At 40.2% G+C, this 43,024-nt stretch carries 33 protein-coding genes and 1 pseudogene; 6 read left to right on the forward strand and 28 right to left on the reverse strand.

All coding sequences use genetic code 11. The annotated features are described in order from the left end of the window. Positions 1-209: 209 nt before the first annotated feature. On the reverse strand, positions 210-1,286 hold the full coding sequence (locus tag T429_RS0108610; protein WP_005774790.1) for a YrzE family protein: 1,077 nt from the start codon (positions 1,284-1,286) through the stop codon (positions 210-212). Positions 1,287-1,802: 516 nt separating this feature from the next. Between T429_RS0108610 and pyrF the strand changes: the two genes are divergently transcribed. The 3 genes from pyrF (at position 1,803) to hisS (ending at position 5,463) form a co-directional block, all read left to right on the forward strand. After that, the gene (pyrF, locus tag T429_RS0108615) at positions 1,803-2,648 is read left to right on the forward strand and encodes an orotidine-5'-phosphate decarboxylase (RefSeq protein ID WP_005774791.1); all 846 of its coding nucleotides are present in this window, start codon (positions 1,803-1,805) and stop codon (positions 2,646-2,648) included. A gap of 648 nt (positions 2,649-3,296) precedes the next feature. Continuing rightward, the gene (locus T429_RS09980) at positions 3,297-3,560 is read left to right on the forward strand and encodes a helix-turn-helix domain-containing protein (protein ID WP_244925512.1); all 264 of its coding nucleotides are present in this window, start codon (positions 3,297-3,299) and stop codon (positions 3,558-3,560) included. Positions 3,561-3,975: 415 nt separating this feature from the next. After that, entirely contained in the window at positions 3,976-5,463 is a 1,488-nt protein-coding gene (hisS, locus tag T429_RS0108625; protein ID WP_005775349.1) for a histidine--tRNA ligase, read from the forward strand. A 478-nt stretch (positions 5,464-5,941) separates the two neighbouring features. Here hisS and T429_RS0108630 read toward each other — a convergent pair whose 3' ends face one another. Further along, positions 5,942-6,466: a peroxiredoxin gene (locus T429_RS0108630; protein ID WP_005774794.1), complete on the reverse strand. Its 525-nt coding sequence runs from the start codon at positions 6,464-6,466 to the stop codon at positions 5,942-5,944. A 220-nt stretch (positions 6,467-6,686) separates the two neighbouring features. Here T429_RS0108630 and T429_RS0108635 point away from each other — a divergent pair, with 220 nt between their 5' ends. Then, positions 6,687-8,327, forward strand: coding sequence for an alpha-D-glucose phosphate-specific phosphoglucomutase (locus T429_RS0108635; RefSeq protein WP_005775348.1), 1,641 nt, complete (start codon positions 6,687-6,689; stop codon positions 8,325-8,327). 268 nt (positions 8,328-8,595) lie between these two features. Beyond that, positions 8,596-8,931, forward strand: a complete 336-nt coding sequence (locus tag T429_RS0108640) for a zinc ribbon domain-containing protein YjdM (RefSeq protein WP_005775347.1) — start codon at positions 8,596-8,598, stop codon at positions 8,929-8,931. 562 nt (positions 8,932-9,493) lie between these two features. On the opposite strand, the gene T429_RS11200 is transcribed toward T429_RS0108640, so the two are convergent. The 25 genes and pseudogenes from T429_RS11200 to T429_RS0108775 all read right to left on the reverse strand — a co-directional run bounded on the left by T429_RS11200 (position 9,494) and on the right by T429_RS0108775 (position 40,910). Beyond that, the gene (locus T429_RS11200; protein ID WP_280173543.1) at positions 9,494-9,616 is read right to left on the reverse strand and encodes a hypothetical protein; all 123 of its coding nucleotides are present in this window, start codon (positions 9,614-9,616) and stop codon (positions 9,494-9,496) included. A gap of 594 nt (positions 9,617-10,210) precedes the next feature. Then, a complete protein-coding gene (locus T429_RS0108650; protein ID WP_005774797.1) occupies positions 10,211-10,789 on the reverse strand; it encodes a NifU family protein in 579 nt (192 codons plus the stop codon). 62 nt (positions 10,790-10,851) lie between these two features. Next, entirely contained in the window at positions 10,852-11,343 is a 492-nt protein-coding gene (locus T429_RS0108655; protein WP_005774799.1) for a universal stress protein, read from the reverse strand. A 62-nt stretch (positions 11,344-11,405) separates the two neighbouring features. Further along, the gene (gene trpS / locus T429_RS0108660) at positions 11,406-12,476 is read right to left on the reverse strand and encodes a tryptophan--tRNA ligase (protein WP_005774800.1); all 1,071 of its coding nucleotides are present in this window, start codon (positions 12,474-12,476) and stop codon (positions 11,406-11,408) included. 59 nt (positions 12,477-12,535) lie between these two features. After that, the gene (gene murJ / locus T429_RS0108665; RefSeq protein ID WP_005774801.1) at positions 12,536-14,107 is read right to left on the reverse strand and encodes a murein biosynthesis integral membrane protein MurJ; all 1,572 of its coding nucleotides are present in this window, start codon (positions 14,105-14,107) and stop codon (positions 12,536-12,538) included. 823 nt (positions 14,108-14,930) lie between these two features. Continuing rightward, the gene (locus T429_RS10675; RefSeq protein WP_154645795.1) at positions 14,931-15,086 is read right to left on the reverse strand and encodes a hypothetical protein; all 156 of its coding nucleotides are present in this window, start codon (positions 15,084-15,086) and stop codon (positions 14,931-14,933) included. A gap of 147 nt (positions 15,087-15,233) precedes the next feature. After that, the gene (locus T429_RS0108675; RefSeq protein WP_005774802.1) at positions 15,234-18,452 is read right to left on the reverse strand and encodes a BID domain-containing T4SS effector; all 3,219 of its coding nucleotides are present in this window, start codon (positions 18,450-18,452) and stop codon (positions 15,234-15,236) included. A gap of 365 nt (positions 18,453-18,817) precedes the next feature. Continuing rightward, the gene (locus T429_RS0108680; RefSeq protein WP_005774803.1) at positions 18,818-20,764 is read right to left on the reverse strand and encodes a BID domain-containing T4SS effector; all 1,947 of its coding nucleotides are present in this window, start codon (positions 20,762-20,764) and stop codon (positions 18,818-18,820) included. A gap of 306 nt (positions 20,765-21,070) precedes the next feature. Continuing rightward, positions 21,071-22,384: a BID domain-containing T4SS effector gene (locus T429_RS0108685; protein ID WP_005774804.1), complete on the reverse strand. Its 1,314-nt coding sequence runs from the start codon at positions 22,382-22,384 to the stop codon at positions 21,071-21,073. A 346-nt stretch (positions 22,385-22,730) separates the two neighbouring features. After that, positions 22,731-23,561, reverse strand: coding sequence for a BID domain-containing T4SS effector (locus tag T429_RS0108690; RefSeq protein ID WP_005775344.1), 831 nt, complete (start codon positions 23,559-23,561; stop codon positions 22,731-22,733). 342 nt (positions 23,562-23,903) lie between these two features. Next, complete coding sequence (locus T429_RS0108695; protein WP_026500986.1) at positions 23,904-25,055, reverse strand: BID domain-containing T4SS effector; 1,152 nt, start codon at positions 25,053-25,055, stop codon at positions 23,904-23,906. A gap of 303 nt (positions 25,056-25,358) precedes the next feature. After that, the gene (locus T429_RS0108700; RefSeq protein WP_005775341.1) at positions 25,359-26,957 is read right to left on the reverse strand and encodes a BID domain-containing T4SS effector; all 1,599 of its coding nucleotides are present in this window, start codon (positions 26,955-26,957) and stop codon (positions 25,359-25,361) included. 1,160 nt (positions 26,958-28,117) lie between these two features. Then, complete coding sequence (gene traG, locus T429_RS0108710; protein WP_005774809.1) at positions 28,118-30,034, reverse strand: Ti-type conjugative transfer system protein TraG; 1,917 nt, start codon at positions 30,032-30,034, stop codon at positions 28,118-28,120. A 124-nt stretch (positions 30,035-30,158) separates the two neighbouring features. Then, positions 30,159-31,793: a BID domain-containing T4SS effector gene (locus tag T429_RS0108715; RefSeq protein ID WP_005774810.1), complete on the reverse strand. Its 1,635-nt coding sequence runs from the start codon at positions 31,791-31,793 to the stop codon at positions 30,159-30,161. Between the two features lie 11 nt (positions 31,794-31,804). Beyond that, complete coding sequence (locus tag T429_RS0108720; protein ID WP_005774811.1) at positions 31,805-32,020, reverse strand: antitoxin VbhA family protein; 216 nt, start codon at positions 32,018-32,020, stop codon at positions 31,805-31,807. Positions 32,021-32,093: 73 nt separating this feature from the next. Continuing rightward, the gene (gene virB11, locus T429_RS0108725) at positions 32,094-33,164 is read right to left on the reverse strand and encodes a P-type DNA transfer ATPase VirB11 (RefSeq protein WP_005774812.1); all 1,071 of its coding nucleotides are present in this window, start codon (positions 33,162-33,164) and stop codon (positions 32,094-32,096) included. After that, complete coding sequence (gene virB10 / locus T429_RS0108730; RefSeq protein ID WP_005774813.1) at positions 33,161-34,339, reverse strand: type IV secretion system protein VirB10; 1,179 nt, start codon at positions 34,337-34,339, stop codon at positions 33,161-33,163. Before virB10 ends, virB11 begins: the two co-directional genes overlap by 4 nt. Next, the gene (gene virB9 / locus T429_RS0108735; protein WP_005774814.1) at positions 34,332-35,198 is read right to left on the reverse strand and encodes a P-type conjugative transfer protein VirB9; all 867 of its coding nucleotides are present in this window, start codon (positions 35,196-35,198) and stop codon (positions 34,332-34,334) included. Before virB9 ends, virB10 begins: the two co-directional genes overlap by 8 nt. Beyond that, positions 35,195-35,899 (reverse strand): VirB8 family type IV secretion system protein, encoded by a 705-nt coding sequence (locus tag T429_RS0108740; RefSeq protein WP_409359710.1) that lies wholly within the window; start codon positions 35,897-35,899, stop codon positions 35,195-35,197. Before T429_RS0108740 ends, virB9 begins: the two co-directional genes overlap by 4 nt. Continuing rightward, positions 35,853-36,167, reverse strand: coding sequence for a hypothetical protein (locus T429_RS0108745; protein WP_005775340.1), 315 nt, complete (start codon positions 36,165-36,167; stop codon positions 35,853-35,855). The genes T429_RS0108740 and T429_RS0108745 overlap by 47 nt, the downstream gene beginning before the upstream one ends. Positions 36,168-36,381: 214 nt before the next feature. Next, positions 36,382-37,387, reverse strand: a pseudogene (locus T429_RS09985) (type IV secretion system protein). Further along, positions 37,374-37,907, reverse strand: a complete 534-nt coding sequence (locus T429_RS0108760) for a hypothetical protein (protein ID WP_005774819.1) — start codon at positions 37,905-37,907, stop codon at positions 37,374-37,376. The pseudogene T429_RS09985 and the gene T429_RS0108760 overlap by 14 nt, the downstream one beginning before the upstream one ends. Beyond that, positions 37,904-40,258, reverse strand: coding sequence for a VirB4 family type IV secretion/conjugal transfer ATPase (locus T429_RS0108765; RefSeq protein ID WP_034456199.1), 2,355 nt, complete (start codon positions 40,256-40,258; stop codon positions 37,904-37,906). The genes T429_RS0108760 and T429_RS0108765 overlap by 4 nt, the downstream gene beginning before the upstream one ends. A gap of 22 nt (positions 40,259-40,280) precedes the next feature. Continuing rightward, positions 40,281-40,589 (reverse strand): VirB3 family type IV secretion system protein, encoded by a 309-nt coding sequence (locus T429_RS0108770; protein ID WP_005774821.1) that lies wholly within the window; start codon positions 40,587-40,589, stop codon positions 40,281-40,283. Then, entirely contained in the window at positions 40,590-40,910 is a 321-nt protein-coding gene (locus T429_RS0108775) for a TrbC/VirB2 family protein (protein WP_026500988.1), read from the reverse strand. 396 nt (positions 40,911-41,306) lie between these two features. Here T429_RS0108775 and T429_RS0108780 point away from each other — a divergent pair, with 396 nt between their 5' ends. Continuing rightward, complete coding sequence (locus tag T429_RS0108780; protein WP_005774823.1) at positions 41,307-42,053, forward strand: hypothetical protein; 747 nt, start codon at positions 41,307-41,309, stop codon at positions 42,051-42,053. 638 nt (positions 42,054-42,691) lie between these two features. Here T429_RS0108780 and T429_RS0108785 read toward each other — a convergent pair. After that, positions 42,692-43,024 (reverse strand): helix-turn-helix domain-containing protein (locus T429_RS0108785; protein WP_005775334.1); only part of this gene is annotated, 333 nt, incomplete at its 5' end.

Raw genomic sequence — 43,024 nt, forward strand, 5'->3', positions numbered from 1 at the left:
AGACTGTTAATCCTTAAAAGACCATGGAGGGTATATTTGCTCATTGATTGAGAATAGATATCTCTTTAACAGTCTTTTTAATGTTTGCAGGTCTTTTGTTTAAGGAGTATGGGAGCAATGAAACATAAAGAACGCTGAAATATTTAAAAAGATAAAAAGCTGTACATTTTTGTACAGCTTTTTTTACGCTTGCTTGAAAGCTAAAAATTTTAAAGTTTGAAAATATCCTTACGGCTTCTGTAACCATAATAGCCACAAATACTGGAAATGATAGCGCCTATCAAACTCCCTAAAAAGCCCCACCATCCCATGTGTGATGCTTTTGTCGTAACTTTATCAGCTATGTGAAGAGCATTTTTTGTTTGTGTTTCAAGCTTTTGAGACAAGGTATCGGTTTGTTTTTCTAGTGCTTTGAGGGTTTGTTCTGTTTTTTCCTCTGCACTTTCATAGAGTTGAACGGCGTGGGTGGCTGCCGTTTGTGCATCTGTACGCGACATGCCATTGTTCATCAAGGCTTTGATGATATCACTTTGATTAAATTTTGTCGTCAGCGTTTCTAGGCGATTAGAAAGGCTATTCCCTAGATTTTTCAGAGTGGTGCGATAATGCGAAGGATCATTTTTGAAAGCGGTGATGGCAGAACCAATATCGCTGAGCGCAGCCTGATAGGTTTGTTTCAAGCGTTCAGGATTGAGAGCTGGAATATCGCTTTTTTTGAGTAGCGTGTGCAACTCATTGCCCAGTTTATCAAAATTAATCCCATTGTCACGGGTTTCTGCAAAAAACTTTTCAAAATTTTCGCTGTTTAATTTTGCAAGTAGAGAGGGAAGATTGTCGACGGTTTGTTCTATCATAGACGTGCTTTTCCCAACAGCTTTAGCGCTTAAGTTTGCTGTATGTGAAACCACGTGGATGGCTTGGAATGTCATCAGCAGTGTGATGAGAGCCCAGGTTAAGAAACCGTGAAGAGCGCCAGAGATTTCAGCAAAACGCCCAGCAACAAAGCCTCCACTTGCAAGACTGATCACCATAACGATGAGCGAGCCAATACCCATCGAGAGGAAAGAACCTCTAAAAGGGGAGGACGAGGTAAAGTCCATTTGGCTTAAGCCTAAAGCGGCTATGAGGAAAGACAGGCAGATTGAAACAGCAAGAGCTGTAACCAGTCCAGCAAAAATGGCGGACCATGAAATAGGTGTATGAAAAAATGAATATTTTGTCTCTAGAGATGTTTCTTCTAGAAAATTCGTATCGAAAGGTGTTTTTTCAGGAATGCGGGTTTCCATGTTTTATCTCCTTGAATATGCTGGAGATACAATGTCTTTTTGCCAATTATGTTCCAAAGTTTATAGCCCATTATGGATAATTAGGCTGCTAAAGGCGAATAAGAAAGATCGAAAGTTAAGATTGAAAACATCAGGGTGAAGCATTTTTTAATTTTTGTTTAAAGCACATGATCGAGAATTTTGGTTGAGTGTAAAAAAGAAGCGTGAAAAAGATAAAATAGGGGGCTTTACGAGGGCATTGAACGAAATAATATGAATGTTTTTTTGTTCCTATTCTGTCATCAAGTTTGAATTTTTCATCTCATGACAACGTCTTGATTGATACAAGTATTTTGATCGATCAACATGTGATAAGCTTTGTAAATGGGAATATCTTTCATAAACAAACGCAGATTTTGTCTATAAGAGCAATATGAGAGCGCTTTCTTAAGGGTGTCAGGCGCGTATTCTTTTGACAAATGCTTTTCTTTTTGATTGTATCAAAAAGTTTAAAGAGAGACCGTGTTAGGATATCAAATGTTTTGTTCAACTTTTTTTAAAAACAGTGAAAAATATGGACCCCTTTGTGTTGGGTTTGATCCGAGTCATAAAGTTTTGCAAGCATGGAATTTGAGCCCAGATGATAAAGGTCTAAAAGATTTTTGCGATATCCTCTTAACAGCAGTTGTGGGGAAGGTGGGGATCATAAAGCCGCAAGCGGCATTTTTTGAGTTATATGGGGTGGAAGGGCTTCAAGTTTTGAAAGAACTCATTGAAAATGCACAAAAACAAGGTTTGTTGGTTCTCGTTGATACAAAAAGAGGGGATATTGGCTCTACGGCTGAAGCTTATGGACAAGCTTGGCTTGGTTCCAATAGTCCCTTCAAAGCCGATGCGATAACAGTCAATCCTTTTTTAGGGTTTGATGCTCTTATTCCTTTGATAAAGATTGCAGAAGAAACAAAAACAGCGGTTTTTATGGTTGTTCAATCGTCTAATCCAGAGGGAAAACAAATTCGGAATGCTCGCATTGGGGATCAAACGGTTTCGGTCCATTTAGCGCAGCGGATTTATGACTATAATAGCCAATCTTCAAGTCAATATCGCCATATTGGACCTATCGGAGCCGTGATTGGTGCAACATTAGGCTGTGAAGCAAAAGAGACAATTGAACAGCTAAAAAATAGCTTATTTCTTGTTCCAGGCATTGGGGCTCAAGGGGGAACTATAACACAATTAACTCAGCAGTTTCCTCAAAGGCTATGGCAGAATATTATTCCTTCAATTTCAAGGTCGATTACAGAGGTTGGTCGAAATCCTGTTGATTTAAAAAATGCCATTCATAACTTTGCTGAACAATCTAAAAACACACTTCTCTCTTAAATTTGGGGCTCTTACTGGGGGAGGGCTCTTCCTGATCAAAAAGTTCTACTTTTTGATTGCGTATGGGGCTCTCTTCTCTCAATGACGATGTTTTTATGGGATAGCAGAATAATCATCCGTCTTGAGACCGCGTGAAGGATAAAATAAAAGCTGTTGTATTGGTTAAGGCCCCTCTCTAGAGGGGGCATTTAAGAAACAAGGGTGAGATCCTTTCGTGAAATGGGAGGCTTGGGGATATGATTTTGATGCGTGTGTGTTCAAGAATTTGAGAAGCCGATAACTTCTCATGAAAAAGAAATTCTGCGACCTCCTGAAAAACTATTTTTATTGCAAAAATCTTGAAATTATTTTACACATTGAAAAATGTTTTTGGTTGTATACGCGGCGACCAAGTGGGCCTTGAAAACCCTAAACCTTAGCGTGAAAATAACCCCACTTTGTGGGTGTCCCGGAATTCCGGGAGATTTTGCACTGTCCAGGTGTGTCTTACGCACTAAAAGCAAAATGCTGACTCGGATTCAGTTTTTTCAAGCTCCCGGAATACTCATGCGAGGCGCTCGCACTCGGTGGGGGGCAAATGCAAGCTCAGAACCTTAAACTTGATCTTTTTGTTGGCAAAAAATTCGCTTTAGGCGAAAAATGTTGAGAATGACTCAAAAAACATTAGGAGATGCTTTAGGGGTAAGTTTCCAACAAATTCAAAAGTATGAAAAAAGCTTAAACCGTGTAAGTGCAGGACGTTTAAAGGAAATTTCCGATATCCTAAAAGTTCCAGTTTCCTTTTTTTACACGGATATCATCACAAATGAAAATGCTTCATACCATCATGATGAGATTGCCTCAAATAGAGAAGAATATTTGCTTTTAAAAAGTTTTAGAGTCCTGACCTCTGCAAACAAAAAGCCATTTTAAAATTAATTTCTGATCAGAAGATATGATGTATGGCGCTCCCTTCTCTCTATTTCCTTCTGATCTTAAAAGATGCGGATTTTTCACGCACACTGATTTTTAAAAAAAGTCATTTGTAAACAATCCGCTGTCCTCGTCTTACTTATGCCCTGCTGCCTTTATATGAATAGATGAGCGACGTCTCTTCATAAAGACTCATGAAAGTATCTAGAAACATCTTATGGCAATAATGCGCTTGTTTCGCTTTGATCTTTTAACGGTTTTCAAGGATAAAGTTTTTTAAAGTTCTACTGAACCGTAGACAATAGAAAGCCTCTAACATGTTGTTAAAAGCTTTACGGGCGATAAAGTCATTGCAGCGTTTGTTGCTATGGGATAATGGTTATCCGTAAACACCATATTGTTGCTAGAGAATAACATGTCATTGAAACAAGAAAAAACCAAAGCCCGTTTACCTCGTGGTTTTGTGGATCGTACAAGTGCACAATTGTATGCAACCGAAACCATGATTGCGCAAATTCGTGAAGTTTATGAACTTTACGGTTTTGAAGCGCTTGAAACCCCCATTTTTGAATATACGGATGTGTTGGGGAAATTCTTACCAGATTCCGATCGTCCCAATGCAGGGGTTTTTTCGCTTCAAGATGATGATGAACAATGGATGTCTTTACGCTATGATTTAACGGCTCCTCTTGCTCGTCATTTTGCGGAAAATTTTGAAACGTTAGCAAAACCCTATCGCAGTTATCGGTTGGGCTTTGTTTTTCGCAATGAAAAGCCTGGTCCAGGGCGGTTTCGACAATTTATGCAATTTGATGCAGATATCGTTGGAACACCAACCGTTGCAGCAGATGCGGAAATTTGCATGATGGCAGCTGATAGTCTGGAAAAAGTAGGCATTGCACGCCATGAATATGCTATTCGTTTGAATAATCGAAAAATTCTCGAAAGTGTTTTGCAGATGATTGGTTTAGGAGAAAAGGAGCAGCTTGATCGCCGCTTAACTGTTCTTCGAGCCATGGATAAACTGGATAAATTTGGTCCTGAAGGCGTGCGTTTGCTTTTAGGCAAGGGACGTTTGGATGAAAGTGGTGATTTTACAAAAGGGGCTGAGCTTCAAGATAAAGAGATTGAATGTATTCTTTCCTTACTCACGATAGAAGCAAAAACGGCAGAAGAAACCCTTGATGCTCTCAGAAAAATCGTTGGTCAGAGTGCGCAAGGTCTTGAAGGGGTTGGCGAACTTGAGGAAATGCAAACAATCTTTGCCGCCAATGGGTATCACAATCGTATTAAAATTGATCCTTCAGTGGTGCGTGGATTGGAATATTATACGGGACCTGTTTTTGAGGCAGCATTGCTTTTTGATGTTCTCAATGATGATGGGCAAAAAGTTGTCTTTGGCTCTGTTGGAGGAGGGGGGCGTTATGATGGGCTGGTTGCGCGTTTTCGTGGGGAAAATATTCCGGCAACAGGCTTTTCAATAGGGGTTTCACGTTTGATTGCTGCTTTGCAAAATCTGGGAAAATTACCAGAAAAAAATACTTTTGGACCCGTTGTGGTGTTAATGATGGATAAAGAGCCAGAAGCTGTTGCACGCTATCAAAAAATGGTCATGAAATTGCGAAATGCAGGAATTTGTGCAGAACTCTATTTGGGGGCATCGGGAATTAAAGCGCAGATGAAATATGCGGATCGGCGAAAAGCGCCTTGTGTGGTGATCCAAGGGGCACAAGAACGTGAGAGTGGAAAAATACAGATCAAAGATTTGATTGAAGGAGCGCGTTTGTCTCATGAAATTAAGGATAATCAAACATGGCGTGAAAGCCGTCCTGCACAAGTGATGGTGGATGAAGAGCAATTGGTGCAAACCGTACAAGATATTTTGGAAGCCCAAAAACGCTAATGGTTTTTTTTTTAAAGAAATGACAGGAAAGAGCTTGAATATTTCTCCTTTAATTTCACGGTATTTGCCCATGAATGCGATAAGGATAAAGCCACAATCATATAAAATCTATTGAGCTTCCCATCTTTATGCTTGTGAAGGAGTAAACCGGCACCATCTCACACTTTTCCAGCTCTGGAATGTTGCGGACTATTCCTTGGTATTTCTCGATGATTCATGAAAAGGCATTTTTATTGTACAATTTTTACTCACACGCCAACTCCGCTTGTGACGTGCAAGCCAAGTGATCTTAATGGTTTCAACAGAAAACAGATTTGAAATAAAAAAATATGACGATATTTCAGGCTCGAACTCAAGTTGGATAACGCTTAAATAATTATGATCAATTAAAAGGTTTTTAAAAAATACAAACGACACAAATTTCCTTTTCTAGAGAAATTTGTGCCGTAAAATTTAAATAGAGGATTTTGGATTTGGATTAGCTTTTTAAAGCTTTTAAAACATTTTGTGGTGAAGAAACTTCATAAGGATCGGTTGCGCAATTGTCTGAAAAACCTGCTTCTTCAAACCATTGTTCAATCACACCATCATTAATCACAGCAGCATAGCGCCATGACCGCATGCCAAAACCGACATTGTCTTTTGCAACCAGCATACCCATTTTGCGTGTGAATTCACCAGAACCATCAGGAATTAATTTCACATTTTTGATATTTTGTGCTTTTCCCCAAGCATTCATGACAAAAGCATCATTGACGGAAAGGCAATAGATTTCATCAATACCCGCTTGTTTAAATTCATCATAGAGTTTTTCAAAATCAGGCAGTTGAAAGGTTGAGCACGTGGGGGTAAAAGCGCCTGGAAGAGAAAAAAGAATAACGCGCTTTCCTTTAAAGTAAGCATCGCTCTTAACTTCTTGCCACCGATAAGGATTATCTCCACTTACTGATTCATCGCGGACACGTGTATGAAATGTAACATTGGGAACTGTTTTTTTCATCATATGGATGCTCCTGTATTTTTTTTACGAAAATTGTGTTTTAAAATAGTCTTCATCTTTAAAAGCATATGGGGAAAGAGCGTTTTAAATAAAAGGGCTTCTTAAAAAATTCTGACTCCTCACAAGTGTGCAAATATTTCATTGTTCCGTCAAGTGGAATTAATGATCGACTTTGAATACTCTTCATCTTAAAATTAAAGGAAAGAATATGAAGGTATGACCAATGACCATAAAGACAGTTTTGACCACGGCTTTTGAGGGGCAAAAACCGGGAACATCTGGTTTGCGCAAAAAAGTCTCTGTTTTTCAACAACCCCATTATGTGGAAAATTTTATACAGTCTCTTTTTGATAACATTGGGCCTCTTGAAGGAAAGCTGTTGATTCTTGGGGGCGATGGACGCACCTTTAACCGGACACTCCTTCAGATTGTCTTGAAGATGGCAGCAGCGCATGGTGTTTCTCGTGTAAAAATCGGACAAGGGGGGCTTCTTTCCACACCGGCTGTTTCGCATCTTATTCGTAAATATCATGCGCATGGTGGACTTATTCTTTCTGCAAGCCATAATCCTGGGGGGCTAGACGGAGATTGTGGAATAAAATACAATATTGCCAATGGGGGACCTGCACCTAATTCTTTATGTGAGGCTATTTTTGCAACATCGAAACAGCTTTCCTTTTATAAAATTCTTGAAGCGCCAGATGTTGAGTTAGATCACCAAGGGATGACCTTTATGGGAGAGATGCAGATCGAGATTATTGATCCTGTTGCCGATTATGTTGCTTTGATGCAGGAAATTTTTGATTTTGATTGTATTGCTAAGGCTGTGGCTAAAGGACTGACTTTTCGCTTTGATGCCATGCATGCGGTAACTGGACCTTATGCCCATGAAATTTTTGAAAAATGCTTAGGATTTTCTAAAGGGACGGTGGTCAATGGTCTTCCTTTACCAGATTTTGGAGGCGGTCATCCTGATCCCAATTTGGTTTATGCCAAGGCTCTTTATGATTTATTGATGTCAGAGCAAGGACCAGATCTTGGTGCCGCATCTGATGGTGATGGTGATCGTAACCTCATTATTGGACGTCAGCAATATGTTTCACCTTCTGATTCCTTGGCAATTATGGTAGAATATGCCCATCTTATTAAAGGGTATCGTCAAGATATTATGGGGGGCATTGTGGGGGTGGCTCGCTCTATGCCAACAACACCTGCTGCAGATTTAGTTGCTGAAAAATGCGGATTAAACTTTTTTGAAACGCCAACAGGGTGGAAATTTTTTGGAACGCTTTTGGATGCTGGGAAAGTAACCTTTTGTGGTGAAGAAAGCTTTGGAACCGGCTCTCATCATATCCGCGAAAAAGATGGTTTATGGGCTGTCTTATTTTGGTTAAATCTTTTAGCAGTAACAGGAAAAACAGTTGCACAAATTGTGCAACAGCTTTGGCGCACTTATGGGCGCTTTTACGCACTGCGTCATGATTATGAAGAAGTTGAAGAAGACAAGGCTTTGGCTTTACTCGAACACTTGCGAGCGCACTTACCACAAGCTGGAACCGAAATTGCTGGATTTCTGGTCAAAAAAGCAGATGATTTTACTTATCATGATCCTGTTGATCAGAGCGTGAGTACGCGCCAAGGGATCCGTATTTTTTTCGAGAATGGCGCACGATTGGTGGTTCGTTTATCGGGAACAGGGACGTGTGGTGCGACCTTACGGCTTTATTTTGAACAATATGAAGGGGATCCGCGCAGACACAATTTAAATCCCCAAGACGTTCTTCAACCTTTGCAACAGGTGGCTCTAAAACTGTTAAACATACAACAAGAATTGGGACGAGATCACCCTGATATTATCACATGAGATCATGGGAATGTTTTTTGCAAAGATATGATGATTGATCACATTCAAAAGGTTTTGATTGATTCAATATAAGAGGATTTTATGGTCTATGAGGGGTATTGTATAATGTTATAAACGCAGCGATTGTAGGGGATGATCGCATTTATGAACATAGGTGGCAGATCAAGAGGAAATAAAAGAACATGTTTTTCTAAAATAATGGACAATAAGCTCTTCTTGCTTTATGACCCATCATCATGAATGGTTTTTCTTAAATAAAGGGGAATTTATGACCCAATATCCCAAGTGTCCTCGTTGTGATGGTCTTTATACTTATGAAGAGGGTGAAAATTTTGTCTGTCCTGAATGCGCACATGAATGGCCCCAAAAGGATAATGATACTGTTCTTTCCGAGATTGTTTATGATGCCAATGGTCAAATCTTGACCAACGGAGATACCGTTATGGTGATAAAAGATCTGAAAGTAAAAGGCGCTTCCTCTGTTTTAAAAAGTGGGACGAAGGTTAAGAATATTCGCTTGGTGGAGGGGGATCATAATATTGATTGCAAAATTCCTGGGATTGGACAGATGGGGTTAAAGTCGGAATTTGTTAAAAAAGTTTAGGTGTTTACTCTCTTGGCATTGTTTTTGACTTTCGTTGGGTTTCTGTTTTCATATTCTGCTTCAATAGGGTTCTTTTCCAATCGTTCTGTTCTTATTTCATAGATTATGCTCATCCGATAGATACAATATCTTTGCACTTATGGGGATACAAAACTATGTCTTGCGAGAATAGCTGTCTTTTATTTCAGATATGTTGGTCGGTGCTTTAAGGATTGGCTGTTAATTGATCAGAAAAGAGTAAAAGAACGCGCTTTATGAGAGGAATAATGCCGTAAAGTAAGAAATTGATGATGGCTTAATTGAAGGAATTTTTCCCTCTTTTATCAGATTATTTCCAAAATAACCCTCAACGATTTGGCTTTGATTGATTTTTTTTAAAGGTTTTGATCTCTTTTGCATCTTCATTTGTGAAGATAAGAGTAAAGGGCGTAGAGGTGGAATTCTTGATTTCAAGAAGAGGAAAAGTCGGTATGTTCTTTAAAAAATATCTTTCTTTAAGATGTTTTTAACCTCTTTCACAATGAGACTTATGAAAATGGTATAGGGCAAGCACCGTTGAGCGTTATCGTTTTTGTGTTTCATAAAAGGATAAGCCAATACCATCACATACTTTGCCGATCTTCAATGTTGCAACAGCTTTTATATTTGTCCCGATGGTTGCATTCTTATCGTTGAAAATGTTCATAAGAGGTATCGTTTTTGTTATCTTCCAATTTGTAATGTGTTCGTGAATGATTTTGGTTGATGCCATAAAGACAATTGAAATGAGAAGACTGTTAGGATTCCCACGAAAGGTATAAAAGCGTGCCCCTTATTAATTGGTTGTTATAAGAAGAAATCTACGAAATTTTATCGTCGGAAATACTCAAAATGATGGGACGCAAGGGGACAAGTCTGTGCTCTGTCTTATATTCTTTTCTTTTTGAATGGCTCCCTTGTTTTTGGGGATAAAATGGCATGACAAGGTTATGAGGCAAAATAAATTTAAAGTGTGTCTCTGCCTACGCGTTATCCTTGCATGTATGTAATAGTTTCGTTGAAACGATGCCTCTAAAATATGTCTCTAAAGGGGGAAAATATTTTGAGGCATGAGAGGAAGTGAAAGGAAAAATTCTCATTTTCTAGGATTTTTTGAAGTCGTATTGTCTTTTTATGACAGCATGGTTTGCATCTCAAATGATGAGAGATAAAATGGTGTAAGATTTTTGCACCCCATGTTTAGAGCGTTGGTGAAAAGAAATAATCCATGGGATTGTTTTATCTATTGAGGTGTCAATACTTATTGTGGCATGGCTTCAACGCCTAAAACTTCAGGGATAAAATGGCGTAAAAGATTTTCAATCCCATGTTTGAGCGTTGCCGTTGAAGAGGGACATCCAGAGCAGGCGCCCCGCATATTGAGATAAACAATCCCATTTTCAAACCCGCGAAAAGTAATATCACCCCCATCATTGGCAACGGCTGGGCGTATACGTGTTTCAAGCAGCTCTTTAATGGTTAAAACAATATCAGCGTCTTTTTCGTCATAAAATTCTTCATTAAGGGCATGGGCTTTTGCTTGTGTTGTAGCGTTGGTGGTAATGACAGGCTCATTGGAGAGAAAATGCTCCATAATTGTGCCTAAAATGACAGGTTTGAGATGTTGCCATTCCCCTTCTTTTTTGCTTACAGTGATGAAATCATAGCCTAAAAAGACACCATTGACATTGGGAATATTAAACAGTTTAGCTGCCAAAGGTGAACTTTTAGCCGCTTCTTCACGGTCGCGAAACTCTAAGACGCCTTCAGAAAGGACCACCCGCCCTGGGAGAAATTTAAGTGTTGCAGGGTTTGGGGTGGTTTCAGTTTGAATAAACATAGACTCTCCTTTTATCATGAAGAATTAGATAAGATCATTCCATTTTTAAAATATTATATTTTTTAGGCAATAGACTTAATATCTTCATCAGCAAGATTGCTAGGAATGACAATGACAGGGATTGAAAAAGCTGTCCCTTTATTCCCGATTAATTGGATAAGCGGGCCTGGTCCTTCTGCATGTCCGCTAGCGGCTAAAACAATCAGTGCAATTCTTTTATCTTCGTCAATCAGTTTAGAAATTTCATCAATTTTTTTTCCTTCACGCACCACTATTTCTGTTTCAAGCGCATGGGAAGTGCGGACATCACTGGCAATATCTCCTAATATTTTATGAGCACTTTGCGTTGATTCTGTGCGCATAACATTGTTTACACCCAGAAAATGTTGAAATTCTATACTATCAACAACACAAAGCAAAACCAACGTTCTATTGGTGTTTTGAGCATGTTGTGCAGCAAACGCCACGGCACGCCGACACTCTGGTGTCTCATCGATGATGACAAGGTTTTTTTTCTTGGGCTCTTTTTTCGGATTTTTGGGTTTAGAAATCATGCACTTTCTCTATTTTGTACAAACGATTTTTTTGCTTTCTACAGTTTTTTAGGGTATTGTTTTTATGTATTGTGCAAAAATCCAACAATTTCACGAATTTTTTTCATATTTTCTTCTGCGAGCATACTAGCACGTTCTGCGCCATCATGCAAAACAGAGTCAATATAACCGCTTTCTTGATGAAGACGACGTAATTCTTCTGTTATAGGGGCAAGCTTATGGACGGCAAGGTCGGCTAGAGCTGTTTTAAAATGTGAAAATTGTTGACCAGAAAACTCTAAAAGAACCTTTTCTTTACTCACTTTGGCAAAGGCGGCATAAATACCAAGCAGGTTATCCACTTCTGGTCGTTCTTTTAAAGCGTCAAGAGAATCTGGAAGAGGCGCAGAATCCGTTTTGGCTTTGCGTATTTTTTGGGCGATAAGATCTGCATCGTCGGTCAAATTAATGCGTGAGAAATCTGAAGGATCTGATTTTGACATTTTTTTTGTCCCATCACGCAGGGACATAACGCGTGGGGCGGTTGTTCCAATCAGTGCTTCTGGGAGGGGAAAAAAGCTTGGTCTTTTTTCTTCATTCGTTGGCATAGAAATGCCAAAATTTAAGTCAGCAATACGGTGGGCATAATCATTGTTAAACTTTTGTGCAATATCGCGTGTGAGTTCAACATGCTGTTTTTGATCTTCCCCTACCGGAACATGCGTTGCACGATAGACTAAAATATCAGCCGCCATCAACGTGGGATAGGCAAAAAGCCCAAGGGATGCTTTTTCGCGATCTTTTCCTGCTTTATCTTTAAATTGTGTCATACGTTGAAGCCAACCGATACGCGCAACACAATTTAAAATCCAAGCGAGTTCAGCATGTTGAAAAACACGGGATTGATTGAAAATAATGTGTTTTTGGGGATCAATACCGGCGGCTAGAAAGGCGGCTGTCACTGTTCTGGTGGATTCCTGTAAAATAAGGGGGGCTGGGTTGACGGTGAGCGCATGCATATCCACAACACAATAGAGGCAGTGATAAGCGTTTTGTAGTTCAACCCAATTTTGAAGGGCTCCAAGATAATTGCCAAGATGTAAGTGACCACTCGGTTGTACGCCGGAAAAAACAAGGGGAGTGAAGGTATCCATAGGAGTGTGCTTTCTAATTCAAGGTTATTCGTTTTATTATTTTTGACAAAGTATAGAGATTATGGACGTTTTTTCAAATTTTTAAGCGTGTGAAAAAAGGAAAGGGGGTTGGATAAAAAATAGGCAATAAAATAGAGGGAGAATATGCCAAGCATGATCCCTGCTAAGGTACTGAAACGCAAGAAAAAGGAGGCTTTTGAAGATAAAGGAAAAGATAAAAATCCGTACACATGTAGTCCGTAATAGAGAACGAGTGCACTCAAAAGGGAAGCGATTATGAGGCATAATATTCGCTTGATCAGTTGGGTGTCATATTTCCAATACCCTCGTTTGATGAGAACACCCCAAAGCAATAGGGTATTGACCCATCCAGAAGTAATTTCCGCAATAACAATGCCGCGTGCGGAAAAGGAAGGAAATAATGTTAAAGCGAGGCTGATATTGATGAAAACACAAATGCCCGTAAAAATCATCGGTGTTTTGGTATCTTCATGGGCAAAAAAATTAGGAATAAAGACCTTGATGAGTACAAAAGCTGGAAGTCCTAGTCCATAAAGTTCCAATAACTGTGCAACATGCTGTGTTGATTGATCGGTAAATTGTCCACGTTCAAAGAGTAAACTAACAATGGGGTGGGAGAGCAGCAAAAAAGCGATGGATGCTGGAAGCGTTAACAGGAGTGTAAATTCAATAGAGCGGTTTTGCAAATGGTGGGTTTCTTCCTGATTTTTGCTCCGCAACGCGCGGGTTAATTCTGGTAAAAGAACGGTTGCAACGGCAATGGCAATCACGCCTAGAGGCAATTGATAAAGACGATCAGCATACATCAAAGAAGAGACAGCCCCTGATTGACTAGAAGCAATGTTGGTATTGATGAGCAAATTAATTTGTGTGATCCCACCCGTGATGGCTGCAGGGAACGCTAAGGTTAAGAGCTTGCGTACATTAGGGGTTAAATGGGGACGACGGAAGAAAATTTTCATGCCACTTTGACGTAGCGCAACCGCAATTAGGAAAAGTTGAAGAAGGCCTGCCGCCAACACACCCCAAGAGAGATTTAAGCCGATGTGCCAAGCGTCAAGTTGATAGATCCAAGCATAGGCGAGCACACCAATCAGAATAATATTTAAAAAGAGTGGCGCAACGGCGGCAATAAAATAGCGGCGCAAAGCATTGAGCATGCCCCCCATCATCGCAGCGAGCGACATGCAGGTTAAGTAAGGAAACATGATCGCAGTAAAATGAATGGTGGCATTAAATTTTGTGGCGTCTTCGCTAAAGCCTGGCGCAATAACGGTTCGCACCAAAAAAGGCATACTCAGTTCCATCGCAATGGTTAACAGTAAAAGCAGCGAAAAGAGAACACCAAAGACTTCTTCTGCAAATTTGCAGGCAGATTCTTGACCATCTTCAGTGATTTTTTTAGCAAAAAGAGGAATGAAAGCAGCATTAAAGGCACCTTCAGCAAAAAAACGGCGGAATGTATTGGGAAAACGAAAAGCAGCATTAAAAGCATCAGAAACAGGACCCGTCCCTAGCGCTGCTGCCATAAGCATTTCACGGATGAAGCCAAAAATACGGCTCATAAGGGTTCCGGAAGCAACTGTTGCAATTTTTTTAATCAATGTCATAAAAAATATATCAGGTTTGTGGTAAAAGAAAAGCGGTGAGTAGAGAAATAAGCCGTTTTAAATCATAAAAATCTGATCTGTATTCCCATACAAGAATATATTTGTGCAGCGTTTTACGACGGTGTTTATCTTTCTGTCAACAATGGTTGCGTGAAGACTTTTAACATGCTCCTTGTTTTAGTTGCCTTACAATTTTTATTGTTGCCATAAAATCATTAAAATTTCTTTTTCAAAATGAAATATGGAAGCGATATCATAACAGTTTAGGGATATAGAATGCCCCTTTCTCTCTAGGGGGGTGATGTTCGTGGAGCGTGTATTTAAATGCGCCGTGTTTTACATGAGAGACGTGACCCATTTGTGCGCTTATGAAGTAACAAACTGGCTCACCATTACACACCTTTCCAGCTCTAGAATGTTGCGACAGACTTTGCATTTAGACGATTCATGAAAAGGCATTTTACTCTTTTCTTGAATCATTGTGATCCATACGTTAATCCCATCTGTAACGTGTAAACGAATGGTTTTGATTGATGCAACATAAAGAGATTTGAAATGAGAGAATCTTACGATTTTTGGAGCTCTCATTCAACATGCAAAGTAGTGAATACTCATCATAAATCAATTTATGATACCCTATTTAAAGATATGCAAATAAAATAAAAACGTGAAGCAATGCGCTATTTGCATTTTTGAAAAAGATAGAGGCTTTTAAAAGTTTGTCAGGCTGAGCTCAACGGTGATGGCAACGCTCATGTGAGGGGGGATACTTTTACAGCTTTATGTTCTCTCCAAATGAGGCAGCCTTCTTGTTTCAGAGATTCTATAAATAGAGGATGGCAAAACGTAATTTTTCAACAATATCTTGCCTGTTTTTAGCATCACTGGCAAGGGCATTATAGGGAATGAAAGGGATGAATGATCTTTTCAAAAATGACCAATCCTTATCAATTGTTCTGCTGAGATTCCTGTTCATCATTGATGGGGCTTTTTCTTCGTTTATTGAAAGTTTCTCTCTTATGGTTTTCGCATTTCGTTGACGCACGATTGATTTGCCGATGAAGGTAGGGGATAAAGCTTATCTTTTTTACCCTCTCTGGTAAAAAAGATAAGCTTATATGAATTTTTAGAGAGTCATGGCCTTTGCGTGCTCTGTTTTGTGAGAGGGCATATTTTTTTGTCTCTTGATGTTTTGATAGATGTTTTCTGGCATTTTTTGTGCTTTACTTGCTTCTTTATCAAGGGTGTTTGACCATGTTTTTTCAGTTTTTTTCTTGGATAATTGCTGTGGGAGAGATTGATGCTGCTTTGGTGCTAAGCGGTTACTCAATTGGTGGTCATAAAAAGCCAAGGGGTGTATATTTTGTTCTATCTCTTTTGTCTGCTTGACGATTTCCAGAATCTCTTTTGCTTTGACAGCTGATGTGCCAAGACTCTTAGCCAGTTTTTCGGGATTATTTTCTTTTATTGCTTCATGCTCGCTTGAGGATAAGCGTTCATTGATTTTTTTGATATAAACTCTCATTTCACCTCTTAATTCAGGAGAGTTTGATAAGGTTTCTTGCTGCTGTTCTTTTGGCAAGGAGAGGAGATTTTGCATCCAAACCTTAGGCATTGCGACCGACTGTTCACAGCGCCTTTGTTTGGCGTGATGGTCATGGAGAATGTCTCTTTCTGTTTGTTTAAAAATATTGATATAACAATCAATGGCTTTACAGAGGGGCAAAATATTGGCTTCAGCATTGGCACGCGCGTTATTTTTTATGCCCAATATATTGCTCCCAGACAACTGAGCAATCGATTGAGGAGATGTGGCAATTTGATAGGTAAGCTGTTCTCCTTCCCTGTGATTTTCATGGATTCTCTCAATTTTTTCCTGCAAAATATGTCGATTGCCATAAATGATGTGGCACAAAGTTTCGATTTCTGTTCTTCTTGCTTGAAGTAATACGTTGTTTTTTATCCTCGTGGCAATTTCGCTGCTTGTAAGAGGCGCTATTTTTTCTGCGGGGATCAGCACCTCTTGTGGGTGTTGAGTGCTTGGTGCTGTAAAGGAGAGGGCATCACCCATTCTTAATGTTTGTATTTGCTCTGGTGTAAGATCTTTTTTATTTCCTATGATGAAAGTCCCGTTGGCATCAAGCATGAATCCGTTGGGGCCACTGCCTCTATAGAAGCCTGTATAGGTATGACCTTCTTTTGCTGTCATAATCAGATGATGATGAATATTCTTAAGCCCAATATGTTTCATATTGTCTACGAATTCTTTTAGAATAAGTATTTTTTCTGGATTGGAGATATCTTCAAGCAGATGTTTCATCATGTCCTTATCGTTATGTGTTAGCGATGCAGTGCTGGCAAGGTTCATGCGTTTTTCTGTTACAAGAGAAAAGTCGAGTGTGTGTCCTGCTGCTTGAGCGAGTTTTTCAAAAAACATTCGTTGTGTGCGTCCATTACCTTCTCTGAAAGGGTGCGTATAGTTGAGCTGTATCAACATTTCAGCGGCATGTTCAACAAACGTTTCGCGGGTTAAGCCTTTTAAGCTATTTGTTTCAGCAAGTGTTTTATCTAAATTTTTTAGTCCTTCTTGTATTTGTTTTTTGGATGCAAAATGAACGCCGGCTTTTTTCATCTCTAGCATATAAGCAACGCTGCCATCTTCAAATGTAAATGGTTTATCGCGTGTTTGACCTGCCCATTCAAAAGTTTTTTTAAACAGGGTATGATGAATATATTGGAGATATGTGGAGCTTAGCCTTTGTGGTGGCTCTTCTTGGCGCAGATGAATGATTGCTTTTGCTGTATCATGGGCACATTGTTCTTTTAATTGTTCAGAGTCTTTTATTGCGTATTTATTTTTTAAAGTGATACTGTTTGGGTAAAAGAAATTATGGGACGCTGTATGATCTTTTTCGATGTTGGGCGATGAGGAGAATTTCTTCTGTGAGGTGAGAGGGGTGGTGTCCGTTTTCTCCCAGTATGCCATTGCTTTTGGGAGGGGCTGTTTTGCTCTTTTTTGATGGTCAGAGCTTGTTTCCTTGGTCATTTGGACAGATATTTGATCCGTTGTCGCTGTATGGCTCATCTCTAAAATGGTTTCTTGGAAATCTTTTTGCGTTTGCTTCATAGAGGAAGCAGAGTGAACCATGGGTTGAGCCCTTTGTTCTTTTTCTTGCAGGCTTTGGGGCATACTTTTAACGCTGTCATTTAAAGCATGAGAGGCAATCCATGATGCAAAATGGGCTTTTTCTTTTCCCTTTGTTGGAATGGAGGCGCTGTCTTTGCTCTTTTCAGTTATTTCATCGTTTTTCAGAGCCTCTCTTTTTTCTTCTGGCAGCAATGTTTTTTGCTGGGTTTGTTGCTGTTTTTTGTCTGGGCTTTGAGCCTTTGGGGCTGTAAAGGAGAAGGTTTCACCACTTGTTAATGTTTGTATTTGTTCTGGTGTGAGATCTTTTTTATTTCCCAAGATGAGTATTCCTTGAGCATCCATCATGAAGCCCTTGGCTCCACAGCCTCTATAGGTCCCATGATAGGTTTCGCCTTCTTTTGCAACGACAGTGAGATAATAATTTTTTTCACCCATTCCAAGCTTTTGCATAGAGTTGGTGAATTCTTGTAAAATGAGCAATTTTTCTGGATGGGAAATATCCTCAAGCAGATGCCTCATAGGTTCTGGATCACCCCGTTCCATGGCGGCCATGCGGACAAAGTCTTTGCGCTTTTTGCTCACAACAGAAAAATCAAGCGTATGGCCTGCTGCTTGAGCGAGTTTTTCAATAAACAGTCTCTTTGTACGCCTATTACCCTCTCTGAAAGGATGCACGTGATGTAAATCGATCATTATTCCAGCAGCATGTTCAACAAATTCTTCGCGCATTAAGCCTTGTAAATTCTTTTTTTCAGCAAGAGTCTTATCTAATTTTTCTAGTCCCTCTTGTATTTTTCTGCCTATCGCAAAAGGCTTTGTAAATTCGGCTCTTTTCATAATGGGCATAGAAGCAACAGTGTTATCTTCAAAGGTAAATGGTTTTTCGCGGGTATGGCCTGCCCATTCAAATGCATGAGAAAAAAGGCGATGATGAAGATATTTGAGATAAGCAGCATCAAACTGTTCTGGTGGGGGCTCTTGGAGAAGTTTGATCATTTCTTTTTTGACATCATCAGAACAGCGTTCTTTTAAGATCTCTTTATCTTTAATACGGTATTTATTTTTAAGAACTTTGCTATTGGGATAGAAAAAATTTTGCGCGGCTTCATTGATTTGCTTTAAAACGGCTGCATCTATTTGTTGTTCTTGTAACTCTTCCTGTGTGGAGGAAGCACCCTGTTCTGTGTTTTCTTTCATGCATATTTCCTTTCAAATTTTTTAATATTTGTTTTTTAAAAAGCTTCTTTTTTGCACTTTTTGCCTTATGTTATTTTTGTTAAGTATTTTCTTCTTCAAAGAAGAATGCCGATTTGAGTGATGGGAAAAGTTTGATCCTCTTCGCATGAAACAAAGTTCATGATGGCGCAACGTCAATGTTGGCCATTTTTATGAAATGTTATCGTGCAATTTTATTAATGCGCTTTGGCAGAGGAGAGTTTATTCAAATTTTTCTGTAGGTTATACGCTATCCTTTGTGCAATTTTGACCTTGGTGCAATCTTGGCAATATAATTACATAATTGCACCAAAGTTTTCTATGACAAGCCAAAGGTGATGAGACTATCACGACAGAGCCATGGCTTTTGATGCTTCACTTCTGCGCGGGCGAATAGGGGAGTGCTCTTCTTTTCTTGATGTTTCAGAAAGCTCTTGACGTCGCTTTGTTGTTGAGCGCTCAGGCAGCTGCGGGGTCTCTGATAGGCTTTGCTGCTTTTGCAATTTTTTATCGAGATCGCTAAGCGGTTGATGGCGTTGTTGTTGTTCTATCTGATGGTTTTGCACAATGGTTTCTCTTAATTGCTTTATCGTCTCACCATAATCTTTAATGGCGGTACAAAGGGTAGGAAGATTTTCTTCAGCGGCTTTGCGTGCACCATTTTTTATGCCAAGGGCTTTTCTACCCGCAAGGGGAGCAAAAGAGGTCGGATCTTTTTCAATTTGAAAAACAAGTTCTTCTCCCATTTCTGGAATTTTGTGCATATCTTCCATTCTATATTGCAAAACAAATGGATCTTTATAGACAATTTGGCACCAATATTGGACTTCTCTTTGACCATATTGAACCGATGGATCTTGTTGAACTCTGCGGGCAATTTCCTGATTGGAGAGAGGCTGGATTTTCCTTTCTGAATTAAGCCGGCTTTGTGTGTGTTGAGTGATTGTTTCTTCCTGTTGGGTGTGTTGATGCTGTCGTTGCTCCCCGTGAGCACTCTGTAAAATATTCTCTTTTGCATATTTTGAGGTATATAAAAAACCTTCTATGGCGTCTTGTAGAGCAGGAAGCGTTTCTTCAGCTTGTTTACGTGCATCACTTTTTATGCCAAGAACTTTTCGACCCGCAAGCTTCGAAATAGATAGAGGGTTTTCTTTCATATCCCATAAGAGTTGTTCTCCCATAGTCGGGTTTTCTTTGATCTCTGCTATTTTTTGTTCTAAAATAAGCCGGTCACCATAAACCTTTCCGCATAAAAATCGTATTTCTTCTTGATATGCTCCAAGCAAGAGCTCTCTTTCCATTGTATTAATAGAGGCTTTTTGTTCCTGAGACGGTTTTGGCTGTCTCATGGCTGTTTGTGGGGAGGCTGTTTTTTGCACAACAGCATCGCTTTGTTTTCTGCTTCCCTTACGAAGCGGTTTGTTTGAACGAGGGACTGCATATATTTCACTATCTTGTGATGATGAACTGCTTTGCTGCCGGACTGTTCTATGCTGGGGTGTTTTGGGTCTAACACTCGGGGCGAGGGGTTCAGGATTTTTGGTTTTGACGTCGGTTGGTGTTTTTTCTCTTACGCGTGGGGGAGGGGGTGGTGCCATTCTTTTTGTGGCGGAGGGGGAGGCTTGAACGTGTGGGCTGTGTTGTTCTCTATCTTTTGCACGCGGTGGTCTTTGTGGTGCTGCTTTTATAGGCGTGGGAGAGCTCTCTTGGGTCTCAGGCTTTTGGATTTTTGCACCGGTTGGTGTTTTTTCTCTTACGCGTGGGGGAGGGGGTGGTGCCATTCTTTTTGTGGCGGAGGGGGAGGCTTGAACGTGTGGGCTGTGTTGTTCTCTATCTTTTGCACGCGGTGGTCTTTGTGGTGCTGCTTTTATAGGCGCGGAGGGGCGTTCAAAGGTTTCAGGCTTTTGGATTTTTACGTCGGTTGGCGTTTTCTCTCTTCCGCGTAGAGGAGGGGGTGGGGCCATTCTTTTTTGGGTGGTGGGCGAGGATTCAACTTGTAGGCTGTGTTGTTGTCTGTCTTTTGCACGTGGGGGTTTTGGCGGTGCTACTTTTGTTTGTAGAGGAGGCGTCTCTTGGTTGTTGACGCTGGTTTGCATTGAGGCTCTCACGCGTGGGGGCGGCGGGGGCGCAACCTTTGGAGAGGGAGGTAAGTTCTCTGGGCGTTTTTGTATAGATGGTTTTTGCGGTTTTGGAGAAATTGGGGGAGGAGGGGTTCTGGTGGGGGATTGTTCAACCTTTTGTTGAAGTTTTTCCATCATTTCGGCGATAAAAGGGGAGGGGTGTTTTTTTTTCATGCATGTTCCTTTCAAGCTCTTCCAATATTGTTTTTAAGGACTATTTTAAAAAGTGCGTTGCTGTTTATTCTGTTTTATGCCTTTTCACTGTGACTTTATGAGAGAGGATATAAAACTGAGCAGTTTCATACGATTTCACTCTTTTGATGCCGTTTATGATCACTCTTTAAAGACTGTTTTATCAATAGCTTAGATTAAGTGGTGGGAAAATGAACTTGGTTCCAACGTTCTCTCTTTCTTGGCGCAAATCACCTTTCTCTTGTGTTGCGCCAAGATGTTCGATTCAACGTGGAAACTTATGTCTGTTTAGCTGGCAAAAGCCATCGCTTTTGGGGCGGCAGTTTTGCGAGGACGCAAATCCGTTTCTCTTTCCCTTTGCTGGGGAGAGGGCGTTGTTCCTTCATGTGCGGCTGTTGAAAGTTCAGGGCGTTGAGCAGACTGTGAAACGTTTTGTTGCTGCTGCAAGTTTTGTGTTTGCTCGGATGCTTCACGATGTTCTTGTTGTCTCTGCTGAGTTTGTAAAAGACTTTCTCTGACCTGTGCGACAGCTGTCGCATAATTGTCAAGGGCATCAATGAGGTGAGAAAGACCCGCTTCAGCATGAACGCGCGCTTTATTTTTTAAGCCCCCAAAATTGCGACCAGCGTATTTGTGAATAGACTTGGGGTCTCCGGCAAGTTGCTGTGCCAGCGGTTCTATTGTTTCAGGGTTTTGGAAAAGCTCTTTGACTTGTGCTTGCAAAATATTTTCATTACCAAAAACAACTTTGCTCCAATATTTGATTTGCGCATGATGTCTATTGACCCTTGAATGTTGGTGAATTTGGGTGGACATGTCTGCTTCTGAAAGACTTTCTTTTTCCCTTTCAGAATGACCCGGTTTTTTCAGCAGTTCAGCAACAGCAGCCTTTCCCATGAGACGTTCATAGTTTTTGAGTTCTTGCTCTGGAGATTGCAAGAGGCTCTCTCTTGCTTGTCTTACGGCTTCTGTATAACACTCAACGGTGAGACTGAGGGCGGAAAAACTCTCTTCCGCGTCTCTGCGTGTCTGATTTTTGAAGCCCAACATGCTTCTGCCGGAAAGTTTAGCAATACTTTTAGGATGGGCAGCCATGTGCCATGAGAGCTCTTCTCCGGCTTGAGGATTTCTTTGAATTTCCTGCATTTTTTCTTGTAAAATATGGGGATCGCCATAAGCACTTGCGGATAACCGCTCGATTTCTTCTTGATAGGTTCGAACCAATGAATGGTGGGGAAGTAATCGAGAGATTTCTTCTTCTGAGAGTCGTGTTGTTGCTCTTTGGGCGGCTTGTGGAGCAGCTGTTGCACGTGTCATTTCAGCTTCTTGCAGTCTTTGGGTCGCGCGCGTGCTTGAAAGAGGCGTTGTTGGATTCGTTATCCTAACAGATGCCTGTGCACTTGTCTGCATAATCGTTTCTTCTGCTAAAAGAGAGAGACTTCCCTCATCTTGTTCCGGTATCGTTGATAGTCTTTTGCTTGTTAAAGGCTTTTCTTGAGGGCGGGGGGCTTCGCCTGTGACCTCTGCCGCTGCTTGTTCATAGAGCTTTATCAGTTCTTGTACTGAAGAGGACGGAAAAGGGTGAGGGTGATCTTTTTTCATGCACGTTTCCTTTCAAAAATTGTTTTAGAAAACCTCTTTGGTGCATACTCGTTCTTTATGCTTGGATTACTTTGAGACAAAGGAAGATATCGAACTGATATGCGCTCCAAAGACCTGCGCTATTCGCCATCAGCGTAATGGAGCTTTGTGTCTTTTATACAGTTTTTTTGTGAAATCTTATCAATAACTTATAATAAGTTACAGGATCCATTTTTAGGACTATTTTTTGTACTATTCTAAAACAAATCTTGGCGCAATCGCAAGAAAACGATTTGCGCCAAGGAATTCATAGAAAAAGAGATTAAATAAAAAACAAAAGTTGATCTTTTTTTATGTTAATGCCCCTTTACATGGCATAAGCCATTCCATGTCTTTGTCGATGAGGGCTGTGCTCAGGACTATTTTGTTCTTGTCCTCTTGCGTGACGATGATGGTGATGATGGCTTTCACCTTTCTGAGAATGTTCTTGCTGGCGTCTTTGTTCCGCGTGAGGGGTTTGCAAAATCCTATCCTTTGCCTCTGTTACAGCCTTTGTATATCCATCAATGGCATTAACGAGAGGGGTAAAGCCATCTTCAGCGGCTTTGCGTGCTTGACTTTTCATGCCAAGTGCATGGCGACCAGCAAGTTTTCCCATGCTTTCAGGATTTTCAGCAAGTCGATCTGATAGTTCTTTTCCTTTAAGGGGATTTTTAAGGATGTCTTGCAAGTGTTGCTGGAAAAGGTTGTTCTGTCCATAAACAATGCTACTCCAATGCACCACCTCTTCCGCATATGCTTGGACATGTTGATTTTTTAAAAGCTGTACAGTTAATTGGTCAGCTGTAAGGGAGGTTCTTCCTCTTTGTTGTGGGGAAACCGTTGCATAGTCTGTTTCAGGATCTTCTTTCCTTTGATGTTGACGTCCGCCTCTTGAAAGAGGGGCTGCGGTGCTTACGGATGCGTATACAACTTCCTCTCCGCGTTTTGGGGGAGCAACTTCTGTGTAGTCGGTTTCCGGTCCTTGTTGCCTTTGATTATGGCGTCCGCCTCTTGAAAGAGGATCAATGGTGCTTACGGATGCGTATAAAACTTCCTCCTCTGGGTTTGGTCTGCGCTGGTTTCCTCTGTTTGGTTTGTTCACTTGTGCATAGAGGGCTTCTGGATTTGCAGAAGGGTGTGGATGATATTTTTTCATGCCTGTTTCCTTTCAATATTTTTAGAAAACCTCTTTGGTGCATTCCCCACTTTTAGTTTTGATAACCTTTATACAAAGGAAGATATCCAACTGAATGACCTCCAAAGATTTCGCGCTATTCGGAGTCAGTGTAACGGATCTTTGTGTCTTTTATACAGTTTTTTTATGAAACGTTATCAATGAGTTACAATAAATTACACCGTCCACTTTTAGGTCTATTTTTTGTACCATTGTAAAACAATTCTTGGCGCAACCGCTATAAAACGACTTACGCCAAGAATTTCACTGAATAAAGAGATAATATGAAAAACAAAATTGATCTGTTTTTATGTTGATGCCCTCTTACATGGCATAAGCCATTCCTTTTTCTCCATGCCTTTGTTGTCGAGGGCTGTGTTCTGGACTATTTCGTTCCTGTCCTCTTGCGTGGTGATGGTGGTGATGGTGGTGATGGTGACGTCGGTGTTCAGGGCTTCTTTCTGGACTCTCTTGTTTTTGACCTCTTTCCAGCTCACGTGTAAACTGTTTATGGAGCTTTTGTGCCTTATGGATATGTCTTTCAAGAGATGAGCAAAGGTGACGAAAACCATCTTCAGCCTCTTTACGATCGGGGCTCTTTACGCCAAGAAGCTGCCGACCAGCAAGCTTTCCAGGGCTTTCAGGATTTTCTGCAAGGCCCCATAAGATCTTTTCTGCTCCTTGAGGATTTTCAAGAATGTCCGCAAGTTGTTTATTCAAGGCATGTGGATTACCATAAACAACTGTACACCACTCTTGGGTTTCTCTTACACCATATTGAAAGCCTGTGTCTTTTAAAAGCCTTGTGGTAACCTCATCCTTTGGGGTTCTGGGAGGGGGCGTTGTTGCTCTGCCAACGCCTTGGTAGAGGGGATTTTCCTGTTGTTGGCGTTCTCCACCTTCAGCACCCGCGCCCAATGTTGTATAGATTGTTTCTAATGGTTTATGGGGAGAACGTCCGCCTTGTGTTCTGGGATCAATTTCTGCATAGAGATGTTCCTCTGGTCTTTGGGAGAAGCGTAAATCCTCACTGCTTCCGCTTGGTGAGTCATAAAGGGGGTTTATTTGCTCTTGGAACTCTGTTTCACCCGTCATTAGATTAGTGACTTGATAGGGATTTGTAGGATTGTCCGGAGAAGGCTCACGCGAACCCCTTCCAGCGGTGGTTGCACGGGTAGCTCCTAATGGGTATTGGGGTGCATAAGGAGTTTCTTGTGGTCGTTGAGAAGGGGGCGTATCATACCCTGCTCCCATTCTCGGGGAGTTATAGGGCGAATTTGTTTGCTCTCTTCCCCTCGGTCTGTCGTAGGGGGAACCTTCTTGGAGAGGTGGTCTTTTGTTTGCTGCTTGTACCTCTTCTGGGCTTGGGATGCGCGGACCGCCTCTTCCTTTGTTTTTATTTACTGTCGCGTAGAGAGGCTCTGGCTTTTGGGTTTCTGGATTTTGAGGTTCTTTGTGTGGGTGGCTTTTTTTCATGGCTGTTTCCTTTCAATATTTTAGAAAACCTCTTTGGGGCCATTCCCCACTTTTTTGATATCTTGATAAAAGAAGATATCAAATTGAATGGCCTGCCAAAGATTACGCGCTATTCATATTGATCTGTAATGGAGATTTATGTCTTTTATACAGTTTTTTTGTGAAATCTTATCAATAACTTATAATAAATTACAGGATTCATTTTTAGAACGATTTTTTGTACCGTTCTAAAACAACTCTTGGTGCAATGGAGATAAAATGACGGACACCAAGAGTTTTATTGGAAGCTAAAAGGTCCCCTTTTTAGCCGGTAAGAGCTAATGATGAGGAACGACTAACTTTTAAAGTACGAACTTGACATTGGGCTTCTTGGGTGTTCTTGACAGTCTGCGCAATTTCTTTGGCTTTGCTTTCCGATGTCCCAAGAAGACAAGCCAATCTTGTATGATCTCCTTCTTGTATGGCTTTGCGATCTTCTGAGGAGAGACGATTGTGTAATTGGCGTGAAAAGGTATGGAGTTCTTGTCGGAGTGCTGGAGAATGCAATAAAGCTTCCCTTTGTCGTTCTTCTGGTAAGGCAAAAAGTTTTTGTAAATTTTTTCCAGGTTTCTCAACCCCGTGGCTTAAGCGTTTTTGTTCTCTTTGGTGCTGCTCTAGAATTTCATCTTTTGTTTGTTTTGTTATTGTACCATAATCTCTAAGGGCTTGGCTGAGTTGTGGAACAGCCTGTTCGGCTTGTCTGCGACTTGGACTTTTCATGTCAAACATTTTTCTCCCTGCAAGTTTAGAAACAGATTGAGGGTTTTCTAAAATTTCATCAGCAAATTGATTTCCTAAGTTTGGAGATGCTGTTATGATATCCAATTGTGTCTTTAAGGCTTGGGCTTTACCATATACAGTCTTTGATAGGTCTTCGACTTCTTTTCGGTTTGCTTCAACATAAGGGTCAGTTGAAATTCTTACAAATAACTCTTCGCGGTTGAGAGGGGCTAAGGTTTCTTGTGGGATCAAGGTTTCTTTTACATTTTGAACGTTGCTTTTTTGAAAGAGGATTTGGTCGCCATTGCGCAATGTTTTGACTTGTTCTGGGGAAAGATCATCTTTGTGGCCCACGACGAATCCTTCCTCGACTTCCATGACAAACCCTTCTGCTGAAGAGCCTCTAAAGATACCTTCATAGGGAACCCCTTCCTTTGCGGCAACAACAACACGATTATTAATTTCATCCAGTCCAGCTTGTCTCATTTGGGAGATAAATTCTTTTAAAACAAGAGACTTTTGCGGATGGGTGATATCTTCAAAAAGATCTTTCATCGGTTGGGGATTGCCATGTTGCATGGCTTCAATACAAGCTGCTGTCATGCGTCCTTTTGTGGTGAACGAAAAGTCAATCTGATGCCCCGCTGCTTGTCCAAGTTTTTCCATAAACATTCGATTGACGCGTCCATTGCCTGTTCGGAAAGGATGGGCGTGTTCCAGCGCCATAAAAACGTCAGCGGCACTTTCAGCAAACTCTTGGCGCGATAAACCTTGTAAATTGTTCTTTTCGCTTAGTGTTCTTTCAAGTTGTGTGAGCTCTTTTTTTATCTGTGGACCGATGGCAAAAGGAACCTCATACCCTTTAGGGCGCATTGCTGGCATACGGGCAGTGCTGCCATCTTCAAAGGTAAAGGATGTATCGCGCGTTTGACCTGCCCATTCAAAAGTTTTGTGAAAGAGGCTCCAGTGGATTTGTTTGAGATAAGCAGCGTCAAATTTTAGGGGTGGTGGTTCATGACGAAAATTAGCAGCCTCTCTGGCAGCTTCACGGGTGCTGCGTTCATATAGTTTTTGGGGGTCTTTGATGCCATATTTATTTTTGAGTGTTGGGGTTCCTTTATAGAGATAATTTTGCTCTAACATATCGTCTCTCCTGAGAAAGTAGGGTGGTGGTTGATGCGCGCTTTAAACGCGGGTCATATTGAAAATTCCCCTTCGCGTATTCTTTTGAGATTTTGAGTGTTATAAGAGAGAAAGTGCCCTTTCCGCTTTGAGATGAGGGGAAAAGGTCAAAAAGAAAAATGTTGTTTAAGATTTTTGCTGTTTTGCTTTTCGTAAAGTTGTTTGCAAGAGCGCTTTGTTGAGGGACGCGGATATGGCGGAGAGGATTGTTCTTGGTCATCGGATGGCTTTGGGGCTTTTCATACACAGTGTTCAGGTTGGGAAGTCTATGGATAAAAGCAGTTATCACGAATTTTTCTCCATTATGTTCTTCTTCTTGGCCTATGGGGACCTCTTGTTTATACTTTGCAACAAAATGTTTTTTTACTTTGTGTTGTTGCTTTATGGTATAGCGCTACTTTAAAGCCTAAGCCTCATAAGGGTGAGAGACTTTTCTTTGGCTGGCGAGAAAGGGCATTTTTTAGCGCTTAGTCGTTAAAATAGAACACGTTATGATATATTAAAGGGGGAAGAAGCTTGTATAAGAATGATTTATTCATTTTTGTCGATCTCTTGAATGTTTTTTGGGAAAAGTCTATGTTTGTCGTGTGGGTGTGGTGAAGGTTTCTTGTCTCAAAGGGGAGGGAAATCTTTTGTTTTTCTTGCATCATTGAGATGGGTTATGAACGTTCTTAAATATCTTTGCTTGTCTGTAAGGGGATAGGTATTGCCGCACGCTTTCATTGATTGCGTTCTTAATCATGAAAAAGATTTGAAATAAGAGAATCTTGAGGCTATTGGGTCTCTCACTTAGCACAAATTTAGATAAATTATCATTCTAAATCAATTTGTTGTCATAAATTATATATGAAAAACTTTGTAAGTGTGTGTCCCTTTTCCTAAGAGAGATGTAGAGATATTGATATTGCTCTTGATTGGGGGATGGGCGTTTTTTATAAAAATTTAAAGGTCATGGTTGCTGGTAAAATGATACGCAAAATAGAAAGGGGAAAATAGAAAAGGAAAAATCACGGATTTTTTGACTCTGTTTTTTTGTATGGTGGCAGGAGAATTTTTTATGCGCAGACTTTTTTGAAAAAATAGGAATGTATTCTTTTTTGTTAGTATCTCATTGATGAAAGTTAGTTTTTCTTTTGGGGGGCAAAGCGGTTTTTTGCAGCAGCAGCTAACATTTCTTTTCTTCTGAAATAGATGGCGCGACCACATCGCAGAGGGGGTTGTCCTTGCATAAGAATAATTTGTTCATCTTGACGCATTTCTTGAATAACTTCATGGGGTAAAATAAGAGCTCTTTGTTGGTAATTGACGTTGTAAGAGCTCTTGCCTAAAGATAAACCTTTTGATCTGCTTGTTCCGGTGACTTCAACGGTCATTTGACCACAGCGTTCTGAAATGTCTTTTGCGGTTTGAAGGTCTTTAATGGCAGCATAGCTGACAAAGGAGCAGCTTTCAAACCATGAACGTGCTCCTGCTTCGCCAAAGTGATTGACCAACTGACCAGAAGATTGATAAAAGAGCATCAAGGATGTTCCATATTTTCGTCCACGATCACGTGCTTCTTCTAAAATATTCATATAGCCTAGAAGATCAACTTCATCTAAGACAAATAAAACACGCTTTTTATACTTACCGTCTGCTGTAACCATGGCATTGAGAAAGGCACCAATAATCACACGTCCGATTGCTGGATAACTGTTTAAAATGCTAGCAGGAAGATTGAGAAAAACATCTGTATTGCCATCTGTGATATCTGAGGAGGAAAAATCATCGCCGCAAACAAGATTGGCGTAATTGGATAAAGAAAGCCATTGGGTGTCTTTTGAGGCGGTTGTATAAACACCTGAAAAGGTTTGCTCCGCCATTTCTGTAAAAATCCCCACCATTTCGCGAATAAAAGGAGAAGGGGTTGTTTCTTGAATCATGCGTAATTGATTGACAACCGCTGTTTCTGATTGAGAGAGAATGCCACGCAATGTTTTTAAATTGCGCTCATCGTCTTCATATTCATCCGAAAATATAACATGAGCAAGAAGAGCTGTTAAAAGATTATGGGCTTGTGTCGAGAAATATTCCGCTGAAGAATTGTCTGATTTTTTATCTGTAAGAAGCAATTTAGAAAAGCTTACAATATTCGCTTCACGTTGTGTGCGTGGGACACTGTCATCTAAAAGCCAATCGATGACATTAAAATTTTTTGTTAAAAGTGAATTCGGATCGAGAACAATAACATTTCTATTGCCCATTTTTTGACGTGCAAATTTAACCATTGGGGCAACTTCTGTTGAAGGATCAAGACAAATAACAGAGCCTGGATAGGTTAAACACGTAGGAACGACTGTACTTGTGGTTTTATAACCACCAGAACCAGCAAAAAAAATCATATGCGTTGAACCAAAATCAAGATTAAAGGTGAGCAAAGGGGCTGTTCCACCTTTGCCCCATGTTGTTTTATTGCCAGGGGAAAAGGGAATTTTACACACATTATCTTGATCAACACGGTATCTTTCTCCTACAACAATTTGCCCATTGGCAGGAAAAATTTTTGCCGCTTCATTTAAATTCATCCATGCGGCATCCCCAAAAACACCCTTTTTGGCACGCTTGACCTTATTTTTAGGGGGAGAGGTTGTAATGAATTGAATGATGGAAAAAAAAACACCAATGATGATGCCAAAGATAACCATGGGATCCATGAATTGAAGCGCATAGCTCCACGTTATTCCTTGTTGGCCAACATAGGGACTTAAACGTTTTAGTTCACCCCCAACATAGTAAAGAGCAATGGTTGCAAAAAAAGCCAGGGAAACAAAAGTGATGATTTTACGCAGGTGTAGTTTTTGTGAGAGACTATACAACAATGAAACAGCAGCCGTTAGAGCTAAGACTAATAAAGGCTCTGAACGAAGAGTCCAATAAATTTGATCGCTCTTAAGGCCATTGGTTATCAGCAACAAAAAATGAGGGACAAGAAATATCGTTAAAGCCCCTAAAGCAATAGGGGTTAAAATAAGGATCATTTGTGTCTTGGTATATTTCATTGTATTTTATTCAATCCTCTTTAGAATATGCTGCGAAATGCCCTTTTTTCCAAAGGCACAAGAGAGCGCTCATCTGTTTTTGTTTGTGCGCTCTTCTCATGAAAAAGAAAAATTTTATCCATTCTTAGCTGGCCATAGCGAGCACATTTGAACGGTTGATTGCGCGTGTGCAGGTTTGCTGGTGCACTTCTTTGGCTTGCTTAATGGTTTGTGTAATTTGCTTGGCTTTATTTTCCGAGACACCCATGCTTTCAGCTAATGCTTCATACGCATTATTTTTGACAGCTTTATGTTCAGCTGTGGAAAGACGGCTATTGATGTTTTTGACAAAGCTGGTCAGCTCTTTTTGAAGTCCAGGATTTTTTGCTAAAACTTCTTGCTGTAATTCTTTTGGCAAGGCAAAAAGATCTTGCAAGCTTTGACTTGGCATTTCTACTGTTTTAGCGCGACGTTCTTGTTCTGCTCTATGTTCTTGATTAATTTCCTTCTCAGCATGTTTGACAGCATGGGAGAAATTGACAACGGCGCTACAAAGCATCTCAACATGATTTTTAGCGTTTGCACGGGCCTGATTTTGGAGCCCACATAAATTAAAACCTGCAAGATGAGCGACAGAGTCTGGAGCCTTTTCAATCTGATTAGCAAGCTGTTGACCTAAGGCTGGATCGTTAATAATTGCAGCCATCTGTTTGTTTAATTTTGTTTCGTTACCATAAACAATTTTTGCCAATTGCTGGACCTGTTTTAGGCTTGTGTTGACACAAGCATCTTCTGCAACCCTTTCAGCCTTTTCATTTTTTGTCAAAGGAACTAATTTCTCTTCAGGAATGAGAATACCTTTTAACTCTTTTGTTTGAGGAACGGTAAAGGTAAATCTATCACCGGGTTTTAATGTTTTGAGTTGTTCTGGTGTGAGATGTTCTTTACTTCCGATGATGTAAGCTCCTTTCACATTGAAGGCAAAGCTGTTAAGGCCAGCACCTCTATACAGGCCCGTGTAAGTTTCACCTTCTTTTACAACCATAACAGGGCGATCATTCACATTGCGTCCGCTGTTTTTCATGTTATCCATGAATTCTTTTAAAAGACATACCTTTTCTGGATTGGAGATATCTTCAAACAGATGTTGCATCGGTTCTAGATTACCCTTTTCTGCGACTGCAACACTGGCAAGAAGCATGCGTTCTTTTGTGACAAGCGAAAATTCAAGTTGATGGCCTGCGCTTTTGGCGAGATTTTCAAAAAATGCCCGTTGTGTGCGTCCATTGCCTTCTCTGAATGGGTGGACTTGGTTAAGAGCGTTAAATAAGTTTATTGCTTCAGAATTAAATTCTTCGCGCGATAAGCCTTGCAAATTGTTTTTTTCGGCAAGCATTTGATCTAATTGTTGTAATCCTTCTTGGATCTCATCTCCGATTGCAAAAGCATTTTCCCAGCCTGTTCTTTTCATTTCGGGCATGACGGCTGTGGTGCCATCTGAAAATGTAACGGGGATATTTCGAGTCAAACCAGCCCACTCAAATGTGTTGCTAAACAATTTTTTATGAATATGGCATAGATAGGCGCTATCGAACTTTTCTGGTAAGGATTCTTCGCGCAGATTAATCATCGCCTTTGCTGTATCATGCGAACATTTTTTCAAAAAAGTATCAAGGTCCTTTGTGCCATATTTATTTTTTAACGTAACAGTTTTAGGATAGAGATAATTATGGGGAGAAGGATTGTTTATATTTTTTGTTTTTGCTTTTGCTTTTGGCATTGTTACCTCCTTTATAATATTACGTTGTCCATCAGAGTGTTAAATTCCTCGAGTGAAATATTTCCCCTTGCGTATTCTTCTAAAATTTTTAGCGTTGTGGAATGAAGCTTTATCCCTTCTATCGTATGGGTATTGATGGCGGCATCAACGGCTTGGCGGCGGCATTTTAATTCTTCCGCTGTCATCAATAAAAGGTTTTTTCTGTTTCCTATTGTTTTGCTTTTCATGCATTTTTCCTTTTATGGGCAATGTATGGGAAATCGTTGCTTTAAAAGAGCTTTCAACCGATGTGATCTTATTCTAGTCCCCGCCAAAAATGTTACGTTGTTTGAAGGGATCATAATAAATTTCTGTGACCTTAAATTTCCCTTCAACCCGTTTGCATTGGATGATGATATCAATCATTGAAATCAATAAACCTCGAATATCATCACGCTCTAAATCACCCCCTCCTTCACTTTCTTTAACCAAAAGGGTCATTTGCTCAAAAGCAGCAAGGGCTGTTGAGGCATGGACTGTCGTAATGGATCCTGGATGGCCTGAATTGACATTGCGGATATAATAAAAGGCTGTACCATCTCGAAGTTCTTGCAAAAGAATACGATCAGGACGCATCCGTAAAGATGATTCAAGCAATTCTTTGGGGCCAACAGAAGCTAAGCCTTGTCCATCTTTTGAATAGATCATCGAGACATGGTTGGGGTGCGGAATCACCAATTCTTGGGTGTCTTCAATGGTGATAATACGCTCGTCTTGAGGAATTTTGGCGATTAATGCTTTTGATAATGTGGTTTTCCCTGAACCGGTTTTTCCCGCAATCAAAATATTTTTTTGGCATTTTACAGCTTGATTTAAAAAGGAAACAAAGTCTTTATCGCGGTAGGCATTGGCTAAGTTATGCTCAATGGCTTTGAGTTCACTAAAACGAGAATGATAATCATTCAATGGTGTGAAAGAGACCTGCTCACAGTGCGAAAAAAGACCTTTATTTGCCAGTTCTTCAAGAGAAAAACTCTGTGATGATGGTTTACGAATTGTCATACTAATCGTGTCTTTTTCGACAGCTGGTGGAATGACAATTTGAATGCGCTCATTGCCTGGTAGAGTCGCCGATAATATTGGGTTCTTGTCTGATATGTTTTGCTTGGAATAGGACGCGACAACTTTCGCGATTCCCATAAGCTCATTAAAAGAGAGAGCCGGTGCTTCTATTGTTTTCCAGCCATCAATCCCTTCCGTCATGACTTGATAGGGACGATTGATCACAATTTCGAAAAGACTCTCATCTTTCAAAAAAACACTGATCGGCTCAAGTTTTGTCAGAACAATCGCGACGGTTTCATCGCTCATGGTGTGTAAGGTTTGGTTCATTCTAAAGGTATCGCAGAATTTTTGTAAAAGTTTCTTGAAACGGCTCGATTGATAATCTGTTTTTTGTTTTCGATGACTTTCAGTTTATAAACACCGGAAAAATCTAAATCGCGGGCGACAAAAACGTTTACCATTTCCCCTTGGTTTTTAGATAAGGTTGGAGGAATATTGGCATAATTTTCGACAATAATATTGGCGATGTTTTGTCCTGAAGAGATCGTTTCAGTCTCTTCTTTTTCTTGTTTTTTTAATAAACGTTTATTGGCATAGCTTGTTGCATCTTTTATCAGGGAGACAAGAAGGGCAGATCCAATCCTCTCTAACCAATGATTATCAATATCACCGTCAATCCCAGAGCGTCCTAAACTGTCTGTTGCCGGTGATGCTAAAGATATAATGATACCATTAGGGGTTTTTGCTCTATTCCATAACACAAAGAGACGTTTTTGGCCTTTTTTCAATCCAGCGCGATATTCTCCAACAATTTGGGTACCTTTATCAAGAAGCACAACACGACCATTGTCGGATAAAATATCTCTGGAGACGATACAACTGGCAAAACCTTGTTGATCACTGTTGATCGCTGTTTCTAAGATACAAGGGATAGACGTTCCCATCGTGATAATGTAATTTCGATTGCCAAGGGTGGAAGCTCGAATCCCTTCAAGAACCGTGGGTTTGAGAAGATGATTAAAGCGTTGTGTTGTTTCATCAGGCTTGCTTTCTAGTTGGTGAGGCAAAGCGCTGTTATTGGTTTGTGAAGCTGTTTTGCCTTGTTGTGCATTCGCATAAGCTAATACAGGAGCACGTTGTGCAGCTTCCAGTAGCGGATCATCAGAATTTAACTGATTGATGTTGGGTGTTGGGAGCTCAACTTTGGGTAACAGTGCCTTATTTCGGTGTAACTGTTCAGGGGAGGGAGGGGTAGGCTTTGCAGGGCGAAAAAGTTCTGTTTGTTTGATAACTTTTCCTTCTTTTAAAGATTCAATCGATTGTTTTTTCTCTATTGGTTGTTTTTTGTCTGTGACAAGTGTGGAATAGGCTAAATAAAGACAGACACTGAAAAGAATAATAAGAGCAATGGCCTTGCCTACATTGCTCTGTTGACTTTTTCCTTGAGCATTTTTTATGGTATCGCGATCATTAATGTTTTTTTCATCCACGCTGTTATTCATGGCTGTTTCCTATGTTCACTTTACGTTGTACAGATGGTGATGTGGTCCCTGTCTCAGGGTTAATTCCTTGTGGGACGAACCTTTTATTAAAGATGCACAATACTTCATTTCCACGCCGTAGCGTGAATTGTGCTGCTGTCGCATGAACAATGACCTTGTTGCCTTTTATTGATTTAGGAATAAGAGCTTCTTGCCCATCAGGCGTTACAAGGTAAATGGTGGGGATTTCAACATTGCCTAAAAAGGTAAAGGTGGTTGTTTTCCCATTGTCATAGACAGAAGCAGGTTCAATGAGAGATGAGCCTTGGGCTTCATAAGCCCAATTGCGGGGTCCAAAATCTTCATGAATATTTAAAATATCATTGACATAGTTTTCTTCACGTTGTTCGGCTTTTGCTGCTTCGGCTAATTTCTTACGCAAAGCTTCATCTTCTGGATAACGAAACTTGACCAAGAAATAGGTTTCATTACCGGCTGAAACGTCGCCTTCACGGATTTGCAACTCAAATTGATAAGAGCGTTGTATTCCATCTTGGCGGCTTGTGACAATTTGTAAATTGGTCACAGGTTGTATTTCACGCGGTTTGAGAAAAACAAAGTGGCCAGCTGGCGCAACTTGCCAAGCAACGGAATTGCCAATTCCTACATAAGTGACTTCTTCATCATCGGCAAATTCTAGCTGAACCGAGGAGCGAATGGAGCCAATGATTTTTACGACATTGTAGGGGTCATAATTGACAAATCTGATGCGGTTATCTTTACGGGCACTGACAGGCGCTGTTTCCGCAAATGAGAAAACTGTGTGAAAGCCTTGAGTGATCGTAAAAATTAAAAAGATTATTTGTAAAAGTCTGATCATTTTATCACCTCTGGATCAGATCTGTATTCCGATACTTGAAAACCAAGGGGGTTGATGAGACGATCAGACGTTGAAATATGGGCGTTTACGTAAGAAAAATTTAAAATTGAAACCCAATGAGAAATATTTTCTTTTTCATTAAAGTCTCTGACCGTTTTATAATAACGAACTTGGATAAGATCTTTGCTTATAAAAGAGATTGATTTGATTGTGACCGTTGCAATCATGTTATGATAAATATTTTGCGGACTTTCTGGATTGTTGCCCGAGTACCATGTTGCAAAACGGTTTTGTTCTTTTGGAGAAGATAAAAGAGAGACTAAGCGAAAATTGTTTTCTGCTTCTGAGGACTGAAAACCTTCACGCGCACGAACATATTGGCTGGCAAAATAACGCGTTATTGCTTCATCATAGTCATTAGGAGAGTCTTTTAGGGCGCTTACAGTATCGATGATGCCTGTTGAGTTATCAACGCGGATAACAAAAGGCTCTACCGTTTTCAAAGGCGTTAAAGCTGCGACAGCCAAAGCCAGTGCAATTGTCATCAATCCAAAAAGCACTGTTAAAGCCATGGAAATTTTCATCCGTACGCGCATGCCGTGCATGCGATCAATATCAAATGAGCGGGCTTCTTTTATATATTCTTCAAGGGCATCACTTTTCATGCGGAACCTCCACAGTTTTGTCAGATCGCGCTTCATGAATAGCCGGCTTTAATAAAGCTGGGTGAACTGCTAAGTTGGCTGTTGCTTTTTCACTTTCCAAAGTATTGAGAATGATAGGAGTGGTAACAGGATGTACGGCCTTTTCTGAGGAGGCAACGTTTTTGTTGTCCCAATTCCACTTGTCCTTATTTAAAGCACGTGTCTGTTTGCCATTACAGCGTGGTGGTTTTTTGGGACCACTCAAAGAGGCACAGCCGGAAAGCGCGATTGTTAAGATCATAACAAAAGTTATTTTTCGTTTCATTTTTTGAACTCACAGATATCTTGGAATACAACGCATGAGAGCCTTTTATTTTGGACACTTTTACAAGTTTATGGGAGGCAAGATTGTGATTGGTTTTATTGTAAGGCCCAAGATGATATTAAGTCTTTCATGGAAAAAGACCATGGTGCGTGCGCCAAAAGGCGCACGCAAAGCAAAAACCAAAATGCTTCTTCTTTTAAAGAGATGCTTTATCTTAAAATCGACCACGACCACCTCCAAATCTTCCTGCTTTTGCTGCCGCGCCTGCTGCACCTTTCGCAGCATTTCCAGCTGCTCCTGAGATTTGTGAAGCAGCACTTTTGACGGCATTCCCACTCGCTCTTGCACCATTGGCAAGCATCGTGAAGATCTGTCCTCCTGAAGAGACACCAGCGCTAAAGTATGGTCCGCCAGAAGCTAGCGCTGTGGCAATACCAGGAAGTGCACGGAAGATAATAACCCCTATGATCGAAATGACGATGACAGGTGGGAAAAGAACATAGATTGATTCATAGGAAACTCTGAGAACCTGAATGATCACTTGACAATATAATTGTTCCAAGCATGATTACGAGAACTTGTAAAATGGTAAAATTAACCAAAGTTGTAATCCACGCATCGGTATATTTTCGCGTTGTATTGAACAAATATAAACTAATAAACAGAGGTCCAAGACCTATAATCATGACCAGTGCAACTTGGGCAAACATTTGCACAATAAAGCCACCTATACAAAAGAGAATAACGGCCAGAAGCATGATAGAACCAAGAAGACCCACAATGATCTTTTCAAAAAACCAAGCATTGTATAAAACTTCTTGATAGCGGTCACTTGCCTGTAACAAAATATAATCAAAAACATTGGAATTTGCAGGATTACTGTTTAACGCATTCCCAATAGCGTTGGACAAGTCATTGAAGAAAATATCTTTGACATATGTATTAAACGTTTCTGCATTCGTTGCCATTGTTGTCACAATAACAATTTTAACAACATTATTGAGAAGACTGTGCATGGAAAGCGCAATACGACCTGTCATAACATTATAGCCATAAAGAAAAATAAAAATAATTGCGGCGAGATTTAAGGGCGCTGAAATAGCAGAAGATAATCCACTCACCGTTGTGTCCATCACATTGTCGAGGGGCTTTAAAATATACCCAGAAATGCTTTCAAAGGGAGAAAACTTATCAAATTTAGGGAAATTATAGTCTGACATCTGCACCAGTACTTTCAAGTTTTTCTTTTAGCTTTTCTTCTTTTTCTTTTAATTGTGCTTGGAGTGTTTTATGCTTTTGTTGCTCCTTTTCTTCACGCAGCTCCTCTTTTGTCTTCGTATCTCTGGCTTGAATCATATTAAGGGCCTGAAGTTTTAAAGAATTTGCTTGAAGATCGGCTTGAAGAAGAGAAACTTTTACTTGAAGCTCTTGTCGAAGAGCTTGTCGTTTCTGCAATTCTTCAAGGTTAGAGTTTTTGTCAGCGTCTGAGGTCGTTTCAGTTGCTGTTGTCTCTGTTTGTGACTTCAGTTGTTCAAGTTGACCATTTATCTCTTTAATTTTTTTTGCAGTTTCAGTGGCTGTCTTATAAATGGTCTCAGCGGTTTCTGATTTTGCAGTATCTAATTTTTGTGTATTTTCGAGTGCTTGTTTATAATATTCGTCTGCATCGGGGGACATTTGTGAGAATGCATGAGAAATAAAAGAAAAAGATAATAGTGTCACTAAGCCATATTTTTTCATTGTTTTTTTCTCCTTTGATAAAAGATGGGCAGCCATTTTTCAGGGTCTGCGCCATGTTCGTTTATAATTTCATTCATGAGTTCAATATTTTTTGTTGTGCCGCTTAAAACGGCGATCTCATCGTTCATTCCCCGTAAGTTAAGTTCTGCAACGACAGAACTTTGTCCTTGTTTGACGAGAAAACGGCGGGATTCCCTGCTTAATTCTGACTGTATCAGTTCAAATTCACGCTCAGTGAGTTTAAAAGCTTCAACATAATCATTGTAATTTGCTTTTTGATTGGGAAAAAATATTTGAGTGGGGCATTGCTCAATAATGGTGTGCGCGATTGTGGAGTTTAAAGCGTCCTTGGGGCTTTGTGTGGCAAAGAGCATCATACCATTTTGTTTACGGATTGTTTTGAGCCGATCTTGCGCAAAGGCTTTGAATGAATCATCTTCCAAAGCTTTCCAGAACTCATCAACCACAATGATGATGCGCCGCCCATCAATCAGATCAAGAATGCGGTGAAAGAGATACATCATCAAAGGGCGCCGAATTTCTTCGTTGTCTAAGAAATCGGTCATGTCATAGCCAATGAATTGTGCATTTAAATTAAGATCATCTTGATCATTGTCAAAAACCCATCCTAAATCATTGCCTCTAATCCACCGTTGTAGCCGCATGGCAATCCCTTCTTTGGATGTATTGTCAAAAAACAGCTGAAGGGCTCCAAGAGAGCGGTGTGTTGGGGGTAAGTTTTCTAAAGAGTCAATGGCTTTGGCAATATCTTGTCGCTCTTCTTCGGTCACAATTTGCCCTTCACTGGTCACAAGCTTTAAAATCCAATGACGAAGAAAGATTTTATTTTTTTCATTGTATTCCATACCCTTTAAGGGGGCAATCCCCGTGGGCTGTCCATTTTTGAGAGGTTTATATTTTCCACCTCCAGCTCGGACAAAAATCTCTGCTCCTTGATCTTTATCGAAAAAAACCATGGTTGGATTGTGTTTTTGTAATTGCGCAAGAAGAAAATTAACAATCACTGTTTTACCAGATCCCGATGGACCACAAACAAAAGTGTTGCCAAGATCACCATAATGAAAATTAAAATAATAAGGTGAACCAGCCTGTGTTTTGAGCAATGCAACAGCAGCCCCCCAAACATTATCGTTCAATTTGCCAACGGGAAAAGAATGGAAGGGCGATAAAGCTGCAAAGTTTCTGCTGGTAATAGCACCTGAACGCGCACGATAGCTAAAGTTTCCAGGTAATTGTGCCCACCATGCGGCTTCTAATCCTAAATCTTCTCTGGCAATTACGGCACCCCCATTGGTTAAATGAGAACGTGCTTTTGATAAGTTCTCCGTCAATATTTTGGGGTGATCCGCAAAAACGGCTAAAGAAATATGGTGTTCGCCCAAAACAAAACGGTTTGACTCTAAATCATCCAGAGCTTCATCCAACGCATCAATTTGTGAGCTAGCCCGGTCGGCTGCATTAATCATTTGATTTTGCTTGCGGCTCATAATGGCACTGGCGGCCGCTTTACTTTTAAAAACAAATGATTGTGTTAAGATGAATTCAAAGGGGACCGTAAGCAAACCATCGGTCATTCCAGGGCGGGTTTTTGAAGGGTATTCTTTCCAGCCAAACATACCGACAAAGCGCTCATTGCTTTCATGGCGAATTTCGATAATTTCTTTTCCAAAAATAACGCGATCTGAGTAAATCGTTGAGGCAATGGTGCCAAATGTAAGAGGAATACGTTCGCGTCTTCCTCCCACAAGCTGGTGGAGAAATTCACTTTGTTCGGAAAATAAAAGTCCTTCATGTTCATAGATTGATAGGAGACGGGCTCCATATTCTTCTAAACCTTGCATGAGATCTTGACTTAACTCTTCGAGTTTCTGAATAGCTTCTGCGTCAGGTTCAGATTGTGTTTTTTTAGCTTTGCTCAAGCGCTGAAAAAATGAAGCTAGTTGTTGTGTTTTGTCCGCTGCGGGATTCCAAAGCAGTGAAATAAACAGATCATTTCGATACAGCTCTTGCGAAACCATTTTCTTTTTGTATTTTTCATCTAATGTTGTGGCAAAAGATGAAAGAAAATGACCCTCTGGGTAAATTGTTTCACGACGGCGAATGATGTGAGAATATAAAGCAACCCGTTCATCTGCGATATTTTTTAAAAGAGTGTTTAATTGGTTATGTAAAGAATTGAGTTGATCAATGTCTGCCGTGTCAAAATTAACACCTTCAACAGCCATCACAACCATTAAACAGCGTGAGTTTAAGGCAATGACATGCTGGTTGATGTAGCGTATATAGGGAATATATTCTTCAGGCAAAGTTTCCCGTTTCATCATTGACATCTGTTTCACCGGTTTTATTCCTTCAGCGTAGTTCCTTATAAGTGCGGACAAGGCGTAAGGGAGAGGTAGACCCCCCTCCCCATCGGCTGAGATTTTTTTGTTTTCCTCTTGTATTGAGCCACGCAAATAATACGCGAAATTGGTTGTGATCATATTTTGTCACTTCTCGCAAAATAAAGTGCATCCCGATGCCTAAACCAAACATGGTAAAATCACTGGTCACAATAAAGAGAATGGACGTTGCCATAACATTGAGCGCCATGGCTTCCATTGTAACACCAGCAAACATGGCCGGCCGTGTACAGGCCAAGAAAAGGGTATCTTCGTTCATTTATGCTGTACCTGCTAATTTGCCGACGAGACTAGGGGCGCCAAAAACAAGAGCAATCCCCAAAACACAATAAGCTGCCTTGCGTAAATCAATAAAGCCGTACATCCAGCCAATACCCACAGCAGCAACACATATAATGGCAATAAGCCTTGCCGTTGTACCTGTCATCACCGCGACAATGTTGCCTAGAACACCATCAAGATTCCCGAAACCACCCGCAGCAGTAGTAGAAGCAGCATAAGAAAAATCGCACATAAGTACTGCTGTAAAAAGCAGCATGGTCACGATAAAAATGATGTTCTGAAGTCTATTATCTGTCATTTTACCTCTCTTTTTAACAAACAATATTTGTTCATCTGTCGACATTCCATTGCCTCTAACAACTGAAGAATTCTGTTATTCTATAACAGTCTAAACTCCTCGTTTTTTCATTTAAAAGTCTTGATCGTGGATTTTCTCACTCTCAAACTCTTCTTTTAAAGAGACAGAAGTCTTTATCAAATTAAGATTGTGTTACATGAAAATGGCAATTTTAAGTTGTGTTTCTGGTTAAGACAACAATATTAAAATAAGGTGAGAGAGAATATTATTTTTTACAAAATGTAGTTAATGTGCAAGATAGATATTTATATTTTTTTCTTTAAAAACAAGGGGATTGCTGATAAATAATGTAAAATGATAGAAAAATATGAACTTTTTGAGCGAGCGTGTTAAGAAATGCTATTTAAATGGATTGTTATTATTTACATTATGGGGTCCATAGTGTGGGGATTAAGCCAATATAAAGATCAAATAGATTTCAGCTTTCTTAAAATATTAAAAACGCAAGATATTCAAGATATCGTGGATCTCTATCGGGAAGAAAAAGATTTAAGTCAATCGATGACTCAACAGTCTTTAGAAAAAAATGAATCTGCGCTTGAAAAAAATAAACCAGTATTTGAGCAGCAGAAGACAGTTTTATCAAGCGATGGTGTCAATAATACAGTTGTTTTTCATGGCAGGGCATCGGTTACCAGTGGGGTTACGTTTAAATTGCTGACGCCTTCTGCACAATCTTGGCGATCTCATATGACCCGTGATATTCATCTTTATGGTGTGGACACATGCGCGCCCCGCCAAAAAGCAAAATTAAAGGATCAAGAATGGCCTTGTGGTGCGGTTACAACGGCTTGGCTTGTTACCAAAACACTTGGTCAGGATTTATCCTGTAAACGGGCTTTTATGCACAAGGGTGTTTATTATGCGCAGTGTTTTGTTCAAGGGGTTGATTTAGCCGAGGCAGGTCTTAGCGAAGGGATGTTGATGCTCTCAAAGGAGGATAAAAATCCTCTTCCAACACAGTATCATCATGCGGAAGAAAAAGCACGTAACAACAAGATTGGTCTTTGGTCAAGCGACTTTACCGAACCTTCAAAATGGCGGCAAGATAATGGATCTTACAACCCCTTTGCAAGTCAATAATTGGTCTTGTTATATTTACGTGATGTTTATTGCAAAAATGTGTGAGATTAGCACAAACCTTACAGTCTCATGAGAGGCTGTTCTTTGAGGTGGGTGATTAAAATAAACCAAGTTGATGTGCTTCCTTAAAAAGCTGGATTGTTTTGTTGACAGATTGAACTGGATTGAAACGTTTTTGTACTTCAATGTGTGCAGGAGGCTCGCTTTTTAGAGCGTTTTTGTTCGTAGCGCCTCATGGAACATTGTCCTTTGAGAGGTTGAAGCCAGCTCAGTAAAACTGGTAGACAAGACACCAGATTGTAAGCTGCTCCTTTTAAGCACAGGGGAGGTGGAGAGGATAGAACTTTTTCAAATTTGGAGCAGTCAAAAGAAGTATCGCTCAATATTTTAAGACATATATCATGAATTGTTTTCATGATGGCTTAATGAGCGTTTTCTTGTCATGATGTTTTTCGAGATATTTTCAGAGAAATATTGATGAAGCGGCATGAAGGCTTATGAAGAGAAAATATCGTGTTGCCTATCATAGGAAATCAGCCCAATAGTCTGTTCAATAAAAAAACGCGTTGTTTATAAATTGCAGGGCTTTGTTCTTAGAATAGAAAGCAGATTAGAGGATAAAGGTCATTTAAAACGTTTTAATTTTGATCAGAAATTAATTTTAAAATGGCTTTTTGTTTGACAGAGGTCAGAACTCTAAAACTTTTTAAAAGCAAAAACTCCTCTTTGCTTGATGCGATTTCTTCATGATGGTATGGGGTGTTTTCTTTTGTGATAATATCCGCATAAAAAAAGGAAACCGGAACTTTTAGGATATCGGAAATTTCCTTTAAACGTCCTGCGCTTACACGATTTAAGCCTTTTTCATACTTTTGAATTTGTTGAAAACTTACCCCTAAAGCGTCTCCTAATGTTTTTTGAGACATTCCCAACATTTTTCGCTTCAAGCGAATTTTTTTGCCGACAAAAAG

Source organism: Bartonella elizabethae F9251 = ATCC 49927 (assembly GCF_000518165.1).
GTDB classification, from domain to species: Bacteria; Pseudomonadota; Alphaproteobacteria; order Rhizobiales; family Rhizobiaceae; genus Bartonella; species Bartonella elizabethae.

What these genes read in the sequence shown, in the direction of transcription:
- virB10 (WP_005774813.1), bottom strand. Translation starts at nt 34,339, where the DNA reads ATGAATAACAGCGTGGATGAAAAAAACATTAATGATCGCGATACCATA.
- T429_RS0108765 (WP_034456199.1), bottom strand. Translation starts at nt 40,258, where the DNA reads ATGTCAATGATGAAACGGGAAACTTTGCCTGAAGAATATATTCCCTAT.
- trpS (WP_005774800.1), bottom strand. Translation starts at nt 12,476, where the DNA reads ATGGATACCTTCACTCCCCTTGTTTTTTCCGGCGTACAACCGAGTGGT.
- T429_RS0108700 (WP_005775341.1), bottom strand. Translation starts at nt 26,957, where the DNA reads ATGTTAGAGCAAAATTATCTCTATAAAGGAACCCCAACACTCAAAAAT.
- T429_RS0108650 (WP_005774797.1), bottom strand. Translation starts at nt 10,789, where the DNA reads ATGTTTATTCAAACTGAAACCACCCCAAACCCTGCAACACTTAAATTT.
- T429_RS0108630 (WP_005774794.1), bottom strand. Translation starts at nt 6,466, where the DNA reads ATGATGAAAAAAACAGTTCCCAATGTTACATTTCATACACGTGTCCGC.
- T429_RS0108775 (WP_026500988.1), bottom strand. Translation starts at nt 40,910, where the DNA reads ATGACAGATAATAGACTTCAGAACATCATTTTTATCGTGACCATGCTG.
- T429_RS0108675 (WP_005774802.1), bottom strand. Translation starts at nt 18,452, where the DNA reads ATGAAAGAAAACACAGAACAGGGTGCTTCCTCCACACAGGAAGAGTTA.
- T429_RS0108695 (WP_026500986.1), bottom strand. Translation starts at nt 25,055, where the DNA reads ATGAAAAAAAGCCACCCACACAAAGAACCTCAAAATCCAGAAACCCAA.
- T429_RS0108780 (WP_005774823.1), top strand. Translation starts at nt 41,307, where the DNA reads ATGCTATTTAAATGGATTGTTATTATTTACATTATGGGGTCCATAGTG.
- hisS (WP_005775349.1), top strand. Translation starts at nt 3,976, where the DNA reads ATGTCATTGAAACAAGAAAAAACCAAAGCCCGTTTACCTCGTGGTTTT.
- T429_RS11200 (WP_280173543.1), bottom strand. Translation starts at nt 9,616, where the DNA reads ATGAACATTTTCAACGATAAGAATGCAACCATCGGGACAAATATAAAA.
- murJ (WP_005774801.1), bottom strand. Translation starts at nt 14,107, where the DNA reads ATGACATTGATTAAAAAAATTGCAACAGTTGCTTCCGGAACCCTTATG.
- T429_RS0108635 (WP_005775348.1), top strand. Translation starts at nt 6,687, where the DNA reads ATGACCATAAAGACAGTTTTGACCACGGCTTTTGAGGGGCAAAAACCG.
- T429_RS0108690 (WP_005775344.1), bottom strand. Translation starts at nt 23,561, where the DNA reads ATGAAAAAATATCATCCACACCCTTCTGCAAATCCAGAAGCCCTCTAT.
- T429_RS0108655 (WP_005774799.1), bottom strand. Translation starts at nt 11,343, where the DNA reads ATGATTTCTAAACCCAAAAATCCGAAAAAAGAGCCCAAGAAAAAAAAC.
- T429_RS0108745 (WP_005775340.1), bottom strand. Translation starts at nt 36,167, where the DNA reads ATGAAACGAAAAATAACTTTTGTTATGATCTTAACAATCGCGCTTTCC.
- T429_RS0108770 (WP_005774821.1), bottom strand. Translation starts at nt 40,589, where the DNA reads ATGAACGAAGATACCCTTTTCTTGGCCTGTACACGGCCGGCCATGTTT.
- T429_RS0108740 (WP_409359710.1), bottom strand. Translation starts at nt 35,899, where the DNA reads ATGAAGCGCGATCTGACAAAACTGTGGAGGTTCCGCATGAAAAGTGAT.
- traG (WP_005774809.1), bottom strand. Translation starts at nt 30,034, where the DNA reads ATGAAATATACCAAGACACAAATGATCCTTATTTTAACCCCTATTGCT.
- T429_RS0108720 (WP_005774811.1), bottom strand. Translation starts at nt 32,020, where the DNA reads ATGAAAAGCAAAACAATAGGAAACAGAAAAAACCTTTTATTGATGACA.
- pyrF (WP_005774791.1), top strand. Translation starts at nt 1,803, where the DNA reads ATGTTTTGTTCAACTTTTTTTAAAAACAGTGAAAAATATGGACCCCTT.
- T429_RS0108685 (WP_005774804.1), bottom strand. Translation starts at nt 22,384, where the DNA reads ATGAAAAAAGATCACCCTCACCCTTTTCCGTCCTCTTCAGTACAAGAA.
- T429_RS0108715 (WP_005774810.1), bottom strand. Translation starts at nt 31,793, where the DNA reads ATGCCAAAAGCAAAAGCAAAAACAAAAAATATAAACAATCCTTCTCCC.
- T429_RS0108610 (WP_005774790.1), bottom strand. Translation starts at nt 1,286, where the DNA reads ATGGAAACCCGCATTCCTGAAAAAACACCTTTCGATACGAATTTTCTA.
- T429_RS0108760 (WP_005774819.1), bottom strand. Translation starts at nt 37,907, where the DNA reads ATGAAAAAATATGGCTTAGTGACACTATTATCTTTTTCTTTTATTTCT.
- T429_RS0108680 (WP_005774803.1), bottom strand. Translation starts at nt 20,764, where the DNA reads ATGAAAAAAAAACACCCCTCCCCTTTTATCGCCGAAATGATGGAAAAA.
- virB9 (WP_005774814.1), bottom strand. Translation starts at nt 35,198, where the DNA reads ATGATCAGACTTTTACAAATAATCTTTTTAATTTTTACGATCACTCAA.
- virB11 (WP_005774812.1), bottom strand. Translation starts at nt 33,164, where the DNA reads ATGAACCAAACCTTACACACCATGAGCGATGAAACCGTCGCGATTGTT.
- T429_RS0108640 (WP_005775347.1), top strand. Translation starts at nt 8,596, where the DNA reads ATGACCCAATATCCCAAGTGTCCTCGTTGTGATGGTCTTTATACTTAT.
- T429_RS09980 (WP_244925512.1), top strand. Translation starts at nt 3,297, where the DNA reads ATGACTCAAAAAACATTAGGAGATGCTTTAGGGGTAAGTTTCCAACAA.
- T429_RS10675 (WP_154645795.1), bottom strand. Translation starts at nt 15,086, where the DNA reads ATGATGAACAGGAATCTCAGCAGAACAATTGATAAGGATTGGTCATTT.